This window comes from Desulfovibrio inopinatus DSM 10711 (genome assembly GCF_000429305.1).
GTDB classification, from domain to species: Bacteria; Desulfobacterota; Desulfovibrionia; order Desulfovibrionales; family Desulfovibrionaceae; genus Alteridesulfovibrio; species Alteridesulfovibrio inopinatus.
In genome coordinates, this window is the sequence record NZ_AUBP01000002.1 from 1 (window position 1) to 57,671 (window position 57,671).

At 46.8% G+C, this 57,671-nt stretch carries 42 protein-coding genes and 1 pseudogene (1 of these 43 running past the window's edge); 12 read left to right on the top strand and 31 right to left on the bottom strand.

All coding sequences use genetic code 11. The features are described 5' to 3' along the window. Nucleotides 1-175 precede the first annotated feature (175 nt). Nucleotides 176-732 (top strand): annotated as a pseudogene (locus G451_RS34915) (IS3 family transposase); the annotation flags it as partial. 287 nt (nucleotides 733-1,019) lie between these two features. Here the strand turns inward: G451_RS34915 and G451_RS0102410 are convergent. From G451_RS0102410 to G451_RS0102425, 4 genes are all read right to left on the bottom strand, one after another. Then, entirely contained in the window at nucleotides 1,020-1,553 is a 534-nt protein-coding gene (locus tag G451_RS0102410; protein WP_027183018.1) for a dihydrofolate reductase family protein, read from the bottom strand. 749 nt (nucleotides 1,554-2,302) lie between these two features. Continuing rightward, nucleotides 2,303-3,565: an IS256 family transposase gene (locus tag G451_RS0102415; protein WP_027183019.1), complete on the bottom strand. Its 1,263-nt coding sequence runs from the start codon at nucleotides 3,563-3,565 to the stop codon at nucleotides 2,303-2,305. 749 nt (nucleotides 3,566-4,314) lie between these two features. Continuing rightward, nucleotides 4,315-6,117 carry a M3 family oligoendopeptidase gene (locus tag G451_RS0102420; protein WP_027183020.1) on the bottom strand — a complete coding sequence of 601 codons (1,803 nt, stop codon included), beginning with the start codon at nucleotides 6,115-6,117 and terminating at the stop codon, nucleotides 4,315-4,317. 33 nt (nucleotides 6,118-6,150) lie between these two features. Next, entirely contained in the window at nucleotides 6,151-6,342 is a 192-nt protein-coding gene (locus G451_RS0102425; RefSeq protein WP_027183021.1) for a hypothetical protein, read from the bottom strand. 581 nt (nucleotides 6,343-6,923) lie between these two features. On the opposite strand from G451_RS0102425, the gene G451_RS0102430 reads away from it, so the two are divergent. Genes G451_RS0102430 through G451_RS0102445 form a run of 4 tightly spaced genes read left to right on the top strand, consistent with a single transcriptional unit; the run spans nucleotide 6,924 to nucleotide 10,982 of the window. Continuing rightward, a complete protein-coding gene (locus G451_RS0102430) occupies nucleotides 6,924-8,360 on the top strand; it encodes a circularly permuted type 2 ATP-grasp protein (RefSeq protein ID WP_342663744.1) in 1,437 nt (478 codons plus the stop codon). Nucleotides 8,361-8,369: 9 nt separating this feature from the next. Beyond that, the gene (locus G451_RS0102435; protein WP_027183023.1) at nucleotides 8,370-9,344 is read left to right on the top strand and encodes an alpha-E domain-containing protein; all 975 of its coding nucleotides are present in this window, start codon (nucleotides 8,370-8,372) and stop codon (nucleotides 9,342-9,344) included. 13 nt (nucleotides 9,345-9,357) lie between these two features. After that, nucleotides 9,358-10,122: a proteasome-type protease gene (locus tag G451_RS0102440; protein ID WP_027183024.1), complete on the top strand. Its 765-nt coding sequence runs from the start codon at nucleotides 9,358-9,360 to the stop codon at nucleotides 10,120-10,122. A gap of 2 nt (nucleotides 10,123-10,124) precedes the next feature. Beyond that, nucleotides 10,125-10,982 carry a transglutaminase family protein gene (locus G451_RS0102445; RefSeq protein WP_034640492.1) on the top strand — a complete coding sequence of 286 codons (858 nt, stop codon included), beginning with the start codon at nucleotides 10,125-10,127 and terminating at the stop codon, nucleotides 10,980-10,982. A 4-nt stretch (nucleotides 10,983-10,986) separates the two neighbouring features. Here the strand turns inward: G451_RS0102445 and G451_RS0102450 are convergent, their stop codons facing one another. Both G451_RS0102450 and G451_RS0102455 read right to left on the bottom strand, forming a co-directional pair. Further along, a complete protein-coding gene (locus G451_RS0102450; protein WP_027183026.1) occupies nucleotides 10,987-11,691 on the bottom strand; it encodes a TVP38/TMEM64 family protein in 705 nt (234 codons plus the stop codon). A gap of 163 nt (nucleotides 11,692-11,854) precedes the next feature. Further along, entirely contained in the window at nucleotides 11,855-14,545 is a 2,691-nt protein-coding gene (locus G451_RS0102455; RefSeq protein ID WP_027183027.1) for a PAS domain-containing sensor histidine kinase, read from the bottom strand. Nucleotides 14,546-14,764: 219 nt separating this feature from the next. On the opposite strand from G451_RS0102455, the gene G451_RS0102460 reads away from it, so the two are divergent. After that, on the top strand, nucleotides 14,765-15,301 hold the full coding sequence (locus G451_RS0102460; RefSeq protein ID WP_027183028.1) for a hypothetical protein: 537 nt from the start codon (nucleotides 14,765-14,767) through the stop codon (nucleotides 15,299-15,301). A gap of 390 nt (nucleotides 15,302-15,691) precedes the next feature. Next, nucleotides 15,692-18,070 carry a methyl-accepting chemotaxis protein gene (locus G451_RS27095; RefSeq protein WP_051261054.1) on the top strand — a complete coding sequence of 793 codons (2,379 nt, stop codon included), beginning with the start codon at nucleotides 15,692-15,694 and terminating at the stop codon, nucleotides 18,068-18,070. 80 nt (nucleotides 18,071-18,150) lie between these two features. Here G451_RS27095 and G451_RS0102470 read toward each other — a convergent pair whose 3' ends face one another. The 3 genes from G451_RS0102470 to G451_RS27100 all read right to left on the bottom strand — a co-directional run bounded on the left by G451_RS0102470 (nucleotide 18,151) and on the right by G451_RS27100 (nucleotide 22,176). Next, the gene (locus G451_RS0102470; protein ID WP_027183029.1) at nucleotides 18,151-18,708 is read right to left on the bottom strand and encodes an Hsp20/alpha crystallin family protein; all 558 of its coding nucleotides are present in this window, start codon (nucleotides 18,706-18,708) and stop codon (nucleotides 18,151-18,153) included. An 87-nt stretch (nucleotides 18,709-18,795) separates the two neighbouring features. Then, nucleotides 18,796-20,283, bottom strand: coding sequence for a DUF362 domain-containing protein (locus G451_RS0102475; protein WP_027183030.1), 1,488 nt, complete (start codon nucleotides 20,281-20,283; stop codon nucleotides 18,796-18,798). 246 nt (nucleotides 20,284-20,529) lie between these two features. Further along, complete coding sequence (locus G451_RS27100) at nucleotides 20,530-22,176, bottom strand: EAL domain-containing protein (RefSeq protein ID WP_156921479.1); 1,647 nt, start codon at nucleotides 22,174-22,176, stop codon at nucleotides 20,530-20,532. A 368-nt stretch (nucleotides 22,177-22,544) separates the two neighbouring features. On the opposite strand from G451_RS27100, the gene G451_RS0102485 reads away from it, so the two are divergent. Next, the gene (locus tag G451_RS0102485) at nucleotides 22,545-23,996 is read left to right on the top strand and encodes an alkaline phosphatase (RefSeq protein ID WP_027183031.1); all 1,452 of its coding nucleotides are present in this window, start codon (nucleotides 22,545-22,547) and stop codon (nucleotides 23,994-23,996) included. 84 nt (nucleotides 23,997-24,080) lie between these two features. On the opposite strand, the gene G451_RS32150 is transcribed toward G451_RS0102485, so the two are convergent. From G451_RS32150 to G451_RS0102535, 9 genes are all read right to left on the bottom strand, one after another. Beyond that, on the bottom strand, nucleotides 24,081-25,898 hold the full coding sequence (locus tag G451_RS32150) for a hybrid sensor histidine kinase/response regulator (RefSeq protein ID WP_051261056.1): 1,818 nt from the start codon (nucleotides 25,896-25,898) through the stop codon (nucleotides 24,081-24,083). Beyond that, entirely contained in the window at nucleotides 25,888-27,561 is a 1,674-nt protein-coding gene (locus tag G451_RS32155) for a sensor histidine kinase (protein ID WP_169727807.1), read from the bottom strand. Before G451_RS32155 ends, G451_RS32150 begins: the two co-directional genes overlap by 11 nt. Nucleotides 27,562-27,795: 234 nt before the next feature. Further along, the gene (locus G451_RS0102505; protein ID WP_027183032.1) at nucleotides 27,796-28,239 is read right to left on the bottom strand and encodes a DUF3795 domain-containing protein; all 444 of its coding nucleotides are present in this window, start codon (nucleotides 28,237-28,239) and stop codon (nucleotides 27,796-27,798) included. 9 nt (nucleotides 28,240-28,248) lie between these two features. Then, nucleotides 28,249-29,034 carry a hypothetical protein gene (locus G451_RS0102510; protein WP_027183033.1) on the bottom strand — a complete coding sequence of 262 codons (786 nt, stop codon included), beginning with the start codon at nucleotides 29,032-29,034 and terminating at the stop codon, nucleotides 28,249-28,251. Nucleotides 29,035-29,069: 35 nt separating this feature from the next. Next, complete coding sequence (locus G451_RS27115) at nucleotides 29,070-31,352, bottom strand: type VI secretion system Vgr family protein (RefSeq protein WP_051261058.1); 2,283 nt, start codon at nucleotides 31,350-31,352, stop codon at nucleotides 29,070-29,072. 13 nt (nucleotides 31,353-31,365) lie between these two features. After that, on the bottom strand, nucleotides 31,366-31,767 hold the full coding sequence (locus G451_RS0102520; protein WP_027183034.1) for a DUF4150 domain-containing protein: 402 nt from the start codon (nucleotides 31,765-31,767) through the stop codon (nucleotides 31,366-31,368). A gap of 64 nt (nucleotides 31,768-31,831) precedes the next feature. Then, nucleotides 31,832-32,902: a pentapeptide repeat-containing protein gene (locus G451_RS0102525; RefSeq protein ID WP_027183035.1), complete on the bottom strand. Its 1,071-nt coding sequence runs from the start codon at nucleotides 32,900-32,902 to the stop codon at nucleotides 31,832-31,834. Beyond that, a complete protein-coding gene (locus G451_RS0102530) occupies nucleotides 32,899-36,612 on the bottom strand; it encodes a DUF2169 family type VI secretion system accessory protein (RefSeq protein ID WP_027183036.1) in 3,714 nt (1,237 codons plus the stop codon). Before G451_RS0102530 ends, G451_RS0102525 begins: the two co-directional genes overlap by 4 nt. Nucleotides 36,613-36,662: 50 nt before the next feature. Then, nucleotides 36,663-37,313, bottom strand: a complete 651-nt coding sequence (locus G451_RS0102535) for a DUF3540 domain-containing protein (protein ID WP_027183037.1) — start codon at nucleotides 37,311-37,313, stop codon at nucleotides 36,663-36,665. A gap of 638 nt (nucleotides 37,314-37,951) precedes the next feature. Here G451_RS0102535 and G451_RS0102540 point away from each other — a divergent pair. Next, a complete protein-coding gene (locus G451_RS0102540) occupies nucleotides 37,952-40,885 on the top strand; it encodes a tetratricopeptide repeat protein (RefSeq protein ID WP_027183038.1) in 2,934 nt (977 codons plus the stop codon). A 183-nt stretch (nucleotides 40,886-41,068) separates the two neighbouring features. Here the strand turns inward: G451_RS0102540 and G451_RS0102545 are convergent, their stop codons facing one another. Beyond that, nucleotides 41,069-41,959 (bottom strand): AraC family transcriptional regulator, encoded by an 891-nt coding sequence (locus G451_RS0102545; protein WP_027183039.1) that lies wholly within the window; start codon nucleotides 41,957-41,959, stop codon nucleotides 41,069-41,071. 116 nt (nucleotides 41,960-42,075) lie between these two features. On the opposite strand from G451_RS0102545, the gene G451_RS0102550 reads away from it, so the two are divergent. Both G451_RS0102550 and G451_RS27120 read left to right on the top strand, forming a co-directional pair. Then, on the top strand, nucleotides 42,076-42,873 hold the full coding sequence (locus G451_RS0102550) for a metallophosphoesterase family protein (RefSeq protein ID WP_027183040.1): 798 nt from the start codon (nucleotides 42,076-42,078) through the stop codon (nucleotides 42,871-42,873). Nucleotides 42,874-42,904: 31 nt separating this feature from the next. After that, entirely contained in the window at nucleotides 42,905-43,288 is a 384-nt protein-coding gene (locus tag G451_RS27120) for a diacylglycerol kinase (RefSeq protein ID WP_034640495.1), read from the top strand. Nucleotides 43,289-43,417: 129 nt separating this feature from the next. On the opposite strand, the gene G451_RS0102560 is transcribed toward G451_RS27120, so the two are convergent. Further along, nucleotides 43,418-44,581 carry a glycosyltransferase gene (locus tag G451_RS0102560; RefSeq protein ID WP_027183041.1) on the bottom strand — a complete coding sequence of 388 codons (1,164 nt, stop codon included), beginning with the start codon at nucleotides 44,579-44,581 and terminating at the stop codon, nucleotides 43,418-43,420. Between the two features lie 223 nt (nucleotides 44,582-44,804). Between G451_RS0102560 and G451_RS0102565 the strand changes: the two genes are divergently transcribed. After that, nucleotides 44,805-45,437, top strand: coding sequence for a TVP38/TMEM64 family protein (locus tag G451_RS0102565; RefSeq protein ID WP_027183042.1), 633 nt, complete (start codon nucleotides 44,805-44,807; stop codon nucleotides 45,435-45,437). A 208-nt stretch (nucleotides 45,438-45,645) separates the two neighbouring features. Here G451_RS0102565 and nagZ read toward each other — a convergent pair whose 3' ends face one another. The 11 genes from nagZ to G451_RS0102620 all read right to left on the bottom strand — a co-directional run. After that, the gene (nagZ, locus tag G451_RS27125) at nucleotides 45,646-46,836 is read right to left on the bottom strand and encodes a beta-N-acetylhexosaminidase (protein ID WP_245587759.1); all 1,191 of its coding nucleotides are present in this window, start codon (nucleotides 46,834-46,836) and stop codon (nucleotides 45,646-45,648) included. A 56-nt stretch (nucleotides 46,837-46,892) separates the two neighbouring features. After that, entirely contained in the window at nucleotides 46,893-48,128 is a 1,236-nt protein-coding gene (locus G451_RS0102575; RefSeq protein WP_027183043.1) for a cyclic di-GMP phosphodiesterase, read from the bottom strand. A gap of 210 nt (nucleotides 48,129-48,338) precedes the next feature. Then, complete coding sequence (locus G451_RS0102580) at nucleotides 48,339-49,148, bottom strand: Stf0 family sulfotransferase (RefSeq protein ID WP_027183044.1); 810 nt, start codon at nucleotides 49,146-49,148, stop codon at nucleotides 48,339-48,341. A 14-nt stretch (nucleotides 49,149-49,162) separates the two neighbouring features. Continuing rightward, complete coding sequence (locus G451_RS0102585; RefSeq protein ID WP_027183045.1) at nucleotides 49,163-50,785, bottom strand: hypothetical protein; 1,623 nt, start codon at nucleotides 50,783-50,785, stop codon at nucleotides 49,163-49,165. A 114-nt stretch (nucleotides 50,786-50,899) separates the two neighbouring features. Further along, nucleotides 50,900-51,157, bottom strand: coding sequence for a glutaredoxin family protein (locus G451_RS0102590; RefSeq protein WP_027183046.1), 258 nt, complete (start codon nucleotides 51,155-51,157; stop codon nucleotides 50,900-50,902). 293 nt (nucleotides 51,158-51,450) lie between these two features. Then, the gene (gene nadB, locus G451_RS0102595; protein WP_027183047.1) at nucleotides 51,451-53,028 is read right to left on the bottom strand and encodes an L-aspartate oxidase; all 1,578 of its coding nucleotides are present in this window, start codon (nucleotides 53,026-53,028) and stop codon (nucleotides 51,451-51,453) included. A 202-nt stretch (nucleotides 53,029-53,230) separates the two neighbouring features. Beyond that, a complete protein-coding gene (locus tag G451_RS0102600; protein WP_027183048.1) occupies nucleotides 53,231-53,452 on the bottom strand; it encodes a MoaD/ThiS family protein in 222 nt (73 codons plus the stop codon). Beyond that, nucleotides 53,449-54,297 (bottom strand): hypothetical protein, encoded by an 849-nt coding sequence (locus tag G451_RS0102605; RefSeq protein WP_027183049.1) that lies wholly within the window; start codon nucleotides 54,295-54,297, stop codon nucleotides 53,449-53,451. Before G451_RS0102605 ends, G451_RS0102600 begins: the two co-directional genes overlap by 4 nt. A 205-nt stretch (nucleotides 54,298-54,502) precedes the next feature. Then, nucleotides 54,503-55,183 carry a hypothetical protein gene (locus G451_RS32160; RefSeq protein ID WP_051261059.1) on the bottom strand — a complete coding sequence of 227 codons (681 nt, stop codon included), beginning with the start codon at nucleotides 55,181-55,183 and terminating at the stop codon, nucleotides 54,503-54,505. Next, entirely contained in the window at nucleotides 55,161-56,903 is a 1,743-nt protein-coding gene (locus G451_RS0102615) for an aldehyde ferredoxin oxidoreductase C-terminal domain-containing protein (RefSeq protein WP_027183050.1), read from the bottom strand. The genes G451_RS32160 and G451_RS0102615 overlap by 23 nt, the downstream gene beginning before the upstream one ends. A 614-nt stretch (nucleotides 56,904-57,517) precedes the next feature. After that, nucleotides 57,518-57,671, bottom strand: partial view of an iron-containing alcohol dehydrogenase gene (locus G451_RS0102620; RefSeq protein ID WP_027183051.1) — the 3' portion only. The gene runs 1,028 nt beyond the window's last position; 154 of the gene's 1,182 nt are visible here — the last part of the coding sequence; its start codon lies off the right edge, out of view — the gene reads right to left on this strand; the stop codon is at nucleotides 57,518-57,520.

Genomic DNA, 57,671 nt, shown 5'->3' on the forward strand with positions numbered 1-57,671 from the left:
CTTCTCAAACCACCGTTGAATTTTCTTGAATCCTGAACTGAACCTGAAAAAAAAGTGGTTGAAAATCTTCCATGAACCATTCAATTCAGCATAGTTGCGCTTCCCTCCAAAATTAGGACCACCCGTTAAGGTGGAATCTGCGTCCTGAAACAGATAACAAAGGACGTATGACAATGGGCCGCATACGAGCAAACCGTCGTCCAGCCACCCCATCTATCCCTACTTGCTGAGGGATGTGGAGATAGAGCGGGTTAATCAGGTTTGGAGTGCAGATATTACGTATATCCCGATGGAGCGCGGTTTCTTGTATCTGACAGCGGTGATTGACTGGTGGAGTCGGTATGTACTTGCTTGGGAGCTTTCCAACACGATGGAGAGCTCATTTTGTGTTTCAGCGCTGGACCGTGCCCTGGGATTCGGCAGGCCGGAGGTCTTCAATACAGATCAGAGAGCGCAGTTTACAAGTCATGAATTCACAAGCGTATTGCTGCAAAATGAAATTGCCATCACAGCATGGACGGCAAAGGCAGGGCGCTGGATAATGTTTTTGTGGAGCGGCTGTAGTGGACAGTGAAATACGAGGATGTCTACCCGCGAGCCTATTCGAATGGGGCGTCGCTTTACAAAGGACTTGGGCGTTATTTTAAATACTACAATGAGGAACGAAAGTATTCTTCCTTGGACAAAAGGACACCGGCTGAAGTATTCACGGAGGCTATTAGACCGAATTGAATGCCGCCGCCATCGTTCCGCTCCGCCTTCAGCCCTTCGGGCTGCCCCTGTCGGGGACGGGCTCCGCTCCACGATGACGGCAAGAAGAAAGATAAGAAGCCCCAAAAGAAGATCAACATAGACCTGCAGATCCTACCTTAATTTTGCCGGTCGGTGGTTTAAAGATGGGGGGGAGGCCAGAAATCCCATTTGGTGGTTGGTGCTGTGATAAATTTTGAAAGAGCAGAATCAGAGAAGCTATCTCAGCAAATCAATATGTTGATGAATTCCGTTGAAGATTAAAGTTATTAATTTTTTCTTTTATAATGAGTTTGGGTGTACATATCTGATACAACTTTTGTATCGATAAGTTGGAACTCTTTTGAAGTGGTTAATTCTCCGAATAATGATTTACCACCACCCAATAAGATTGGAATAGTAGCAATTATCATCTCATCAATTAAATCTTCTTCTAAAAAATTTTGAATTGTTTTTCCACCGTCTATGTATAAGTCATTGTAACCTTTGTTATTTAGCGACTTAACAATATCTGTAGGATTTCCATTAATCAGTTCAATTTTATCTTCATATTCGTTTGGAATTGTTTTCATTGAATTACTGACAACAAATACTTTTTTTGAATAAGGCCAATCCCCACCAAATCCTTTTACTGTATCAAAAGTATTTCGTCCCATTACTAAGCAATCGATACTATCCATAAAATTGTTAAAATTAGATTGACTTTCATCATCCATTGGTACTGCATTCAGCCAATCAACCGAAGAGTTTTTGTCTGCTATATACCCATCTAAACTCACAGCAATATAAATTTTGTTCGACATATTAAACCTTCATATTAGATATATTGATTTATCGATTACTATCATCTGATGTCGTTACTGTATATTTTACCATTTCTATTTTGATCTTTTGCTGATTTTTTCAGCAATATTTATCATCCATAAATATGCCCAACTCTGACTGAATTTGGTTAACATTAAAGAGAAATCATCAATGATGAGGAAGTGGTAGTGGTGTACCGATAATCCGTTCAAATAGGGGGGCTTTAACCCTAATCTGTAATCAATTTTGGAAAGAAACAGAGAATTCTGAGCAAAACTTCAGAAAATGCTACTAATTTTGCTACTACTGAAAAATCAGCCCCTATATACTCAAATTTGGGTGGTATGCCAAACCTTTTAGACAAAGAAAAACCCCCTTAAAAACATAAATTTTTAAGGGGGGGTGGATGGGTTTGCTACTAAAAATTTTAGTAGCAAAAATAGTAGCAAATCAGTGTTTTTTCACCCTATTTTGAGAGCTATGGTTACTATTCTGTTACTATTTTAATTTTACACCTTTGTAACCGATTGATTACAAAAGGAAAATTTTGGTGTGGGTGGTAGTTTACATCATGCCCAGACAGTGAATTCAGGAATTGAAAGAGGACGAGATGTCTCAAGATGAAATTATGGCGATCACGGAGAGGGCGATTGCTCAACATGAAGCTACTGAGCGAGTTAAAAGCCTTGATGTCTGTGAGGAGAAATCATGTCTGGAATGGAGTTATAGTCAAATGTGGTGTTTGTGGTCAGGCGGCTTCCCTGCCAGATTCATCCATGTCCTCAGCCAAGACTTCTTCGCCGTTGACGAATTTCGTACCAGTGATCAGTTTGTCGAGCAGTTTATATCCGCGTAATCGGCGCCAGCTTTGTTGTGCGGATTGAACCAGCTTGAAGACCATTGCCCGGATCGTATCCCTCGAAACACAGCCTCTGGTTTTACTCGTCCGTAATCGAACTGTGGCAAAGGTCGATTCAATCGGGTTGGTCGTCCGGATGTGCGCCCAGTGTTCCGCTGGAAAATCATAGAAGATCAAGAGTTCTTCTCTGTCCTTTTTGAGACATTGAGCAGCCTTGGGATATTTGGCTTCGTACTTTTTGAGAAACAAATCGAAAGCCTTGTTCGCCTCCTCGTGCGTTGCGGCCATCCAGATTTCATGCAAACCGGCCTTGGCTTTCTTTTGAATGGATTTAGGCAGCTTATTGAGAACATTGGCCGTTTTGTGAACCCAACAGCGTTGCTGCTTGGTTCCAGGAAAGAGTTTACGCAATGCCGCCCAAAAACCGAGGGCACCGTCTGCAATAGCCAGGCTGGGAGGGATTTCTAGACCACGAGTTTTGAGATCAACGAGCAATTCGTACCAGCTTTGCTCGGATTCACGGAACCCGTCTTCCACGGCAAGAAGCTCTTTGCGACCATCCGTCGTAGCGCCAATGACCACAAGGATGCATTGGCGGTCATCATCAGCCCGAATATTGAAGTACACGCCGTCAGCCCAAATATAGATGTAATGGTGCCCCTTCAAGGAACGCTTGTTCCATTCCTGATGTTCATCCTGCCATTGTTGCTTCAATCGGCCGATACTGCTTGAAGACAACCCTTGCGCTTTATCTCCGAACAATGCCGTCAAAACCTTTTTAAAATCGCCGGTGGAAATGCCGTGCAGATACAGCAAAGGTAAAAAATCTTCGATGCTCTCCGTACGCTTCAGATACGGCGGAACAAGTTTGGAAGTGAATTTGATCCCGTTGCCAGTTCTGTCGCGAACCTTCGGCACCTTCACGGGGACCGGACCCGCTCCAGTAAGAATATCACGTTCAGGGAGATAACCGTTTCGGACAACGCCCTTTTTACCGTCAGCGAGAGGCTGAGCAACACGTTCCAATAGTTCTTGAACTTCGATTTCAAGAGCTTGCGCCAAAATCTGCATTGCTCCTTGCCGAGCCAATTCTGTCAACATATCCCGCTTTGCAGCTTGCTCCTCAAAGATCGAAATACTATCCTTGCTCATGGGGGACGTACCTCCAGTTTGTCGGTTTCCATCGTGGATTCTCACCCGACAGGGTACGTCACCCCTCCTACCTCTTCAAACACCACTTTTGGGTATAACTCTCTGGAATGCAGATGTATACCCAAATGGTATTGGCTTTATAAAAAAATAATAAATTCAAAGAGATAGTATAGTTATGAATAGCCTGTTGAAGATTTCTGTTTCTTCCATGTTCGAAAGAGCTAACAAGAGGGCGAAAAGACAAGAGATGTGCGTTTGTTGGTGTTCTGTTCGAATTTATATCAATTTTTTTCATTTAAAAATTCAATAGTTACACTTAAAAAGAACATAACGACAGACTATAATAATCATAACAAATTTATACTTTCTTATTTTATTTACTTTCTTCTTCTCAAACCACCGTTGAATTTTCTTGAATCCTGAACTGAACCTGAAAAAAAAGTGGTTAAAAATCTTCCATGAACCATTCAATTCAGCATAGTGATGCTCCTGTCACGGGAAGAGGGAATACGGTCGCCAAACCTCAAGACAAAACCGAAGTCACCTGGAAAAGACATCAACCTCACCAGCCATTCAGGATGTCATCCTCTTTTGAACGATACAGCTCTTCTATCAACCAACAGCGAAAATCAGGTTTGCACGACAAAGGCCCTTGGTAATATTTCCCAAGGGCCTTTTGTGCAGTGTGAAAGCGAGAAGCACCGCAAGGATGTGGGGATCAGCGATGCATGAAAAAAAGACGTAGGTGATTATACTGTCGCGTCGAAGACATCCATATCGTGTTGTATGGTTTCCAAGGCTTGTGCCCAGAAGGCTTCATAACTGATATCCATGTTGAAGGCTTCAGACACGGCTTGTTCGCATGTCCGCTGGCCAGTAAGGCTTAAGAAGTATTCATACTTGTTAAAGAATTCTGATCCCGATTTTTGAGCGAGACTCGTGATGGCACGGCTTAATAAAAAGCCAAACGTGTAAGGAAAATTATAAAAACTGACACCGGAGATATAAAAATGCAATTTCGAAGCCCAAAACAAGGGGTCAAGTTCGTTGGGATCAAGGGTGTCCCCAAAGCACGTTTCTTGCGCTTCCAACATCAATTCTTTGAGACGTGTAGGGCTTACCTGACCAGCTTTGCGTTCTTCGTAAAAAGATTTTTCAAAAAGATAACGCATATGAATATCGCAGGTAAAGATAGCCGCATCGTTGAGACGAGCTGTGACAATACTGCGCCGTATGGCTTTGCCTTCTTCGTTATCCGGCGCTTGGTTTATAAGGGCTTCCTGAAGAATTGATTCAGCAAATGTACTGGCTGTTTCCGCCAGTGTCATGGGATACATACGAGACAGTGGACGGACATCGCGCAACAAATACCCATGCCAGGCATGACCCAACTCATGGGCTAATGTTTGAATGTCGTTCAAGCTTCCACCAAAGGTCATGAAGACGCGAGAAAATGGATGTTTATATGAAGTGGAACAAAATGCTCCAGGCCGTTTTCCTGGACGCTTTTCGCTCTCTACGCCTCTCTGAGCGAAGATTTCACGAACGAATGTACCTAGAGCCGGATAACGTTGATCAAATGCGCTCTGGACGAAATGAGCCCCTTCTGACCATGAGTATCGTGTCCTTGTCGGACCGGGAAGCGGACAGCTGATGTCCTGAAAGCCAAGTCTGTCACGCCCGATGAGTTTGGCTTTTTGTTTCAGAAAGGTGTGTGGGATATCCCGGAATTTATCAACAGCACGCCACATGGCATCAATGGTTTTTCGCGTCGTAGCTGCATCGAATGCGGCTTGATCAAGAAAGTGAGGAACGCCCCGACGGTCATATAAGGTCAGACGTGTTCCGGCAATCGCATTCAGACTGGCAGCGGCGACGTGGCAGACTTCATCCCAGGCGGCATTCGAATTGACGAGCGCATTTTTACGGACAATCGGATCAGGATCATCTAGAAGGCTGCGTTTCTGAGCCATAGGAACCGTTTCAGGTCCGTCTTTGCCCGGCATGGTAAAAGTGAGTTTACTGCTGACATTATCGTACAGACGACTCCAGGCACTCAGACCGTCAACCATGAGGTCAGCGGCAAGTTTCTCGAGTTCTGCGCTCATCGTCCATTTTGCTTCTTGCCGTGATCGTTCAAGATAATACCGAGCGGAATCAAGTGCTCGACGAGAAAGCAATGCCTCAAAATCATCATCATCGACTTTCTTTAATAATGCATCAACCGGTGCCAAAGCTTTGGAAAACAACGCACCTGTGCGAGAAAGGTTTGCAATGGCAGCGGCATACTGCTCATTTTGGGCGTCAGCTGCAGCCAGACAGTGAAGATAGCACCCCAAATGCGTTCGGTCGGCAATAATCTTTTCAATACGTAGGATAGCCTCAACCCATGCCTCAGCAGTCTCAGGACCTATGGGTTTGAGTTCGGCCGTCAAAAGGGCCAACTCATTGAGATCTGATTCCATTTTATCAGTAAAATCAAGATGTTCTTTCCCTCCAAATTCAGGAAAAAACACGGTCATATCCCAATTGGCGTGCGTATTTAATTCCATGTGCCTGACACATCTCCCTTTGAAAAACTTCAGTTAATTGAATTCGTTGAAATATCCGCAATTTTCGCAGGAAAAACTGAAAAACGTCAGCTCTCCATCCACTTCCTCACATTCGATTTCGTTCGCGTGGCCGCAGTTTTCACAATACACCCTGACGACCTTCATTTCGGAATCAAATTCATATTCTTCGCCGCGAATAGTGATCATGTCACTGAATTGAGCCATGTCATATCTCCTTTGGTTTTCCGACAAAAGAGCACTGATGCACTTTGCACTGATTTTTTGTCTACGAACCTGTCTACGACCTGTCAATCCGACCAGGCGCGTGAAATTTTTTATGCGTGTTCCCAAAAAGAAATAATTATTAATAAAAATAATAATAGATGTTATTAGGGACGTCACTTTGTAGAAAAAGTTTTTATCATACTAAATTTATGATTTATTTTTTAGACAATTCAATCGACGTATAAGGAACGAACGAACATCTCTTAAGATTCAAAGGAGTTTTCTCAAAAAAACGCACACATTTTCGACAAAATTTTCCACAAAAATGATCATAACTATCGTAGTATTTTGAAAATACTGAATATAATTCTCTTATGGAGGAAGTTCTGCTCGAGATGCCATACCGGAGCCTTTGAGTATCCATTCAAATTTGTTATATTGTGAATAATTGCATAAAATATAGACGATATTGGCATCGATAATGACTACAAAGAAAGATATTGTACTTTTTTGTAAATTGATGCATTATTTTGAAGAAGTATTGGTAGGATTGATTAAGAAACTTTTACCTGTGATCGTGTATGATGAACTTCAAGGACTACGACATCGGACCGTATTACGATGAAATGTTCGAAGCGCCGAATCTTCCCCGACCAGGGGCAAAATTGCTTGCAGAAAAGCTGGAAAGTTTAAGTCAGGATGAAATTCTGGCACGGCAGGAAGCTGCCGAACTGGCTTTTTTCGATATGGGGATCACGTTTACGGTCTATGGGCATACCGAGGGTACGGAAAAAATTTTTCCTTTTGATATTGTACCGCGCATTATTGAGGCTGCTGATTGGGAACGCCTTGATAGAGGACTCAAGCAGCGCATTCATGCGTTGAATCTCTTTATTGACGATATCTATCACGACCAAAAGATTATCTCGGACGGTATTGTTCCCGCCGATGTGATTAACACTGCTGAGGGCTATTTTAAGCAGTGTCAGGGCATTGATCCTCCGGGTGGAGTATGGTGCCATATTACCGGTACCGACATTGTTCGTAACGATGCCGGAGAATTTTGTGTTCTGGAAGATAATCTTCGCAGTCCGTCCGGTGTGTCATATGTTATGGCCAACCGACTTATTCTCAAGCGAACCTTCCCACAGGTGTTTGCTGCTGCCGGAGTCCGTCCGGTGGAAGATTATCCGGCCCACTTGCTGCAAACCCTTCATGATGTCGTGCCAGCTCGGGTGAGTCATCCGGTATGTGCATTATTGACTCCAGGTATCTATAATTCCGCGTATTACGAGCATTCATATCTCGCCCAACAAACCGGTATCGAACTTGTGGAAGGTCGTGACCTTATCGTGGAAAATGACACGGTATTCATGCGGACCACACGCGGTCTGGAACGGGTCGATGTCATTTACCGTCGTGTTGGGGAAGATTTTCTTGATCCCACAGTGTTTCGTCCGGATTCCTTACTCGGTGTTCCCGGCATTATGGAAGCGTACCGCAAAGGAAATGTGACACTTGTTAACGCTCCGGGGACCGGGGTTGCCGACGATAAAGTTGTCTACGCCTATGTCCCAGAGATTATAAAATATTATCTTGGTGAAGAAGCGATTATTCCCAACGTACCAACATATCTGTGTTGGCGTGAGAGCGATCGTGCCTTTGTCCTGGATAATCTTGATAGGCTCGTGGTCAAAGCAGCCAACGAGTCCGGTGGATATGGCATGCTTGTCGGCCCGCATTCCACCCAAGAAGAACAGGATGAGTTTGCACGACGCATTAAGGCCAAACCGAGAAATTACATCGCACAACCCACGGTTCAGCTTTCTCGGGTTCCGGTTATTGTCGATCACGGTTTTGAAGGCCGACATGTCGATTTGCGGCCCTACGTGCTTTATGGAAGTGACATCAGAGTTATTCCCGGAGGGTTAACCCGGGTAGCACTGAAGAAAGGATCACTGGTCGTCAACTCGTCCCAAGGGGGCGGGAGCAAAGACACCTGGGTACTTTCACGCTGAGGAGGAAACATGCTTTCACGTGTGGCCGACGCTGTCTATTGGATGAGCCGATATCTTGAACGTGCTTTCAATCAAGCCCGATTTATTGATGTGAACTGGCTTTTGACTTTGGATACTCCGGATCATTATGGAGAACAGTGGGAACCGCTGGTGTCCACGACGGGTGATAGCGAGTTATTTTACAAACTGTATGAACGGGCCAGTCGAAAAAACGTCATTCAATTCATGACGTTCGACTTGAATTATACCAATTCCATTCGGTCATGCATGCGTTATGCTCGAGAAAATGCCCGAACCATTCGCGAAATGATCCCGACAGAAATGTGGGAAGAAATCAATATCTTATATCATTTTGTCGAACGTGCGGCGACGCGTTCCGATGAGGTCGTCAATAATCCGTTTGCATTTTGCTCAGAAGTCAAACGTCGTGGGTTTGTGCTTGGCGGAATCACGTCATCAAGTATGGCGCGGGACGAAGTTTTCAATTTTTTGAATATGGGCCGTATGTTAGAACGTGCCGATAAAACATCGCGCTTGGTCGATGTGAAGTACTTTTTGCTTTTGCCTTCTGCACAAGACGTGAACACAACACTTGACCATATCCAATGGAGCGCTTTGTTGAAAGCAGCGTCGGCTTTTCAGGCATACCGTCATCTCTATGGTCCGATTCAGCCGGAGCGTGTTGTAGAGCTGTTGCTGTTTGACCATGAATTTCCACGGGGTGTTCTGCATTGTCTTGGCGAAGCGCAACACTGCTTACATGAGATTACAGGAACACGTGTCGGTCATTTCTCCAATGAAGCCGAAAAAAAACTTGGCTTGCTTGTGGCTGAACTCTCCTTCCATTCTGCGCTGGAAGTGATTGCCGATGGATTACATGAATTTACCGACAACCTTCAAAAGCGCATGAACAACATCGACGCGGCTATTTCCGATACGTTTTTTTCACCTTCACCGTTGCTTGACTCCTCTCAGGAACAGTGAGAAATACAGTGTCATGACATTCTGCCTCGGTATTACAGTCGATGAAGGGCTCGTCGGTATTGCCGACACGAGAATCACCTCCGGAACAGAGATGATAACAGCCCGAAAAGTAAGCGCCTATCAAAATGGATTTGGCGCGTTTTTTATTATGACTTCGGGATTGCGGAGTGTCCGTGACAAGATGTTGACCTACTTTGAAGAGCGGTTGGGGGAGATGGAGGATTCTCCGGAAAAGCTCTATAGAATGGTCAATCTTCTTGCCGAGGAATTACGCCGTGTGGCCATTGAAGATCGAGAACATCTGAATGCTGGAGGTTTGCATTTCAATCTCCATACCTTGGTTGGTGGACAACTGACCGGGGATTCCAAGCATAGATTGTTTCTTATATATCCTGAAGGCAATTGGGTCGAAGTCGGAGAGGGTACGCCGTATTATATTATTGGCGAAGGTGGGTACGGCAAGCCCGTGCTTGATCGGACATTGAAGCATTCCGACTCACTCAAGTTCGCTCTCAAAGTCGGGTGCCTTGCCTTTGATTCAACCCGTATTTCGGCATCGGATGTGGATTTCCCCATTGATGTCGTCCTGTATTCCCGTCACAGCCATGAAATCGTCGAACATCGGTATGAGGCCACTGATCTTGCTGAAATTTCTTCCTGGTGGCAAAATCAACTTCGGAGTAGCGTCAATGAACTCCCATCGGAGTGGGTAGAAAATATCGCGGCTAAACTCAAGGCTGTCACACGTCGAACTGGTAGACATAAAGAGATGGAATAAACGTGCGTTTCGTCGCGCGGCATACAACACAGTATCATTTTTCCAGACCGGTGTTTCTTGAGCCACACTTCATTCGGCTCACACCGCGTCAGGACTTGACGCAACGTCTTGTTGCGTTCAACCTTGATATCGATCCTCTTCCAGCCGGTCGATTTGACGGTCTCGACGAAGAAGGCAACGCTTGTATCCAGGTGTGGTTTGACGGATTCCATGATCATCTTGATATTTCAACACATTTCGAGGCCATAACCTTAAGGACTAATCCTTTTGGTTTTTTGCTGGAAAAACGCAGTCAATGCTTACCGGTTGCACTCTCTGCGGCGCAATCGGCAAGCTTATCCGCCTGTTTGACGCGTGCCTGGGCTGATAGCACTGCAAGTGATGAACTCGCGCACGATATTCAAGGAAATGTACAGAGTAGTCTGGATTTCCTTCTTCAGCTCAATATGTATCTTTTTGAGCATCTTGAAAAAATCGAGCGTCATGAACCAGGGATTTTGTCACCCAGAAAGGTGCTTTCTGAAAAGAAAGGCGCCTGTCGTGACACGGCCTGCGTTTTCGTTGATTGCTGTCGAGCTGTCGGTATTCCCGCACGCTTTGTCTCGGGATACCAATCCGGTGATCCGGATGTGCCCTACAATGAACTTCACGCCTGGGCCGAAGTTTTTTTACCTGGTCCGGGGTGGCTCGGATTTGATCCCACGCACGGCTTGGTTGCCGCTGACGACCATCTTGCTCTGGCCGCTTCGCACGATCCCATGCAAGCTGCACCGCTTCTCGGAACGTTTCGCGGAACGGATGCCCATTCCACGTTGACCCATCAAGTTGTTTTAGAACGAGTGGAAGAAGGAACGTTCTAAACGATCACTTTTCGTACTCGATTCCAGCTCTTTTCGTGCGAATAAACTGCACAATTTTTTTTGCAATAAGTGGAAACAGACCCAGCAATGCAAAAGAGATGAGCAGTCCCGGTGAGACAATGTCCGCCAAGGACTGGATTTGCCCAAGCTCTTTGCCAGCATTGATGTAGACGGCGGTTCCTGGAAGCATGCCGAGTTGAGAGACCCAATAAAATGTCAGGAGCGGCATTTTAGTTAATCCCATAACCAGATTGATGACAAAAAAAGGAAAAATGGGAATAAGGCGCAAGGTGAAGAGATAGAAGGCGCCTTCGTTTTCAATTCCTTGATTAATTTTTACAAGTTTATCCGGAAATCGTTCTTGAACGGTCTGGCCGAGGATATATCGAGCGACAAAGCAGGCACAGGTTGCACCAATGGTACTGGCAAAGGAGACAAGGACAACGCCGACCCAAAATCCAAAAAGTGCTCCACCGGCCAGACTCATCACCGCTGCACCGGGCAAGCTCAGCGCTGTGACTACGACATAGATAAGGAAATATCCTCCGAGAAAGGCAAGTGTATTCTCAGCATAGAGTGAGGCAAGCTGTTGCTGGGATGATTTGAGATAATCAAGAGTCAGGTATTGACCGAGATCAAACGCAAAGAAGATATAGAGCACGGCGCCGATCGCTGTAAGAATGGCCAGTCGTTTAAGGAGTGTTATCACGAAATTGCTCCTGGTATGTCTTATTGGGATTGGACGTCATGACGCGAAAATGATGTTTTTTGTTACTCTATCTTTCTGAATATGGCGAGTTCATGTGAGGAATGCCAGAGGACAATATATTTTGGGTCAGTGCGTTGTACCTATTGAATCTGATTAATTATATTTATGCTTCCGGTGTCGCTGTGGGAGCGCTGGCTGCTTGAAGACAGATATGGAGGGTTGTACTGCTTTCGTCGGTACTGAAATCAATGGTTCCGCCCATGGTTTGAACAATGAGCTTTGCAGAATATGACCCTAATCCAGTTCCGAATTTCTTACCAGCAGTAACATATTTTTCAAAGAAGCTATCCCGGATTTCCGGAGGGACAGCGCCTTTGTTATGAATATCGATGCGAACTGGATCGTCCAATATGATATTGATACGTATGGCATGGTCGTTCGGCGAAGCTTCGGCAGCGTTTTTGATGAGATTTTCTATCAGAGTCGATAAAAGAAGTTCTTCTGCTTGAACATAAATAACAACATCGGTGGGGAGAGGCTGGTGATTGAGGTTGAACTCAATGGTAATACCTCGTGAGAGATGCGGGCGAAGTACGGCTGGGCAGAGGAAGCGTAAGAACGCAGCGAGATCAATAGGTTTGAGATGCGGTTCATAGCGACCGGTTTCCATTTTATAGAGATCCAGAGAAAAATTGATCATCGCCAGCATTCGTTGGCAAGTGTTTTCAAGTTCGTTGAGGATTTCCAATTGATCTGGAGTTGTATCCTTGAAATGGGAAATGACTTTGAGTCCTGATATTGTTGAAATGAGTGGACTTTTCAGATCATGACGCGTGATGCGTTCAACATCGTCCCGGAGTGTTTCAAGTTCTTTTTTCTGAGAAATATCGGTGACAAATCCTTTATAATGACGAATTTTTCCGTCCTTGTCTCGCATAGCACGAACATTGCGCGACGACCAAAAGACTGAACCATCGCGACGTTTGGACAACACTTCAAAATTGATCACTTCATCGTTGTCTTCAATCAATTGAACCATTTCTTCTCGCCGGTTCGGGTCATCGTAAAGTTGGGTGGCAATATTGCTAACTTCTTTCACCATTTGTGCTGGAGAAGCATATCCATGCATGGTTGCAAACTCGGGATTGACATTGAGATAGCGACCACGAGGCAGTGATTGATATATCCCGACAGGAGCGTTGAGGAAGATTGAATGGTAGCGCTCTTCGGCCTGACGCAATTTGCGTTCGGCTTTTTTACGCTTGGTAATATCTTCCACAATGCCCATGAGGTATTCTCTTCCCGAAGGGTCTTCGAGCATGGTCATGTGAATACGGGCAACGAAATATGTTCCATTTTTTCGACGAAAATGATCTTCTATGGAAACAGATTCTGGATTTTGGCGAATGCGTTTAAGAATCTCTTTGCGTTGTGACGGATTGACATAGAGTTCTCGGGCGATGTCTTTGATCTTAGTGACGACCTGCCGAGGGGATTCATATCCAAGAATGTTTGCAAGACATTGATTGACTTCAATAAACCGACCATCAAGATTAGTTGTAAAAACACCAAGGGGAGAGTTCTCAAAGAACGTTCGATACCGGTTTTTGGCATCGCGTAGAATTTTTTCAGTACGTTTTTCCTGAGTGATATCCAAAATCGTCCCTTCTATTCGAGAGGGATTGCCTGTAGCATCATACTCCACACGGGCACTGCTTCGTCCGTAGCGTAATTCACCGGTACTTGTGAAAAAACGCAGTTCGAGATTGGAATATCCTCCCTGTTTTCGAGTAAGCCGCGAGGCATTGTCTACAATTTCTCGATCTTCAGGATGGACACATTGTAGAAGATCTTCAAAAGAAGGCGTTGGATCACTTGGAGACTTCCCGAGCATGCGGAACAACTCGTCCGACCACAGACTCTCACCAGCAATCAGGTCGTACTCAAAACTGCCGATATGGGCCATGGTTTGAGCAACTTTAAGGCGACGTTCGCTTCTTGTCTGCTCTTCTTCAGACCGTTTGATTTCTGTAATATCTTGGCTGTAAATAGCAATTTGTCGGACTTGACCGCGTAAATCGGCGACAGGGTACAGCACATGCTTGAAATGTTTTCCTTGGGTTTGATCAAAAAAAGTAACAGGCGCATTTTCCCGCACAACGGCGTTGAGTCGTTGGAGTCGTGAAGAAACCACATCCGCAGGAACAAAGGATAAAATATTGTGACCTTCCATCTGCTTTGGGGTTAATCCCATGCGATGTGCCAGACTGGCATTGGCTGCAATGATATCGTATTGTGTGTCGACAAGTGCCGCATAGTCGGCAGTGGCATCGAGTAATGCGCGAAACGCGTTTTGACTCTCAGCGAGGGCTTCATACACTGTTTCCTGACACGTGATGTCCTCCATGACACAATAGCAATACACAGTGCCCTTCGCATCATCAGGAAATGTGCGGATCGAAAACAGCGCACTGACCAGTGATCCGTTTTTGTGGCGTATGATGAGTTGGATATCGTTGACAACACCATCTTTGAGAAAGATAGAATACGAATCTTTAAATAACGCTATTGATTGTTCATCAAGAAAATCAAGAAAAAGCTGACCAATGACGTCGGAGCGGGTATAGCCGAACAGTTCCAGCCACGCTGCATTCACACTTACAATGCGGCCAGTTGTATCAAGATTATGACAGGCCAGAGGAAGGTGATCGAATAAATGAAAGCTGGTTGGGGCATATTGAACATTCTCGGCACGAAGTCGAGTGATTTCGGTTTCCAATTCGGCAACACGACGACGTAACTCTTCATATTCAGGAGTTTTGGGTTGAGGGGAGTCAATATCGTGCTCGTGCATGACGTCCTGTCTGTTGTTTCATGTTGCCAAGAGGTACGGAAGATTGTGGAGTCGAAAAAAGAAAAGACTGTATACAAGATAAAAAACGATACCGGTGCGTCAAGGAAAAGCCAAGAGAAGCATGGGCTGAACTCGACTATTTTTTTATAATTTGACGTTTTTTGCGGAAGAGATCAATCGTTTCAGTAGAATATCGATACGAGCCATAAGGAGTGTACCATGGAGAAAAAATTGATTGTAAAGACAACATCAGTGTTTGTCGTACTGTGTATTGCGTTAATTTTTATGAAGTCATTGGTACATGCACAGGATATGGTTGCTGGTCCAAAGACGTTCAATGGATATGTCTTTGGAGAGACTCCACGACATATGTCTGCTTGGACAAAAATCAAGCATAAAAATGGTATTAATTTTTTTGTAAATCCTGATGAGACGTATACTCTTGGTGATACAACTCCTCTAGTCGTTTACGGTGTGACAAATAGGAAGTTGTATAGTGTATATGTGGAAGTTAAATCTGCAAAAATATTGGCCGATTTGTACAATGAATTGACAGAAAAATATGGTCAAGCTGAGGAGTCACAGGAAGGAAATGTCGAAATTTATCGATTTAAAGACAATTTACTCAAAATTAAATTGAAGTACAATAAAGAAGGTCAGTCCATGAAAATAGCGTACTATTTTATTCCTTCCGAATTGGAGACCAGCATACCTTTGCATAAGATGGCTGACGAAGCCTTTGACGAGCTGCAATAAATAAGCTCGATAGAGTGTTATAATATGGAAACCCGACCATGGAAGATTCTACTGAATCTTCCATGGTCGGGTTCTTGTTTTTTGTGTGGCATGAATTTTATTAATGTTTATTGTTGAGTGTACAGTATTGTTACCATATTGATTTTCTTTTTGTCTGCTATCTTGTCGTTTTTCACAATATAACCGGATTGTATTGGTTTTATTGTTATACCAAATCTTTCAGGTTGCGACAGCTTCCCATGTGAATGAATATGATATTCAGTCTCTTATTGACAAAAAATGTCATTATGAGAAGAGCTTGTTTCCCTTTAGCATATTTATCGCCGACAACAGTGAGTTTGATGTCAAGAGTTGGAGAGAACAACGCGACATCGGATTTGAGGAGAGTATATGGGCAGCTTTACCGAGAAAATCAACGTTCGACTCATTCTCATCGTATTTTTTTCGATTTTTTTATGTACAGGAGGACTTGTTTATTACGTCAATACGGCAACAAAGAATCTTGTCGTTGAAAATGAAACACGATCCATGAAAACAATAGGTGATGGGATTGCTCTCGCGTTATCAAACACTCTTGAGAGTGCGCGAGCATTGGCAACAACATTGGCAGCTCAGCATGCGGTTATTCAAATTCTTTCCGGAGATGATTCCAGCAAACCAAGTCTTGAATATGAATATAACTCCTTAATCTCATCAGATGTGACATACTCTGGGATCATTGTGTCGTCGCTGGATGGAAAGCCATTATTGGCGGTGAGTACCGCAAATACTCATTTTTCAGATATTGATGTGAAGAATGCTTCCTGGTTCACAACCGCGCGCAATCAGAACCGGGAAGTCATTTCCAGCTCTCTTCTCTTTATGGACTCGAAGAAATCCGCTCTGTTGCCTATTTCTGCACCGATATCAGATGAATCTGGCAAACAACTCGGTATTTTGACCATCTTTCTCGATTGGAATTCGTTTACGTCTCGTTTTTTGGATTCAGTGCGGGTGGCTGGAGCAGGATATGGATATATTCTGGACAAAGAGGGAAACGTCATTGGACATGCTGTCGATAAAAATTTGATTCGCAAGAGTGTTGCTTCGTTCGAATTCGTACAAAAAGCCCTCTCCATGAAGAATGGCGTTCTTGAATACGATTGGAAAGGCAAAAAGAAGATCATGTCCATGTCGTATGTTCCAGCAACAGGATATATTGTCTCAATGACTGCTTTTGACGACGAACTTTCAGCCTCGGCAACAAAAGGACAGGGAGTGATCATCGGCGCCGGGATGATTATGGCACTCCTTGTCTGCACCATTATTATTTTCTTTGTCCGGACTTTTATCATTAAACCGCTGAATACAATCGTTCATTTCACTCAACAGATCGCATCCGGTGATTTTGGTACAACACTCGAAAATACGTTTATTTGTGAACTCTCGGTGTTGGCCCAAAATATCATTTACATGGTGGATGAAATCAAAAACAAACTCGGTTTCGCCCAGGGGGTGCTCAACGGAATACCTGTACCATGTGGCATTATCGGACCCGATTTCAATATTGTCTGGGCGAACGAATCTATTGCTGATTTTCTTGAAAAACCCAAATCGGCTCAAGAATATATCGGACAGTCTTCTGGGGAGTTCTATTATAACGACCCTTCCAGGGAAACCTTGTCGGATAAAGCCATCAAAGAACGGAAGCAGTTGTCTGCAGAGCTTGAATACACAACGCCAAGTGGAATTGTGAAACACGTCGCTGTGACCACAACGCCATTTTATGATCTTGATGACGAGTTGCTTGGCTCCATATCATTTTGGCTTGATGTATCGGAAATTCGAAAAGGACAGTTAAAGTCTGAAAAACAACGACAATCCGTTGAAGCCGCGGCAGTTCGTGCCGATGATGTTGCCCGTAGGCTGTCCGTTGCTGCCGATGAACTTAACGCCCAAATCGATGAAGCCAACAATGGTTCGCAGGTTCAACGCGACCGTGTATCGGAAACAGCGACCGCCATGGAGCAAATGAATGCGACTGTTCTTGAAGTGGCAAGAAATGCCGGACAAGCTGCCCAGGGAGTTATGGACGCTAAAGATAAAGCCTTTGAAGGGGATGAAACCGTCAACCGCATGACGACGTCCATAGTGCAAATCCACCATGGTGCCACGCAGTTGCAGACATCCATGGAAGAACTTGGACACAAGGCCGAGTCTATTGGCAGTGTATTGGGCGTTATTCGTGATATTGCCGACCAAACGAATCTTCTTGCCCTGAATGCAGCTATTGAAGCTGCCCGCGCAGGAGAGACCGGTCGGGGTTTTGCCGTCGTCGCCGACGAAGTCCGCAAACTTGCGGAAAAGACGATGGAAGCAACCAAACAGGTCAATGAAGCCATTGCCGATATCCAGACATCGGCCCGGGAAAATGTCGAAGCCACAGAACAATCGGTGGAGGCTATTGTAGCCACAACTTCATTGGCCGATGCATCGCGAAGTCTTTTGTCTGAAATTGTAGAGATGGTGCAGAGTGCGGCTGATCAGGTGCATTCCATTGCCGCAGCATCGGAAGAACAATCGTCGGCCAGTGAGCAGATCAACGCTTCAACGGAAGAGATTAATCGTATTGCGACGGAATCAAGTCTGATTATGCAAGAATCGACCAAAGCCGTTCAAGATGTGGCGGAATTGGCTATGGAACTCGGCATAATCACTCATGATATGACCCATAGCAATGAAACGCATACGATGAAATCCTTGCCGTCATCTCACAAAAACGCAAGATAGCCTATCTTGAGAAAAGGAATCCCGCTCTATGGAACGGGATTCCTTGATGTATGCGAAAAGAGCGTGATAAAAAGTCGGAATTACGCCGTATTAACGTCAATCTTCTTCACGTCGGATGGAGCTGGTTGGGTCCGGGCGATGGTCAACGTGAGGATACCGTCTTTGTGGCTGGCCTGAATGGATTCGGGATCGACATCATCAGGCAGGGCAAGAACACGCTGGAATGAACCATAGCTTCGTTCCATGCGATAGTATCCTTTGCTCTTGTCTTCATCCTTATGTTCGTACTTTTTTTCTCCACGGATAATGAGCGCATCGCCGCGCAGTTCGACCGTGATATCCTTGTCGCTGACGCCAGGCAGCTCGACCGTGACAACGTATTCCTTTTCAGTTCCTCCGATATCGAGATGTGGCCTGAGCATGGCTTGTTCGGTTTCCGTATCGAACAGGCTCGGAAACCGTCCAGGAGAAAAGAATCGTCCACGAAAAGCGTCTTCAAACAATCGGTCAATGTCGGAATGCAATCTGTCTACAGATGAGACTGGTTGTGCCGCGTTCTTGGCCGGGACAGGCGATTGTTCGTCGCGAGCCTCTTCCTTTTTGAACCAATTCCACGGGCTGAGTTTGGAAACGTCCATAAAACAACCTCCTTTCCTTGGTTTATATTGATGACCATGCATGCAAAATAAAACGACCGTGTGCACAGTCAATAACCCTCTATTTCGTCATACTTCATCCTCCAGAATCAGTATGGGGATGGCAATGGGAAAATTTTGCGCGCTGGCAGAGGCAAGGTAAATATTCATTTGGTTTTTTTCCCCATCAAGAGGCGTTTCGCTACCGTGCGTTGCGTCCAGATCTATCCATGGATATGCGCCATTCCAGCTACTTTTCGTCGATTTTTGATTGCAGAGACTCGCCTGTCGAAAAATGCCGGCACGTGCCATTGATGAATCATTTGCGTCCCAAGGGACTATGGGGCGAACGATGTATTCGGAAGCATACCAGTCCAATGCGAAAGGATCGGTGGAGGCGCAGACGATATTCGTTTGTATGGCTTCATAACTACTGTAGTTATCGATGGTTGCTACCCACACCGCGTCGAGAATGGTGAGATCGGGCTGACGAATATGGGAAAACTGACGACCGATGAGACCGTAACTTGTCGGGCCGAGGCTTTGATATCCCCAGAAGTAGCCGTGCATGGTGTCCCAGTCTGAAAATCGATCTGTTTCATTGGCGCAACTGACAAACCCGATAAAGTTTTTCCAGGCAGCCGTTGTCCCGGCCATGCAGTGCTTTTTGAGGACGGGCATATTGATGAGAACGACGCTGTCTGAAGTATACGTCGAGCCGTTCCAGAGTCCATGACGCATGCTGATATATCGTCCGCCTGGTGTGCGGAATTTCGGATAGGAGTAGATCGCTGGATAGCTGAATTCCCCATCACTGAGCAAAATATATCCATCCTCGGTATTACCGTGCACGTATTCAGCACTGGCTGGTTCCGCGTTCAGGGTGCCGCAGACGAGAAGATTGTCGTTGAGTGTCGTCCAGTCCATACTGGAGACGGGATAGCCAAGATTGGAGAATACGGTGATAACGTCCGCCATGGACTGGTCTTGGTCATGTGCATTGGCCGGTGTGACGGCGTAGACATCATCAATAACAAACTGCGTATTTTCGGCAACAACCACTTCACCGGAAAATCCGTCGGGATGATTGAGAATACGCCAGATCAATCCTTTGAGCAGATCGGTGTTGGTGCTCAAGCGTCCTAAGCCGGATGAACTGCCTTGCCCAACCCATTGGTTATTGATCTTTATGACAATCACACCGTTGGATGGGATAAGGCCGGATGGGGTGCTGGCTGTTTGGTAAAACGGTGTTCCTTCCCTCTCCATACGGTTGATCAATGTGTCTATTCCAGCGTCGGATAAAGCAGCTTCGCGTGAAACTCCCGCAGGGATGGATCCTCCTGCGAGGCTGTATTGTGGTGTCGGTAATTCCGTGGCGACGAAGACATCGGAAATGGCATCAGGATGTGTCCAGGAGGGGAGGTGGAGTGGACCTGTTTGCGCCCTCGACTCAGGTTCTCCAAGGACACTGCCGGCAACAATTGTTGATGCCGCCGCCAGAAATTCTCGGCGTGTTAATTGAAGTTTTTTACGGTGGCACTTGGGACATTTGGAACGAAAATGAGAAAGGAGCATAGTACCTCCTCCCTGTGAAGAAAAAGATTACAATGTATATATGACATTCAAAACAAATGGAAAAGGGGATACATGCATTATCTTTCCCAAATCCAATTTTTTTCATGATGGTGAGACAAACAATCAAAAGAGGGAAAGAGAAAGCAGAAAAAAAAGACTCTCCTATGCTATTTTCAGTTTAATAACATAAGATCGCTATGCTCTATGAATGGGGAATATTTATTATTTTAACAATGGAAAATGATTTTATATCCATATTTTATCTTCTTGCAGGAGCTCTGCAATCTCTTCGGCAGGAGCAGGCTTGGCAAAATAGAATCCCTGAACATATTCGCATTGCAAGGCATTGAGGAGCGTGACTTGTTCTCGCGTTTCCGCACCTTCGGCAACAACATCGAGGTTGAGACCATGTGCGAGCTGAACAATGGCTCGGACGATTTCGGATTCAGCTCCACTCCATGCCATTTTGTTAACAAACGATCGGTCAATTTTGAGCGTATCAAGCGGAAATTGGCGCAAATACGCCAACGAAGAGTATCCGGTACCGAAGTCGTCAACAGAGAGCTTTATGCCGATATCCTTGAGTTCCAGCAACGTTTGAGCAGAGCTGGTCGCGTTTTCCATAATGATGGATTCAGTCACTTCTAGTTTAAGCCTCTTCGCTGCGAGCCCGCTTGAATTGAGGACAGAATTGACGTGTCCGACAAGATCGGGCTGATTAAATTGCTTGGTAGAGAGGTTGACGCTGATGTCGATGGGCTCGGCTAGTGTGGTATTCCAGGCACCAACCTGGTCACAGGCGGTTTGTAGTACCCAATTCCCGATATCGATAATCAGTCCGGATTCTTCAGCCATGGGGATGAATCGTCCAGGGGAAATGAGCCCTTGTGTAGGATGTTGCCAACGAATCAATGCTTCGAGTCCGGCCAGTTTGTGTGTGCGTAACGATATAATTGGCTGGTAATGCAGAAAGAATTCGTTGCGCTCCAAAGCGCGGCGTAAATCGGAACCCAAGGTGAGTAATTCCAGCGCGCGTTTCTGCATGGATTCATCATACATGGCAAAGCGCGATTTCCCATCGGTTTTGGCCCGATACATGGCCATGTCGGCATCGCGCAGGATATTGTCCGGCGTTTCGTGAAATTTGGAGTTGAGGACAATACCGATTGATGCAGATAGAAAAATATCTTGGCCTTGACGCACAACGGGAACAGACAACTCTTCGTGAATGCTGTCCGCTACATGGATGGGTTCAATGAGATCACGAATGCCATCGAGCAGTATCCCGAACTCGTCACCACCAATGCGGGCAATCGTGTCTTCAGGCCCAACACATGATTTGAGACGATCGGAAACTTCACTCAAAATTCCATCACCGACTCCATGTCCAAGTGTATCATTAATGAGTTTGAACTGGTCGATGTCGAGATAGAGAACAGCAAAACGATAGGTCTGCCGTTCTGCCGCGTGTTTGATGGCATACTCAAGTCTATCAAGAAACAGGGTTCGGTTGGGAAGACCGGTGTGGATGTCATGGGTAGCCTGAAGGATCAAGCGTGCTTCGGTTTTCTTTCGGGCGGTTATATCAATTCCAAAGAGCGCCACACTGCCGGGTTCAGGCAGTGCACGATATGTCCATGACAATATATGGTCGCCTATTCGAACTTCCAGAGGTGACGAGCACGCCTCCCCAGCGAGGCAATTTTCAATATTGATGGCATGATGTTCAGGAAGAAGTTCCTCTTCAGCTTTATTCAGCACCCGAGCAAGATTTTGGGCCGTATCATTGACATGCAGAATGGAGTAACCCTTTCCGCAAATAAATATTGGCCATGGGCACGTGTCGAAAGCTTGAACAAGAAGTGTGTCTGCCGGAACTGGCGTCGTCTTCATGGTGCATAATCCCAGTTTGTGCAGTTCTCGTATATTGACAGAAACCAATATACAATTCTTGCATGCTTTACATTGGATATCAATCGTTTGGAAGAATCAACATTTGTATCGTTTCATGGTGTTATGAAAGTTTGCTTTATTCTCTACTAATAATAGATAGTATTGTTTTTTATAATAAAAACATGGAAAATAAAGGAGATATAAAAAGAGAAGAGTATATTTAAAGGCGAACAGCTTTCAGATGTCGTTGAAATGACAACACGATGACCCTGTTTTGCGACATAATCATGCTCAATCATCATGCTTTGGAATTGATGATCCTGTACAAATTTTACACAAAAAACAATACGACCCTAGTGGAGGAGAGTATGTACACTTTGAAACGATTCAGCGTCGTCAGCATGGCTTTGTTGGCATGTCTTGTGTGCGCGACAGTTGCTCAGGCAAAAGACGCGAAGTATGTTTTTTTGTTCATTGGTGACGGGATGGGTATTCCTCAGCGTTCAGCGACCGAAGCCTATACCGGAAAAAAAATGGTTATGGACACGTTTCCTGCACAAGGTGTTACCACCACGTCTGCCAACAACCGTTTTATCACTGGCTCGGCTGCTTCGGCCACAGCCATTGCTTCGGGTAAAAAGACCAATATCAACTATATCGGTATGGACGCCGACCTGAAGCCTCTCAAAACCGTTGCTGAAATGGCCAAAGATGACGGAAAGAAAGTCGGCATTATTTCGTCTGTCAGCATCGACCATGCCACTCCGGCTGCGTTTTATGCCCACGTTCCCACCCGAAAAATGTACCATGAAATTGACATGGCTCTGGCCAATTCCGGTTTTGACTTCTTCGGTGGTGGAGGCATGGTTGACCCCACGGGGAAAAAATCCAAAAAGCCTTTGGGCGATGCCGTGGCTAAAGCTAAAGAAAATGGCTATAAGTATGTGAACTCAAAAGAAGAATTTAATAAGCTGAACAAAGAGTCCGGTAGAGTCTTTGTGGTAAACTCCTGGCTTCAGGATTCTGAGGCTCTGCCCTATGCCATGGATATGACCGATAAAGACATCACCTTGCCTGAGCTCACGGGAAAAGCCATTGAAATGCTTGATAATGACAAAGGCTTTTTCATGATGGTTGAAGGTGGCAAGATCGACTGGGCATGTCACGCTAATGACGCCGCCGCTGCAATTAAAGACAACATTGCGTTTGATGAATCTATTGCCAAAGCTGTTGAATTCTCCAAAAAGCATCCTGATGAAACCCTGATTGTTGTCACTGGCGACCATGAATGTGGTGGGATGGCCTTGGGTTTTGCTGGCACGAAGTACGACACGGATTTCGGTGTTTTGGGAAATCAAAAGGGTTCGTTTACCAAATTCGATCAGGATATTCTTGATCCCTACAAAAAAACTCACGCCAAAGACGGTAAACTTGACGATCTCAAGCCGGTCATAACGGAATTCTTCGGCCTGAAGTTTGCCGGTGACCCCAAAACCGATCGCATGGTTTTGAAAGATTTTGAAGTTGCCGATATCGAAAAGGCCTTTGCTCGCTCCATGGCTGGCGAATCCGAAAAAGGCAGCGAAGAAAGCTATCTTTTGTATGGTTCGTATGATCCGCTGTCGGTGACGCTGACGCATTTGTTGAACCGCAAAGCCGGCTTGTCCTGGACTTCTTACTCTCACACCGGTGTGCCCATTCTGACTTCGGCCTTGGGTGTTGGTTCTGAGAGCTTCAATGGTTCGTACGATAACACCGATATCGCGAAAAAGATCATGACTTCCATGGGCCATTCAGCCGAAGTCGTGTACATTAATTAGTGTAGAAACTGACGTAGAAACTTACGGGACGGTGTTGCACCGTCCCGTTTTTTTGTGCGAAAAATCAATATTGCTCAGGGATGTTTATTGGAGGGGAAGTGTCACAACAAGCTGTGTACCCTCGTCGTCTGATGTGGAAAATTTGACGTCTCCACCGAATGTTCTGGCAATGAGTCGAGCGGAGTATGTTCCCAGACCGGTTCCTCCTTCTTTTCCACTTGTGGTATATTTGTCGAAAAATCGGTCTCGGATATCAAGAGGAACAACGCCGAAATTGTGTATGCGGAACGTGGCCATGTCGTCCTCTCTCTGGAGTGCAATGGAGACATGAGATTGTGGAGGTGCGGCTTCGAAAGCATTTTTGACGAGATTAGAGATCATGGCGAATGCGGAAATAGGTTCAGCTCGGGCAATAAAATGATCGTTTTTTTGTCGAGGATGGTCACAGACGCTAATCTGTACTTGGAGGTGTTTGTCTTCAGCCAAGAATCCGATTTCATCCAGGACTTTGTCTAAAATATGCAATAGATCAACGGGGTGGGGGATGCATTGATAGGAACCGGTTTCCATTTTAAACAAATCGAGTGTCATATTGATGTGTTGAAGCATACGGTAGCAAACAGACTCAATGTTTGCGATATACGATTGATTTTCTTCATTAATATTCGATTCAGTAGCTAAAAGCTGCGTAATGGCAATAATGGAAACAAGCGGTGATTTCAGATCATGACGATTAATGCGTTCGACATCTTCTTTCAATTTTTCGAGGTGTTTACGTTCTGTAATATCGTCTTTTACAGCAACATAATGCGTAATATCACCTCGTGGTGAATACATGGGAGAAATACTGGAGAACTCCCAATAAAGTTCCCCACTCTTTTTACGATTCAAAAATTCACCGACCCATGTTTTTCCTGATTTGAGTGTTGTATACATCTCGTCGTAATGCGCCGTATCGTGATGTCCCGAGTGGAGTATGGAGATAGATTGTCCGAAACAGTCCTCCTTGGTGTACCCTGTCATGGCCGTGAATGCCGGATTGACGAATTCAATGGTGGAATCCGGTGCAGTGATGACCACAGCAGTTCGGCTTGCCTCCACTGCATGGCGCAAAAGTTCGAGTTCGTGTTGGACCTGTTGTTTTTGGGTCACGTCGCCAATAACAATGACCAACCCTTCAAGACGACTATCATCACCATGCAGAGGAGAGGCACGGAGGGCTACAGGAGTTTGTTTTCTGTTTCCGACCAAAATAATTCCTTCGGGGAGATGAACGGGCTGGCGTTCAAAAAAGACTCTTGCTCCGAGCTCGGTCGGCGTAGGGCAATCGTATTCTGCTGGTCCGTGAAGGGAAAATGCATCTCCAAGGTTTTTATTCTGGAGTACATCCCGATCGTTGCCGAGAAGATTTTCGGCAGCGGCATTGACGTAGGTGATACGCATGCCGAGATCAGTGGTCAGAACGGCTTCCCCCATGCTGTTGAGCAAGGTGGACAAAGACTGGAATTTGTCTTGGATTTGATGATGGCGTCTGGCACTGGCAAGCGCAGATTCAATAGCCGCTTTCAGCGCAGCGTCATTGTAGGGTTTAACGAGAAATCCATACGGTGATGCCTGTGTCACGCCATATATGGTTGCATCGTCGACATGCGCTGTTAAAAAGACGACAGGTGTACCGAGGCGAGCATGAATGATCTTGGCTGCTTCAATACCCGAGATCCCAGGACCGAGGCGGATATCCATCAACACAAGGTCGGGCGCGTTTTTTATTGCAAACTCAATCGCATCATCGCCCGATTTTGCGAGTCCGGCCACAGTATAGCCAAGTTGTCGTAAGCTTGATTCGATGGAAAGTGCTGTAACGGCTTCATCTTCAACGATGAGAATTCGTTCATCCGCCATAATTTTCGTTTTTACTCTCGTTTTCCGGGGCGTCAAGTGTATCAAGGAAAGACTGGTCGACAGCGAATTCAGCAACAAAAACAGTACCTTTATCTTCAAGTTGATACAAAGAACCGCGCATTTGATGTTCTGTCAGCATCAGGGCTAAGCGTAAGCCAAGAGACTGCCCCAATCGCCAGTCGACATGCTCAGGAAATCCGACGCCGTTATCGGACACACAAAGTTGGAAGACATCATCGCCGAATCGTGTGAGTCCAATGTAGATTTGTCCATTACGACCGTCGGGAAACGCATGCTTGAGTGCATTGGACATAAGTTCACTGACAAGCAGTGCACAGGGAATGGCCTGATCCAAGCCAAAGCGTACTGGCTCAGCTTCAACTATAACCTTGACCTTGCCGGTTCGACCGGAAAAAGCTGTCTTAAGATTCGATGCAAGATCCTGCAAATATTCGTCAAATCGAATAGCTCCGAAATCGCCGTTTTTATACATGGCTTCATGGACGGCAGCCATGCTTTCTACTCGCTGGCCCAGGTCGCGAAAAAACGATTGTGTTTCCGTGTCAACAACACCGTTTTGACGAAGCCGAATAAGTCCTGAAACGACTTGAAGGTTGTTTTTCACACGGTGATGAATTTCTTTGAGGAGCAACTCCTTATCTTTGATGGTTTCGCGTAGGGCTATTTCACGCCGTTGAAATTGAACGGCCATTCCATTGAATGTACGGGCCAGCTCGGCGAGTTCGTCTTTACTTTCGGTATTGGGAGACCGAGCTTTCATGTCACCAGCAGCCAGACGAGCGGCTTGATGAGATAGCACCGTGATCTTGTCGAGAATGAGCTTGTGGGAGGCAAACCAGGCAACACCGAAAGAAAAGAACAGCGTTGTGATCAGCATACTGATTTGCAGGATAAAAGATCGCTCGACTTGGGCTACAACATACTTTTCTGGTGCCATGGCAATAATGGAGACATTGCCGGGAACATCTATCACGAGGGATTTTCCGGCAAGAATGGTTTTTTCGTATTCATCGACAAAGGAAAATTGCGATGATTGGGATGTTACCGATTCTCTATAGATGGCCGTATCTGAAATGTTGTCTCCAATAGAAATATTCAATGACGAAGTTGATGCGAGTACAATTCCGTTTTCATCGAACATAATAATTTGATAATATTCTGGAATAGAAATTCTATCGAATACAGATTTCAGCCAGTCCAGGCTTAATGCGGTACTGATGATACTGACTTGTTTTTCCGTTTCATCATGTATGGGTAGACTGAAAATGACGATTGGTTTCTTATGTAAAGGCCCAATTCTAAAACGACTTATAGAGAATATGTCTTTTCTGACAACGGATTGAAAAAACGAACTGTACGATACATTGAGGGGAGATGTGAGCGGCGTTGAGCTACATACGATATTCCCGTCGAGATCGGCTTTGGAAAAATTTGTATACCGTGGAAATTGATGAAATATCCGTTGAAGAGCGTGTTCGCATGCCGCATCATTTGTCCCACGAATGGCGTCGAATTGCGCTAGCGTGATTAAAACGGTCTGCGCATCGGAAAAAAGTTCTACAGTTTTTGATTGGACAATATCCGCGACATTGGTGAGCTGAGTGTATGCATGTCGTATATCCTGGTCTCGTCGCTGCACCATTTCTCGTATCATGAGAACACAAAGTGGCGTGACGAGCAGAGCAAAAAGGAACGCTAAACGAAAGCTTGTTTTGGATAATGGATGAAAGTTTGAAGAATGCGTTGCCATGGAGGTGAATATATACGGGAAGTGGGATGGAGCGCAATGCACTCTTCGAGGCATCGTTCATAATGAATACCACGCCGGTGCATGCCGTTTACAAAAAGGCTTGCACCGACATGGAATGTGTCCGTCTTAATATCGAGGCTCTTTGAACGACGCTGCACAATATTGCTCTATACCGATAGTTTTCATGCGGTTATTGTTGTGCAACCAGCGTTTTTTGACAAGTTCAGGTGTATTTTCAGGCTCACATGGAAAATCGCAGCATTCAAAACAAAAATCGATTCCACGTTTCGCAGCACACGCCTGGATTCCACATGTTCCCAAAATACACGCTCCTGTTCGACAACTTTCACAATTTCCCGACGTCAATCGAACAAGTACGCGAGCAAATGCCTCGTATTCGGAAAAAGCCGGGTCCATTGTTGCAAACAGATGCGCGTGTTTGCCAAATGCTCCCAGCTCTTCCCGGAGTGCCTTGGCATGTGCCGCAATGGGGGAATTCTGGTTATTGAGGCATCGGGCACAATTTAACCCGCACGGAGCAATCGCATGGACAATCTCTTCTCGTTTCACGGAACGTCCTTAGGTCTTATTGGCTTCAAACCGTACTCGATAGACTTCGGCTTCATCGGATTCAGAAAATTCTCCAAATAACAGTTCTGATGGCGTTCCCTGGAGCGAAACGTAATACGAATCGTTTTCACTTAAGGTGTTTTTGAGTGCCCAAGCGGTGAATTCTGTTTCACCAGCTTGAATTTTCAATCCTTGCATCTGATATTCAATCACCGTTCGTTGGGGAATAGTTCCGGAAGGACCAACACCATGCGCCCGTATTTCGGCATCAACAACGCCGAGCATGGCTCCGTTCCATGAATGTCCCTTGCTTGGGCCGACTTCAAGCCACAATCCAACGCCGGGAATCGGATACACTTGAAAATTATACTCTGTAGCGACAGGCTTTATGGGCATATTGGCCAATGCCGCAACTTTCACCCCTAACGAGGCTGCTGTGACCACTTCGGTACCACGAAGTGGCGTCGGTAAGCTGTCAACCGTTAATTCCCCTTCGGTCGGGACAAGTATGATCGGAAACCCATATCCTCGTTGTCCAAGCACTTTAGCGGCAAGTAAGGATAGTCCGCGACTTATGGTCGGACTGGCAAACGACTCAGCTTTTCCGGCGATAATCCATAACGCCGTATTTGAATCGGTCAATGAATCTGCCACGCCGGCCCAGGCCATTTTCTCCAAGTCGTCGACCCAGAAATGACCGTTTGGAACGACGGCATAGCGTGACACCGTTTCAAAAAGTTTTTTTCCTCGGGCCTCGTCCTTTTCAAGCACGGTGATCCAAACGTTTTTTTGCATGAGCGTTATGTCCTTACTTGAAGTTCGTATTGCTCTTAGCCGAGTATGATGTCCATGGCATTGGCAATATATTCCGAATTGGTCTGAATACGTGATGTGGCAGTGGTCAACTCGGTTTCAGCCGTACCAATGCGCGTGTCAAGAGTTTCAATCTTTTGATTGGCAGTGACGATCTTTTGATCAACTGTATCAACACGCTGATTGGTTGTGGTGACTTTCTGGTCCACGGTCTCAATTTTTTCATTGGCTGTGGAGACTTTTTGATCCACAGTCTCAATTTTTTCATTGGCTGTGGTGATTTTCTGGTCAATTGTTTCGATTTTTTGGTTTGCTGTGGTGATTTTTTGCTCAGCGGTATCGACCTTGGTCTCCAAAGTTTGGATTTTTTGGTCGGCTGTGGTGATTTTTTGGTTTGCTGTGGTGATTTTGTTATCGATAGTCGCTACGTGATTGCTTGCGACAATGAGGCGTTCCACATTGGTCTCGAATTTTTCTTCTTCCGCCTTGTCCACCAAGGGGCCATAAGAAAACCGGCGCGTCAGATTCCCTTCGGTCGTGATGGCCATCGTCAACGCGTTTGAATTGATCATGTTGACTTCGTTTTTACTCCCGACAATGACTTCAGCGTATCCACCAAGCACTGTTTCGGTTTTTTCTCCAAGAATAAGCTCATTATAGGCTTGACCTTTAAAGGAAAATCCACCGGTTGTGTAAAAAGTATGTCCGTTTTCGCCTCCCCAGGTATCTTTATCGTCATCGTCACCCGATGGGGGGTCGTTCGGTGCACCCATTCGATACCAGGAACTTGCGGTCGGTGAACTCATGAGAATGCGCTGTGTGCCTTCCTGGTCTTCGATATGTATCTTATTTTGACCAGATGTCGTAATACGAGACTGTGTTTTGTTGGAACTCGTGACCGGGCTGGGGTGGGCCGGGTTGGGGACGGCTCCGGAAATATAGGGGCGATCCGGATCACCACCGAGAAAATTGATGAGAACCTCACAGCCTTTATGCAACGGAAAATGCATGCCAAACCCGTTGCCAGCATACGGTTGTGCCATGCGTACCGGACAAGATGCCTGGCCTTCACCACGACCGGACAAATCAAAGGGCATGATCACCTTGTATCGGCCTTCGTTGTCCACTTCAGCGTATTCACCGGAGCCCGCTGCATCGATAGTTGCTGTAATACTTCCACTGACACGAGGTTTGCGAGTTCTACGTTGAGGTCGATACTGGATATTTTGGGGAACGGCTGTAAAAGAGTTTGAATAGCGCGGTTTCATCTGGGATACGTCATTCGGTGTCCCGGTTTCCAGATATTCGGGCTGCATGCCTTCATGATCAATGGAGACGATCAGATATTGGCTGTTGAAGGACTTGCGGTAGTGCTCATGGACAGTGAACAGAAAACCTGGCCGTAGGCTGGCTGCATAGCCTTCTCCGAAAAATGTGGTTTGACCGGAATGAATTTCTTCCGATCGAATTCGGCTCTGCTTTTGAGCTTCACTTTCGTTTCTCACGTTATCGCCAAAGAAGTATGTTTCTCCGACTCCGCGTTCAAGTGGTTTCTGAGATCGGATATCGAGATCAGGAGTTTGTGACATATAGTCTTTCACCAAAACACTCGACGGCGTTCGCTGTTTGCGACACACCAATGACCAAATTAAATCTTGGGCCTGACTTTCTCCTAAACCTGATGGCTGGGTGTAATGAACACGGTCTCCGTACGGGCTTGGCTGATGGGCGATGAGCGTATCGGTCACGACAAGTCGCATTCCTCCCTGACCAGACTCGAAAAAGAAGTACATGCCTTCATATTCAAGCCAGCGCATAAAGAAATTGAAATGCGTTTCGTCATATTGACAGACGTATTCGCGTTCCGAATAGGAGTTTTGCAAACGAAAATCGAAATCATTCGCTTCCAGACCACTTTGCACCAACACGTCCTTCAGAATATCGGGAACTGTTTTGTTTAAAAAAATTTGGTTGTATTGTGTTAACGACAGCCACCACGCCTTGGGGACAAGAACTGCTCGATAAAAAACGCGTGTACCGACTTTGTGTTCCTGATCAAAACGAGCCAACACTCCTTCGAATGTAATATCATCCCGCTCCAGCCCCCGTTCGATGGTGAATGTGGACGATTCATCCATCACGGCATCCAGATCAATATCGGCATTATCGGACGATAACAGGATATTAAATTCAAAGAGTCGGCATAATCCTTCCGATCCGGAAAACGAAACGACATGAAAGGTATCTTCCGGAACGGCCGAGGAAACGAACCGTGTTTTCATATCGAAGAGCGTCGGCATATGTCCTCCCGTTCTAAATCAGGGCCAAAACTTGAAATTGGCTTGGAACAATACATGCCCCAACAATATTATCGAGTACTTCCATGGCATTTTGACCAGTAACGCTCGTCAAACGTTGCGCTGGCGTGCCATCCATGATGACGCCGACACTGCCAACAATGAAATTCGTCATTCCCATGACGTCTTCGGAGACGACTCCTAATTCTACGCCTGCATCATCCCCTTGACTCAATTCAATCTCGGACAGTTGATTGAGTGCTGGCAGCCCATCGACCAATATAGTTTCGGCAGCTTCATCCACCAAGCTCGATTCGGAAATATTCGGATACGGAATCGGCACAGGAACAACTATTGGTGTTTTACATACGTCTGGGAATGCCATGCACATTCCCGGTCCCATGGTGAGTACGAACATAGAAGTTCCTTTGAGGTTGATTTACCTCCGGCGTCTGTGGAGACGAAAAACGGGAGGCGTTTTTTTAAACATACGGCGAAACCCAATGCTCAGCGGCGAGGCGTTGCGGGTTTGTCTTTTTCGTGAATTGTTTGGAGTCGGGCCAAATGGTTTTGCTATCCTGAATATCGAAAATGTCGGCACCGGTCAGGTCGGCGTTACTCAAGTCGGCCTCGATAAATTGTGCTTTGCTCAGTTTTGCGTTGGTAAAGTTGGTATTGCGTGCATGTGTCATCGTGAATTTTGTTTCGACGCAAGCACTTCGAGAAAAGTTGGCATTATCGAGATCGGCAACTTCAAGGTCGGCGCGCGAAAAATTTGCTCCTTGGCAATCGGCGTAGCGAAAATGCGTTGCTTTGCAACTTGCTCCGATAAACATGGCACCTTGTGCTTTCACCTTGTCGAATATGGCTCCAGTGAGATCGGTTTTGGAAAAATTGGCCATGGTGATATCTGCTCCGCTGAAATCGGCATTTTGAAATCGGCTTTGTCTGGCTTGAACCATAGCAAAATGTACACCGGAGAAATCGTAGTTCGAAAAATCGAGATCGCACAGTCCGGTTTTGAGGAACATGGCGCCACTAAGGATAATGGACGTCGTAATGGAGCTTCGTATTTGTGTTTTTTCCAATGTAGCGCCGGAAAGATCAGCGGTGGAGAGATCGCATTTGAGAAAAATGGCTCGGTTGAGATCAGCGGCAACGAGCAACGCATTCTTGAGACTGGTATGTTCGAAAACAGCTTGAAGAACGTTGGCTCCGGTCAGATCGGCTGTGTCGAGGCGGCTATTTTTGAAAATAGCCATGCGGCCGGTAATATTTTTCAGGCTGACGCCATGGAGATCGGAATCGATAAAAAGCGATTGCTCCAGGTCAGCAGCTGTAAGATCGGCGTTGTGAAAACGACAATTGGTAAAGAGTGCTCCTTTTAGCACCGAGCCGGTCAGAACCGTTTTTTCAAAACCGACATTGATAAAACGCTTTTTTTTCCAACCTGATCCAGAGAGGTCAATGCCGGAAAGATCGAGTTCGGAAAAGTCATCTCCATCAAAATGGGATTGGCCAGTGAGCCGGGCCAAGGCTTCTTCGCGTGTCATCGGATGAATCCTGTTCGGTTTTCGAGCAACGTCATGCCGAGATTGGCCTGATCGAACTGGGTTTGCCCGAGTCCGACCTTGAAGAAATCGACCCCGAACAGATTGGCGCCACGCATATCGGCACTCGCCAAGTGGGAACCACGGAGTTTTCCATAAATGAGATTCATGCCGCGCATATCGGCACGCTCCAGGTTGCATTTGAGAAATCGGGAATTGGCGGCGTTGGCCGCATAAAACCGGCTTGACGGCAACTGACTGCGATCAAAGAGACATCGTTCAAGACGTGCTTGGGTAAAATCGGCCTGAGGAAAGGTACTTTCTATGAAACTTGCCTTCATGAGATGGGCATTGGTGAAGACGGTGTTGGAGAAGTCGGACATCTTCATAACACGAAGTCCTTCCCCTGTGATGGAATCAAAGCAGGTTTGGAACGCGCTGGAACGGAAAAATATTGTTTTTTGAAAATCAGCTCCGGTGAAATCGGCTTCGTCCAACACGGCATCAAGAAAAGTACAGCGAACAAGCATAGCTTCGGTCAGTTCTGCGTGTTTCAGGACGGCGTTACTCAAGACAGTCTGCGAGAGAATAGCGTTATGAAGACGAGCTTGGCTCAAGTTGGCTTGATTGAACAGCGTTGTTCGTAAACGGGACTCACTCAGATCGGCAAGCGTGAACATGGCCTCGGAACAGTTGGTTCCTGTTAAATCGGCCTGTTTCAAATTGGCTTTTGTGAAAAGACACTTGGAACATATCGCCTTGGTAAAATCGGCTCGAACGAGTGAGGCTTCGCTGAAATCGGCTGCATTGGCCAATGCACCACACAAAAGAGCTTTGTCGAGTATCGCCTTTGTAAAACGACATTGTTGGATGTTGGCTCGGGTCAGATCCGCTCCAGTCAAATTCATTCCTGAAAAGTCGAGTCCGGAGAGGTTCTTTCCGGCCAAACTTTCGCCGTTCGACAGGGCGAGGGCAACATCCTGAGCCGTCATTTTGGGCGAAAGACCGGGAACACTCCCTCCAGCATCCACACCGGCCTTGGACATCATTTCTTTGGCCCATGTCGGGATGGGATCGGCTGCTGCCGCTTTGGCCGCTTCTGCTTTTGCCAATCCCTGACGAAGCCGGGTAGCGCCAGATGCCGTGACTGCATCCAATTTTTCACGCAATCTTGCCACGGCGGCGCTATGCAGAGATCGGGCTTCCTCTTTCGCATTGGCGGGAAGTCCTTCGTCTGCAAGTTTCCAAGGAATTCCATTTTCCAACCGAGAGAGTGCCGCCTCGGGGCCTCTCGGGGAAGAGGAAAAGAGATCGGGAATAGGTTTATCGGTTTTGGTTGCGGCCTCGCGAGCAAGCGACCGTGCTTCCGCCTTCAGGGCATCGGCTTTTCCCGTCATCTTCCCTGTCAGTGCATTGATATCTGCTTTGATATTCTTTGCTAACACGGATGCTTTGGGAGGGGATGTGGCTGCGGAGACAGCTTCTGCTTGCTTCTCTTGTTCTTGAGGAGGCAATGCAGCAACAAACCACGACAAGAGATCCGTTCCGGCCTGCTTGGATTCATACAACCGTGTTCCATACGGGAGTCGACTTGCCTGAGCTGCAGGAGCGACATTCTGGATGGTTTGAAGAAACTTGTTGTCATCGGGCGTCGGGTTTGCAGGATGGACCACGATGACAGGATGTTCACTCATGGTTTTGGCAAGGTCGGGTGCGAAGACATCCTTTTCAGTTAATGGGGTGGCTATCGTAAAAATACGTCCGGCAACCTGACGGGCCATCAGAGCATCCAGAGGGTGCTGGGTGACGGCAATGGGTTTGTCAGGAGAAAAACGATCAACAAAAACAGGAGCATCAAATCCGGACCATGCAACAGCATTGTTGAGGGATTCCGGGCCCTGAGGAAGAACGACAATACGAAGGGGGCGTGGTCCATCAAAGGAGGGCCAGACAAAGCCGGCAGGAATTTCAACAGACGGACCTTCGGCAAGTCCCCATTCTTGCGGGATCATCGTAAAAGCCGTGTCGTTTATGCCGACAAAAGAATCAGCAAGTGTGTGGCGTAAAAAGCCCTTTGCAAGCAGTGCGTCCATAGTCAGTTTGTCATCAAGAAGACGTTTCTGACAGATTGTCAGAAATTCCATGATTCGACGCAAAGGCGGCTCCTGAAAGAGTGCAGGGGAGCTGGGTGCGCTTGTGGCGAGAGAAGGACGTTGTTTTATAGCGTCATCCAGTCCGGACGTCGCGCGTTGTGTGCTTTCGTTTCGGAGTGCTTTCGATTTTTCAACGGCTGCAAGAGTCTTTTTGCCGGCCTTCTCCATTGCCGAGTCGGCCGCTGTGAGGAGTTCTTTAACGTGTTCAATATGTGGCATCCCCATGGTGGCACTCGGTCCAAAGCGTTCGCCCAAAGATGCGATGAGTACCGAGGCGGTTGAGAGTTTCTTTTGGGCATTGGCTATTCGCTGCCTGCCTGAAGAAACAATCGATTGCGGCGAAGTGACTGGTTTGGGAGCACGTCCCATAGCACGATCCATGGCGGCTGATATGCGATCGGGAACAGCGTTGACTTCTTCCATGGCTCGGGCTTTTTGAGCGGCCGTATTGGCTAAAATGGATGGGTCGGCCGTGGGAACAGTTCGATCAAGACGTTTGGTTCTTTCAGCAAAATAGTCGTCAATGGAACGCTTTTCCGTATCGAGGGGCTCAACAGCTATCAGGACATCGGCCAATTCATCCTGGTCAAGACGTTTCGTTTCGAGAACAGCGCGATGAATGGTGAGAATTCCGGCTTCGGGAAAAATATGTACTGTATCAATACGAGTCTGGGGTTCGATAAAGGCGGCAGGATGGCTTGGGGCGGCCGACGTCGGCAGATCGTCATCTTTGCGTAACGCGACGAACAACCTGACCCGTATCTTTGGGAGGCGTGTGCTTACCTGACGCCTATCGGGTCGAAGCCTTGAAAATTCAACATGTTCTCCAGCAGAAAACCAATTTTGCTTTTGAGGTAAGCGCTGGTCCGGAGGGGCGACGTTGAAAAAGAGCGGATTGAAATCGCCTGGGAAGTCTGGCCAATGGGTTTGTACCCATTTTTCATCATATGTCCCTGTAAGGGATTGCCGATCCGGATGCATCATGGACCATCCCCAAAAACCTGCGGGATCGGGCTGGTCTTGAGGAGAAGTAACAAGACGATTGGGGTATTCGATATTGGGTAACGGCAAGAGCTGCATGCCTTCATGCAGTGTTGTCTCAACGCCTTTCCCTTCGGGATTTTTGTCGAAACCGTCACCACCGAAGGATCTGGTTGGCACAAGCGGCATGGACGTAAACGGGACGGGATCGGTGACTCTGGATGAATTTGTAGACGGCATCCAGCTCGGAATCCAGTACCGGTCTCCAAATACAACGATTTCCTTGCCGACAGTCCCCACATGAAAAGAACAGCGCATGGCTTTGACCATTTCTCCCTGGAGAGCATGGCAAGAGCCTGAAACCAGAACTTCACCGACCGTTTTGGGCATACCGGCGTCGAGCGGGGTTTTGGGTGGAAGGGCGTTTTTTGCTGTTTTCCACAAATCGCGTTCCAACAACAAGCGATCCGGTTCAAATACATCACTGAAGACGAGAACGGAAAAGACAATATAGTGTTTGCCGGAAAGACCAAGATTGGTGACTAGCAGGGATGTATTCTGCTCTTTAAGAATGCGCATCCTACAAACATCCTTTTTGAGCCGGCCGGGTCGGCTCCAGGCTGAAACAGTTAACCGAGGTGCACTTGATCTCCATCGATTTTGACCATTTCTTCGGCCACATGGACCGCATTTCTCGAATGCATAGTCAACGTCTCTTTGGTGAGGTGTCGGGCCGTGTTCGCCTGGACTTCATCATGTTCTTCAACGAGTTTGACGGCATTTTTGAGCCGCTGCGTGAATGCCGAAACGACATGTTCCATTGCTTTGGCCACAACGGTGATGGTGTTGGTTTGCGCCGAAAAAAATCGGCCAAAGAACGATGTCCTTTCCAGATGCGCTTCGGCTTCCTCGGCAACCATGGAAAGTTTACGCGACACAAGCGTATTTTCTTCACCCGATACCAGACAGCTTGATTTGTCGGCTGAAAGAACAATGTTGCGGGCACAGATAGTGAGATCGTTCTCAAAGGCAAGATGTTCTTGATTTTGATTGGATTCATGGCGACGGAGAACCGACAAAATAAAGGATAGACCCGAAGCATCAAGGCTGACCAGAACCATATCGCCCGGTGCGGGACGCAAGAGGCATCCTGCGGCTTGTTGTGCCGATATGGCACCAAAAGAGACGGTGACAACAAATCCATCATCACCGTGTGAAACGACTTCTCCGTATTCCAACGTTGGTCTGGACGTATCAATTCTGTTTGCGAGATTATGCATGGAGAACCTTCTGCAGCGCTGTTGGTCGGCTAAAGAAAAAGAACATCTTCACCTTCCCAGCCGGGTATAGGTGTTACGGTGTTGTACCGCGTTTTGAGAAATTGTCCAAATTTCTTTCTTTGGGTGTGTTCGTTTTCGCCTTAGGCATGAGTGTCTCAAAATAAGCGATTCAGGAAAAATTGCTCACTTCTTGATCTCAGCGTATTCTTCAACTGCTCCCGCAAGTGGAAAAAAGAGTAATGAGATAACGCGTGCACAAAGTGCCGCTGCATGGGGCCCATTCGGGCCTCGTTGGGTAAAGCGCTTAAACTTTGTGTTCAAGAGCTTTCTTTTGTTTTCAGGAAAAGGACTTAAAAGTGAAAATATAGTGTGTTTTTGTGCGCGATAGACATGTTCCTTGGTGGATTTTTACCTTGAGTCCTCAGACAGCATAACTTGTGGTCTGTCGTGAGGCCACTGGGTTCCGCTCTGGCTGATCAGGGGCTGATACGCACTTAATCCAGAATTATTGGGGATATAACAAATATTCAATCGATCATTTAGAGATAGAGCCGCCAACGTGGCTCGGTTCGAAACGTTGTGGAGGGAGTTTGAGTTCATCGCAGTTAACACAATTTGAGTCTCTTCGGATAAAAGCAATGAACGCCAGAGAGCGCGGCGACCGGGCAAAAGCCTTGTCTCTTTTTGAGACCATTGCCAAATTCCACCCTGACCGTCTCGATGGCCGATTGGGTATCGCCGAAGAATGCCGTGCACTTGGTCGCCTAGACGAGTCGGAGAGCATCTATCAGGATGTCTTGATAGAGAACCCTGATCATATCGGTGCATTGCACGGTTTAGCAATGAATGCCAGAGGGCGTGGCGACCGGGCAAAAGCCTTGTCTCTTTTTGAGACCATTGCCAAATGCCATCCCGACCGTCCCGAAGGATGGTTGGGCATTGCCGAAGAATATCGTGAGCTTGGTCGACTGGACGAGTCGGAGAGTATCTATCAGGATATCCTGAACAATACTTCAAATCATATTGGTGCATTGCGTGGTTTGGCAATGAATGCCAGAAGGCGCGGCGATCGGGCAAAAGCCTTGTCTCTTTTTGAGAGCATTAGCAAACTCTATCCCGATCGTCTTGAGGGACGACTCGGTATCGCCGAAGAATATCGTGAGCTTGGTCGGCTGGATGAATCGGACAGCATCTATTGGGATATTCTGAATGATAATCCAAATTATATTGGTGCATTGCGCGGTTTAACAATGAATGCCAGAAGGCGCGGCGATCGGGCAAAAGCGTTGTCTCTTTTTGAGACTATTGCCAAACTTCATCCTGACCGACTCGAGGGGCAGTTGGGCATTGCCGAAGAATACCGTGCGCTTGGCCGGCTGGACAAATCGGACAGCATCTATCGGGACATTCTGAAGAATAATCCCAATCATATTGGCGTACTGCGTGGCTTGGCAATGAATGCCAGGGGGCAAGGTGATCGTGCAAAAGCGTTGTCTCTTTTTAAGAGCATTACCAAACTCTATCCTGATCGTCTTGAGGGACGACTCGGTATCGCCGAAGAATACCGTGAGCTTGGTCGGCTGGACGAGTCGGATAACATCTATCGGGACATTCTGAAGAATAATCCCAATCATATTGGCGCATTGCGTGGTTTGGCAATGAATACGAGGGGGCGCGGTGATCGGGCAAAAGCGTTGTCACAATTTGAAAAAATAAGTGAGTTGATTGCATCACGTCCTCAGGTATGGCTTGATATTGCCACTGAATTGCACGCATTGGGGCGATACTCGGAAGCTATTGAAACGTTGAAAGAAAAAGAAGATGACTTTTCTGCAATAGCTTCAATGTATTTGAAAATGGGCTGTATTCATCGGGAAAGGTGTTCTCATGAAGAAGCGTTGCAATGTTTTGAAACTGCATCGCAAATTGAGCCGTTTAACTTGCAGGCGATGTTTCATGTTGCTGTGGAAAAAATTACGCTAGGAGATGTTCACGCCGCTATAGACGAATTTAAAAGAATTTTATCTCAAGATCCAAGTCATCTCCGTACATTAATTAAGTTGGGGGGATTGGCGATAAATTTGCGACTTCCAGAAAAAGCGATGTCCTATTTTCAACGAGCTATCGATGCTCACCCCCATCAAATAGAGCCCTATTTGCAATTGGCTCATGTTCACTTTATCTCGGGGAAGATTGAAAAAAGTATGGAAGTCTTAGACCGTGCTACGGCGCTACTAGGGAATAGACCTGAACTGTACTTGCGAAAAGTATCTTTCTTATGGCGCAATCGTCAATTTGAATCGGCATTAGCTCTCACTACTGAAGGGACTGCTCTCTTTCCTGACCATTATGGGCTGCAAAAGCAGTATATTCTATGGCTCATTGAATTAGGGCAATATAAGAAAGCAGCTCATAGAATTGCATTTTTATCCCAAGATACGCCCCAAAAGAGGCAGGATGCAATATTGCTGTTAGCACAGATCGATCATGAGCAATGGCGTTTTCCTCGTGCAAAACTACAATACGAAGCAATTCTGGCATCGAATTCCAATTGTCATGCCGCTCATGGGGGACTCCGTAGGATTGCCTTAGCCACCATGGATATGGAAAGCGCTGTATACCATGGCCGGGAGTTAGATCGAATTGATATCGGCATTCAAAAGCTGAAAGGTCAACTTCGTTTGAATAAACACAATATATTTGGTATGTTGGTCGATGAATATCGGTTGCAATGGAATTCTCTTCAAAGGGTTCAAGCTGCGTTGAAACTTCAGGGAGATCGGCGTTTAAAAGCAATAGTGAAGGTTATTCTGGATGAACCAGATGCGACGTGTGCCGCAGTATCCCTCATTACGCAGTTAAGGGTGTTAGGCTATTTCGATATACAAGTATACGGAGGCTCCCATAGGATTCCCAGAAAGATTTTCCAATACTGGGACAAACCTCATCCACCTGAGGATGTCTTACGATTTGCTAAAAGCTGGAAAATTCACAATCCAGATTATGATTATCAGCTTTTTGATGAGCGTGCGGCACGAATATTTCTTAAAGAACATTATCCGGCCAACTATTTCAAAGTATATTTGGGCCTGAAGCCGGGAGCGCAAAAAGCAGATTTTTTGAGATTGGCTTTGCTCTATAAATATGGTGGAATTTATGCAGATATTGATGATATGTGCTTGAAACCTCTCGACGATTTTATCCCGTCCGATACAAAGCTCATGTTGTGGCAAGAACCTATGATGAGTGTGGGCAACAATTTCATTGTAGCGGTCCCTGAACACCCGGTTATCGAATACGCCCTTCATCGAGCTGTTGAAGCGATGGAGCGGGGTGATCACGAGACAATATGGCTTTCCACGGGGCCGGGCTTGCTATCTCGATCTCTGGCTGTTTATTTCGCGCAGAACTGGGGGGATTCGTATCCGGACTATCTTCAGGTGAAAGTTGTCCCGAAAGCACGTTTAATGAATCATGTCGGAATACATGGTTTTTTACGATACAAGTCCACGAACGATTCTTGGGTAATCAGAGAGTTTTCAGCTGCAAAAGGGTCTTTTGTAGATTTGTAAGTTTATGGCGTAATACCCGAGGAGCTGCGATAACTGCCAACTTTTATGGGGTGGACTCAATGGGCAAGTTTCTTCATTGAAGCCTGATCTGAAAGATCTTTTTCTATCAATTCGTTATTATGCGTGGATTGACCACGGCCGGAGAACGCGTGTTCTCCAACCGTGTCGTGAATAGGAAGGAAATTATGCCAAGGGCAGATAGATTTCGGTGAGCAATTCTTCAGGTGCAGTTGTGTCAGGAGTATTCAGATATACTTCGTAAGCTGGTTTCGACGCCATTTCTCGTCCAGAGCTCGGAATCCATTGACCGCAGAGTTCAGCATAGGTTGCGGCCAGTTTAGAGTATGGGCCTTTATGGAGTGTCACAGCAAATTCACCACCAGCAAGAGTCATAACGCCAACTTTTCCTTCAGGCTCAACGCCTTTTGGGACAGTGATACAAGCGTCGTAGCGGATTTTTTCCGGAGCGGTCACTTCTGGGTCGTCGTAGCCAACGCCGATGAATTGGGTTGTTGGGTTCAATAATCCTTTGGGACCGGCCCAGTCGCATAATGTTCTCCAGGCATGTTCACATTCGTTGTACGGTCCGACATGACGGACGCAGGCAACAAGGCGATCTTCAAGTGTTTTAATGTCGACATTCATGGTTGACTCTCCCAAGTGGTTAAGGACAAATCCATTGGGACCGGTCTGTCTGGCTGTATTCCAGGTGTCTGGCATGCCGTGTTCAGATCGGCCAGCCTCTCGATAACTTTTTGGAGACAGGCCAAAAACATCGGAGAAAGCCCGTGAGAATGATTCCACAGCTTCGTAGCGGGCACAGAAGGCGATTTCTGTTACCGGTTTTTCTGTGTACATGAGCTGTTGCGCCGCACGCTCCAGGCGTAACCGTCGGATATGTGCAGCAACGGATTCTCCGACCATACCGCGAAAAACTCTGTGGAAATGGTACGGAGAGAGGTGCGCTGTTTCGGCCAATGAAGCCAAGGACAGATCCTCATCAAGATTGTCCGCGATTCGATTCATCACACGGCGGATTCGTTTTTGGTAATTCTGCTCGGTCGTTTTTTTCATCCCTCGTCTCCATCTCCGATCCTACAGAAAGGGCAGTGGTCCTACTTGATGATTTTTGCGCATTTTTGCTCTCGTGACTTTACGAACAGTGCGAGGCGTCGTATCACATTTCATCTATGCGAACTATCGCCCACTTGTCAGATCTTCACTTTGGACGCGTCAACGATCGGGTCCTCGCTTCGCTTTTGGACGACCTCGAAACATGCAACCCTGATCTTATTGCCGTGTCCGGGGATCTCACACAGCGTGCCAGCCGTAAGCAGTTTGAGGACGCCAAGGCGTTTCTTATAAGTTTGGCATGGCCTATGGTTGTTGTTCCAGGGAATCATGATGTCCCCCTCCTCAATCCGGTTGGTCGTTTTGCCAAACCACTTGGTCGTTACAAACATCATTTTTCCGGCTTCCCGGATCCTTACTATACAGATGACAAAATGATGGTTGTGGGCATTAGTACGGCTCGTCCTATTTTTTGGAGAACGGGCAGCTTGCCGCCGAGTGTCAAGCGCACGAGCCAAGGATTGTTTTATGATGCTGGACCCGATACCATGAAAATCGTCGTCGCCCACCATTCATTTATGCCGCCACAAAAACGACGTATCCCACTCGCCTTTGATATGGCTGGCCGTATGGCACATCTGCTGCGAAATGAAAAACCCGATATTTTGCTGGCCGGACATTTTCACAAAAGTTTCCATTGTCTTGCTGGGCCAGATTCTGAAACAGGGAAGATTCTTGTCATTCACGCCGGGACAGCCGTATCAAATCGTTTGCGTAAGGAACAAAACGCCTTCAATCTTGTTCATGTAGAAAAAAATCGTGTTACCGTGGATGTGCGAGCTTTTAACAATGATATTTTCAATTCGATTGCAATAAATTCATTTGTCCGTCGCGGTGGCGTCTGGAATCCCGAGTAGAATGCTCTCACCTCTAGCATAAGAAGAATCCATGAAAAAACGCCCAAAACGTGAGGACACACCGTACCATCCCTTTCGCAAAATTCGTGTCATGTTCAACGGTTTTCAATATGCCGTCATTACCGATTTTAGCGTTGCTTATAAACTCGTCGTCTCTATTGCCGTTCTCATTTTCGCCTATCGTCTTCGATCCTGGGTCGATTTTCTGCTCATTATGGTTGCCACCGGCATGATGCTTATGGCTGAAGTCTTCAATACGGTTATTGAGGAACTCTGTGATTTTATTGAACCGGGGTATAGTGAGCGGATAAAAGTCATTAAAGACACGGCCGCTGCAGCTGCCGGTATTGCCATTTTTGTCTGGATTTTCACGCTCGGCTACCAGATATGGGGACTTGTTGAGCTTTTATTGTAGGTTATATCCTCATTTTACACGTGAGGAGTACAACAGTGGACGTGCGAAGGAAAAATAATGTGATTTTTGTGAATGTGTTCATGAAATTTTATGTAAAAATTTCGTGAATAATCGAGACTCTTTTTTTTTTTAATCATAGTGTTCTTCAAGAATATCAATGACTCGACCGGCCCCACCAAGATTGGATAGCCAGCGGCCGACGGTTTCGGCATTGGCTGCGTAGGACGGGTCGTTTTGGAAGCGCGTAATGAGGCGGAGGAGGATATCCGGCCGGAAGGCTTCCGGGGAAATGCGCACGCCGGCACCGACTTTGACGATGGATTCGGCGTTATAGCGTCGTTCAAAGATTTCCCCTGGGCAGATGATTTGTGGAACAGCATGAATAAGTCCCATCATTATGCTGTTTTGACCGCCATGATTGATATAGGCGAGACCATTGGGCAACAGTTTGGTGAAATCGAAGTGATCGGCAACGTGAATGTGGTCGTGAGACGCGCTTGTCATGCCTTTGGCTGAAAGAAAGACCGGGAGATGGCTGTCTTTAAGCGCTGTGCCGACGTTTTTGACGAGGAGTTTTGGAGTGATCTGGCTGTTGCCCATGTAGCCAACAACATTGCTCCTGTCGGTATGGTGCTCGACGAACTTATGGAAGTAGACAAGCGGACCGACATGATGAATGCAATCGCCGGAAATGGGTTCGAGTTCTTTTGAGCTGGCGATGAATCGGTGTTCAGCCCATTCGAAGACATTGAGAATAGAATCAATTTCCGGGAGTTTCCATTTCACCAAGCGTTCACGAACCCTTCGACTGAATTCGGGATTTTTTGCGTACGATGCCTGGGTTGGATAACTATGTGAAGCAACCGCCGGAATCCCTTCCAAGTGAGCTGCAACCAGAGCGGGCAGTCTGAACTCGGAGTAAACGATATCGGGTTTGAAGTCGCGAATAGCGCTTCGGATATGTTCGATATCGCGTTCAAAAAAATTGGTACGCAGTGCGCCGGTCAAATGCAGCACTTCTTCAAAGCTGCGCACTTCCATTTTGTGAAGGATACCGAGTTGTCCCATGACAGGAATAAGTCGTCGACCAAGCGTTAACGGCAACCCCAATGGTGAAGGCATGGGAGCACCATAATGGGTCACTCCGGCAAGAGGGGGCATATTATTGTCGGCTGGTGCACAGATAGCGATGGAATGTCCTCGAGACATAGCGTTTTGTGCAAGAGCGATGGTGCGCAAACCTGGACCAAGAGTTCGCGTAGCGAGACCGAGGGGGGCAAGAAGCAATTTCATGGAAAAATATCTCCCCTGTTGTCATGGGCTGATTTCAACCTGACGGAGATGTTGAAGCATATGATGGCGTTATGCAGGAATGGCACAGACTGATGCACGAGGAGTATACAGTAAAATCGGAATATGATGAAGTCTTTCATTGTATCAGTGCATGTTACGAAAAAACCCTTTAATAGCACGATCTTCTCATGGATTTACCATTAAAAAGGCGTAAAAAGGAAGGATGAAACACGTACGATTGGTCGTAATAGGGATTGCCGGTATGGTTGGCCTTGCCTGCCTCGTCGCTATCGGCGTTCAAGTGAATTCTTTGAATATTGCCTGGTTCATGTCCGCGTTAGAATCAACTCCAGCCTGGATATTCTTGGTCTGTGCGCTTTTTCTTCCTCTGGTTGGTATGCCGATAAGCATTGTGTTTGTGGCTGCAGCCATGCGTTTCGGCACGTATATGGGCTGCCTCCTCCTCATTATTGTCGTACCATTGCATCTGGCTATGGCTTTAATATTGACGCATAAGGCATTGCGTCGTCTTTTTTTTATTATTTGGCGTCGTGATATCGTTTTCTTGCCATCACTTGTCGCTAAAAGACCAGGATTCTGGGCCTTTTTTTTGTCAGCGGCTCCAGGTATCCCCTATATGATTAAGAATTATCTCATGGCACTGAGTCCGCTTCCCGTCCGGTATTTTTTTCTGGTCGCGTGGCCAGTCCATGTAGTGCAGGCCTTGCCGTATCTCTTCTTTGGAGAGGCTGTACGGAGCTCGAATTGGTGGTCATTTGGGGCGGGGTTGGGAGTCTTTGTGTTGATTCTTATATGTATGGAAGTGGTTCGTCGTCGTCGTGAATCCATTCAATAGGGGAGAACGACGGAACGGACACATAAAATCGACTTGGCATCTTGACGTCATGCAATACTGACTTATTTTCGAAGTGTTGTTTCGCCAACCATACCCCTCTCACTCCCTGAAAAAACCCGCGGCCTTTGGTCGCGGGTTTTTGGTGTGTGCTCAGGAACATTTTTTTCGATGGTTTCCTGTCCGATAGAGGCTCTTGAAGCACTGGATATTATTTATCTGGATAACATGCCGTTTGCTCAAGTTGAATCAGCTTGGCTTTGAGAGCTTGGATGCGATCATAGGACGCCTGGATACGCTCCCGGCTCAACGTTCCGTCTTGAACTCGCTTTTTCAGTACATCTGCTACAATTGATGGCAGGTCCGGATTATATTCAAGGTTGTTACCAAACAGCAGGATATCAACACCGGCATCTATGGCGAGATTGATGGTTTCCGTCAGGCTGTATTGTTTGGTTATTGCACCCATTTGGAGATCATCACTGACAACGACCCCTTGGAAACCAATTGTTTCGCGCAATAGGGACGTGATGATCGCTTTGGACAAAGACGCCGGATAGACGGGATCGAGATGTGAATTCACGACATGGGCCGACATGACCATATCGATGAGATTATGATCGGCAAGATACTGGTAGGGGATGAGTTCGTCACGAGTCCATGTATTGCTGACATCGGTGATCCCTTTGTGCGTATCATTTTGAGCGCTTCCATGTCCGGGAAAATGCTTGATGCATGAAAGAACACCGCTCTCGTGAAGTCCCTGGATAAACGCTGCTGCATGGATCGCGGTTTTTTCCGGGTCGGATGAGAAACTTCGTCCAATGGCTCCGATGGCTGGGCTTTGCGGATTGACATTGACATCGACGACCGGCGCAAAATCAACATTGAAGCCAACGCGAGCTAACGTGTGCCCGACAACGGCACCGGTATGGAGGGTCCACTTGGGCATGTCGAGCTCTCCAAGAGATTGTGCCGACACAGTTGTCTGGAACCCATACCGTTTTTTCAGTCGATTAACGCGACCTCCCTCCTGATCTACGGCGATGAAGATCGGGGTGGGGGCCAACGATTTGAGCGAGGTGATAAGTCGTTCAACCTGTTGAGGACGAATGATGTTTCGGTAGTTGCTTTTGCGTTTGACATCGCGGTTGAAAAGAATGACGCCGCCGACACGACCTTTTTTGATGTCTGCAGCAATAGGATCAGTGGGACTGATGTAAAGCCCTCGAAAGCCAACCATAACCATTTGTCCGATCATTGTATCGAGCGAGGGGGAGGCAGCAGTCGGTGGTGCGGCGAGAGAAGGCTGAGGAGAAGAAAAGACAAGCTGGAGAAACAGGCCGATACAAAGAAGTCGGACAGGATGGAACCACATCCGGAAGTCGTGTTGGTTTTTCATGGAGGCAACAATAATGAAGCCCGCCAAGAAAGGCAATTGTCACACGAAGAGATGGATTAGTTTGTCAAAACGGCAAAAGGATCTACTCCGCATTTTCGTGGGTCTATGCTGTCCACAATCGATATGGGATTGCTCGTGATATCTTGCTTGGCAAGATCCAAGCGCTCTTTGGGAACAGTACGCATTTGCTGATCAAAAGCGACGATGACAACCGGCCAACGCGTATCGCCGTGATTGGCTTCGCATACGACGGCATGATTCCCATTGCTCAATCGGACAAGTGTTCCGACAGGATAAATACCAAGAAACTTCACGAATAGAGCAACATCTGAGGTGTTGAAGTCATTGTCACGTAATTCGTACATAATCTTCAAAGCCTGGTTGGCTGGCATCGAGCTTTTATAAACGCGTCTGGAAGTCAACGCGTCATAGACATCAGCGAGAGCGATAATCTTCGAATATGCGTGGATTTGAGATGAGCGTAAACCATACGGGTAGCCACATCCGTTGACTTTTTCATGATGTTCAACAACAGCGCGCAAGACGATTTTGGAAATGCTGGGGTTTTTTGAGAGCAAAGAAAGGCTCTTGAGGGGATGCTCTCGCATGACGGTAAGTTCGGCATTCGACAACTTACCCGGTTTGTTCAGGATAGATCGCGGGACAAGCGCTTTGCCAACATCGTGAAATAATGCAGCCAGGCCAATGGCGGTCATGGCTTTTTCCGACATGCGGCAATATTTGGCAAATCCGACACTGATAATGGTCACATTAATGCAATGCGTAAATGTATATTCGTCGTGAGACCGGAGTTTCCCCAAGCCGAGAAGTCCATCGGTATTGCGCATCATACTGTTGACGATGTCGCTGACAAGTTCTTCACCCTGTCGTATGTCAACTTTACCTGTCTGTTGCGCCTCCATCATGAATGTACGGGCGTAGTTCAACGAGTCGCGGTATATCTTTCGGGCAAAGGTGTGTTCTTCGGTCAACGCAACAACTTGGTCGAGGAGAGAAGCATCTTGTATAATCGGCTTGGTCGGTTCAACTTGTGCTGTTTGATTAGGGATATTTTCATCTATTACGTATTGAAGAGATGACAAATCACCTTGGCTGCGTTCCGGATCTACAAATGCTTCCGTAAATCCATCATCGGCGATAGCGGCAATATCTGTGCTCGCGTCAATTGGACCTTCCTGGCAAAACAGATAAGGGTGATCAAGCCAAGATAAACCAACATCAACAACAAACATGCCTACTTTGAGGTCTTTGACCTGAACTCTTACAGGCATGAACATCAGCTCCTTGCATACAATAATAGTACCATTTCATAATGCAACTTCATCTTTCAATATTAGCATGGAAGATCGGGAATGAAAATCAGGAAAAATCCCAATTTACGTAACAAGGATTTTTTTTTCTTCATCTACAGGTAGCATGCTATGGAAAATTATTTTCATTACAAAGCATTGCTTTTGCGTCATGGAAAAATCTGCTCGATATTAAGAAGAGAGATAAGAAGAAGGAAGGTAGGTTCGTGATTTCAGGATGTCTTCGTAGAGCCATTGGTGATTTTCAGTAATAAAACGCTCTGCCCAACGGATATTCACACAGGATGAAAGTTTTTGGAACGATGATTGAGCAGGATCAGGAGAGTCCGGGCAATTGGTTTGAAGAAATGCGCAAATTTCGTTTACCGTTTCTCCTTCATGACCGACAAAATCTTCATACAGAAAAATACGGAAAGGGATTTGAGATTGTTGAATAAACGTCATCCATTCCTTTTCCTGATCAGCAATATGAATAATATTGGCTATGAGTTTATCTGAATCAAACGGCAGCATACGTAATCGATTCAGGTCGTCGTCGTGTGGCGTAATGTTTGTATGAAAAACGCCGGATTCTCGAGCGCGGTAGAGTGAAACGGCCTGAAGCACAATATTGCGCCGAAAAAGCAGCACAATTTTGGCATCAGGAAAAATTGTATTCATGACATTCGCATCGATGAGTTCTTTAACTTGGAGATATGTTGTTTTTATACCCAAAATGCCGTTTTTTGCTTGCTGTTTGGCAAGCTTTGCAATGAGCGTATAAATATCGGTGGCTGGATTTGTTCTCAGGACTTCAGGGAGAAGGAAGGTGTTCAGATATTCGTCGGGGTTTCCGACTTTTTCTGTTTTCATGAGAAGATCACATAAATAGCTACTTCCAGAACGAGGAGTTATGCCAATAATAAAAGGGGTGATGTCATGCAGATATCCCTGCGGAGGGGTAGCATGCACATAGTCAAGAAAGTCAAGTAAAGATGCCATGATATGCCTTACAATCAATGCTTGGACATCGCTGTTGCCATACGACGATACCGGTCATGCAGAAGAAGCGCTTTGGCGTAGCTTGTGGGATCTTGACCGATACGAGTGAGGTGATCGGCCGTATCGCTGTCGGTCTTATTGGAGAGAACCCGCCGTATGGTTTCTGGTCGGACACCACGGAAGTGTACAATGGACACATCCCCATGTTCACTGTGCCCAGGGAGGGTATTTAAGGATTTTGATAACGTATCGTAGGTTGATCCGTAATACGCATTGTATTCTAACTGGGGGGATAATTGGTGGAATGACTGCTCACGTATATGTTCCACTATGGATGCAATAAAGAACGGATGGGTAACAGCCATGTTGGAAACATTAAGAAGCATGACGCCGCTGTTGAATTGCCCGCTGTTTTCTTCGGGTACTGCCGCCAGATATTGTGGGAAAATATCTGTAAAAATAGGGTGTTGTAAAAAAATGATATCAATATCCGTTACAAGAACATATGCATCGTCGTGTTCGATGATGGGGATATCACAACACAACCAGCGGTTTATGAAGCGGTCATGTTGATCGGAAGAGAAATCCTCAAGTTGTTTTTGGAAGATCGGTTTGTGAGTAATGACCACGACACCGCGTTTTTCCAGCCAAGCCGTTGCGGCATTTTTTCCACCGCTGTAGATGCAATGGGGCTTGAGATTTGTATTCTTGAAACACGACATCACCGCGGATTGGATGAGCGGGAAATCCGATATAATTTTATGTTCATTGGTGTAGAAATACCATTTGCGTACTTCACGTCCAAGTGAGGTTGGTTTTTCGTTTTTGGCAAGTTTGTCGGAGAGATTTTTGACCTTACGCGTCGTATGAATCACATCATTCTTGTATTTAAGCGCAAGCTCGCAAATAGAACGGTTTGTTTGCAGAATCGCGACAAGATGATCCACGAGAGGATGGGCAAGCAGGTTGCGGTGAATGTAGAGTGAATCTTTCCACAGCGGGAGACGGAATAAACCCGCGCTATTGAGGCGTTGATCGATTTTTTCGAGTATCCCCGGCGGAGTGCTGTGGGAGGCGAGATAGACCATTTTGAGCAAGCAACCGGACTCGAGAATTCCTTCAAGGATATCGTCTTCATCTCCCGGATGTTGGATACATACAAAAAGGCCATTTTCCGGTTCCCCGGTCGAAGACGAGGCATTCGGTAATAGGAATTCTTTTGTTTCGATACGGTGAAAGGGTTCCGGACGGACCGTTATTTCAGAAATATTTTCAATGCAGAAAATATGTTTCCACGTTGATGAAATACGTAACAATTTGGCGAACTGGAAAACGAAAACCGAGGCTGGCTGACGAGCTGAGCCGAAAGGTAACCCTTGGATACAACGCAATGCGTTGCCATTCCCGACCATATTGGCGAGGGCGGTAAATTTCTCCTGAGCGTATGCGAGTTCGTCAGGATCGCATGAGAGGATATTCCCTGGAAGTTTGTGTGTCGTGACCAGGGCTGTGGTGACGTTGGCGATTTCTGGATAACTTGGACCTATAACAACAAATGCATCTGAAGAGTCGATTGTTGTTTCGATCAAGCTGAACAGGGCATGACGTTCTACAGTTTGGGGATGCACGGAACTCACATTACCGTCTCTATAGCGATCTCGGCCAGTTTGCCGGAAGTCCGGAGTATAGAGATTTTCTTGCTTATGGCAAGGAAGGCCTTGTGTGTATTCCGTGCATTTTTCTCAAAGGCTCTACAAAGAAGTCAGTGCCTTTTTGATGGCCTCCTCATCATCACCAACGACTACGATTTGGTTAATGATGATCGTTGGGAAGGTGAGTTGCGGATTGTGCTTACGTACTTCGTTCATGCGCTTGTTTCGATCATCTCCGGCAAGTCGATCGACATAAATGACGTCGAATGGATGATTCATGGACTCAATAATTGCTTTGGCGTTCGCACAATGCGTACATGTGGACAACCCATACATGAGAATGGATTTCGTGGACACGGCTCAACCCCCTCGTCTGTGTTGCAGAGTTATTGCGGTGATGGGGGAGGGGTTCAACAGCGATGCTGAATTTTTTTAGAGATGCAAAGTGTACCATGCATAGCCCAATGTATGGTGGGTACACACTGTCGGCAGAAATATTAAGTGACTAACAGCATTTTTTCTTCACGCTGTCAAATAGATTCATGATGATTCTGAGGAAAGAGTCTATACATATATGGAGGTAAATTTCGATGAATTTACCTCCATATCTCTAAGAATATTTCACGTGGTATGAGATGTGCAATTCGCCATTATGAGGATACGTAATGGCATCCGATATTTTGCTTATTTCGCGCGGCAGATACAGCCACGAGATAGGCTGAGTAGGAGCCGTGAAACAGCTCAATCAGGGGTTTTGACATCGGTGTACGCTTGTAGAATTCGACGAGGTGAGCATTGAGGCTTTTCAAATCGCTCACAGCGCGCTGAAGTCGTTGGTCGGTTCGTGTGATGCCGGCGTAGTTCCACATGGTACTCCGAATGGTTGCCCAGTCTTGAGCGATGAGAGCCGGATCTTCGTTTCTATCGTGTCCTGGCGAACTCCAATCCGGGATGGACTGAACGAGTCGCTTATCGGCTTGTTTGCGGCGTTTGAGAAGGCCGAGAATGCTTTCCCCAGCGGATTTTCCCCAGAGAACGCCTTCAAGCAATGAAGTACTGGCCAGCCGGTTCGCTCCATGGACACCGGTGCAGGAACACTCCCCGACTGCATAGAGACGACTGACCGTTGTCTTACCGGATACGTCGCAAAGGACACCGCCACAATGATAATGGGCCGCCGGAACAACGGGTATAGGTTCGCGTGTGATGTCGATACCGATTTTTTTGCACCCATTGTAGACGGTTGGAAACCGCGTCGGGAGATCATGCGGCACGGTTGAACAGTCGAGAAAGACACAATCTTCACCGCTGCTGTGCAGTTCATCCACGATACCACGGGATACGATATCACGCGGAGCGAGTTCTCCTCGTCGATCGTAGCGGTGCATGAATTGCTCGCCACGACTATTGATAAGTCGAGCGCCTTCGCCGCGCATGGCTTCGGTGATAAGAAAGCGGCGTTTGGCTTTGTAATAAAGCGACGTGGGGTGGAATTGGACATATTCCATGTTCATGATGCGCGCTCCGGCGCGATGAGCCATGGTCAGGGCAGAGCCGACACAACATTCCGCGTTGGTCGTGTGCTGGTATATCCGTCCGAGGCCACCAGTTGCCAGCACGGTGTAGTTGGCCAAAATGGTTTCAACTTGACCGGAATAGCTATTATAAACGTATGCACCGAGGCATTGATTATCGATATTGTATTGAAATTGGAGGTTGGAGGTATGGTGTTGGCTCGTGATGAGGTCGACGGCCATGCGACCAGTCAAAACCCGTATATTGGGTGAGTTCGCAACAGCCCGTACAAACCCATCCATGATGGATCGACCGGTATGGTCGGCGCAGTGGGCAACGCGGTAAATGCTGTGGCCGCCTTCTCGGGTCAGGTCGTAGTGTCCATCTTTTTGAGCAAAACCAATTCTTAAGCGCTCAATGAGTAATTCATCCACCGCTTTAGGGCCGAATCGGGAAAGGTGACTGACAGCGCGATTGGAGTTGTGGTTCCATCCCGCTTTCGTAACGTCTTTTTGAAGAAGCTTGGGCGAATCGTCGGGACCGGTGTAGACAATACCACCTTGAGCGTACGCTGTATTCCCGTCGTCGATTCCATTACCGGCACAGAGCAAAATGACGTCAAAACCATTGTCGGCAAGTGTAAGTGCGCAACTTGAACCAGCAATTCCCGAACCAATGACAAGAGCCTGACAAAGTAGGCGTGAGTCTCCCATGGTCAAAATCCACCTGTTGCGTCATGTTGCTCGAATGGATCACTACCTCTCAAGGCAGATGGTCCTGGTCCACATCGCTTCGCCGGTGAACTGCTTTTCGGCGTGACGATGACCAAAGCCGTTTGCTCTCCTGAGAGTAAAGAATCACCGACAAAGGACGCTCTTTCTTACAGGAGATAATACGGAGATTTTGAATACGTTCTCAACCACCTCCGATAGGTGGAAAAAGGCCGATGCTGTCTCCGTCGGCTAAGTGATCTTCGGGTTTGGCATGGAGTCCATTGCGAAAAATGAGTTTGACTTCTTTGGCGTCGACACCGGTCGCCGTCATAAGTTCATCAATGGTTGTTCCATCAGGCATATCCACCGGAGCAGCCGGTGTCAGGTCCAACAACGTTGCGTAGCATTTTAGCGTGATTTTCATGAAAAAACAGGCTCCGAAAAAATACCACAAGCGATTTTTCCACTACAGGCTGCAGGGCCACCAATACAAACACGATTGTCGTCAATACGCGTTACACTTGCCACGTGTGCATTCATAAGCAAATCCAACGCATTACTTAACTCTACATCGAATGATTTTGCTGTAGACCCGCACAAAGTTTGGATCAAGTCGACTGGGCTGGAAAAGCCACCCCGAAACACCGCAAGGACTCCGTGGAGCCAGTTCGCAAGGCCATTTCGGTCTAAAAGCAAACGGTCTTTGGGATCAAGGGATTGGCCGAGACGTTTGCCAAGAGCGGCACATACATCCTCGTTGGGTTCGACAAGACATGATTGCTTGCGTTCATCAATAAGCAAGCGGTCGATAAGGCGAGTCATATAGTGATATCGTTTTCCAGCAATATCGATACGGCCAGCGGAAAGACGGGTCAAGCTGTTTTGTACGCGATTGCGGCCAGCTTTATCGTTGCGTCGTTTCAAGCTGTGCAATAGTGCTCCCATATCAATTTGGACATGACCACGTCGGCTTCTGATCATTTGTCGGGCAATGTAGAGCAGCACATCAAGATCGAATTGATCAAAACTGTATCCGGAAAAATAAAGGCGTTTTTTGGACGAAAGGCAGGCAAGTGGTTTGTCAGTAACAAATTCCCGCTTGCCATCATAGGCGGCACGAAAAAGGTCGGCGACGAGATAAAGAGCTGGCTTTTGATGTCTGAACCCTGGGCGATGGTCCATATCAAAATAGAACATATTCAGGTTTGCCAGTGGCGTTTGCGCTGCAGGGGGAGCAGTCGCATCCGAGGGGCTATCAAACAGAAACATAATGCAATCCCCTTGTCATAGAAGTGTTGTCTTTTTGCCGTAAAAGCCTAGCAAATCATGGGCGATCTTTGGATTCCTTCTGAGTTATTTTGGGGTACTTCCAGATCAAAACATGATTGCCAGATCGACAATAGTTTCAGTGATCAAACCCTTGTATTGCCCCTTCGTCAAGCCCCTTTTCAAAAATTATGCACTCTTTTGAAAATTATTGTTCAACAATGGTTAATTTCACACTTCCAGGAAAAGAATCCACCGTCTCAACGAGCTGTTCCCGTGTCGTGATCATCGTGTCTTTGCGAAATTTGGTTCGGTCAAAAAAAGAGTTGGATTGGCGATTGAGGAAGGTGATGAATTCGTCTGGTTGGATATAAATGCCGTAACGAAGGAATGTTCCAGCGAGTTCCCTTGCAAGGAAATTAAATAGCCGTACCCGTATTCGGCTTTGCTTGATCTCAATGGTGTGTTCGTCGCCATGATGGCTTATGGATTCTCGTAGAGAAGCATAATATCCACCGCGTCGCATGGTCGCACCAACGAGTCCGGGCATGGCAGCGGAAAAGGCGAGAGCATCCGTATCATTCAAGTACGTTGTATCGACATCGTCGACGGGCTGCCCATTGAGAAAAATTGTTTGAATGCGAATTTGGGCGTAATCGCCACAGACACCGACTTGCTCGCATAAAAATTCACGGAGAGTACATCCAGTCGTGAAGCTGACAAAGAAGCCGCGTTGAAAGATATCTTCGAAGTCTTGAGGGGTATTGGAGAGAATTTCAATATCAAGGCTGGGTGTATTTTGCATGGCTTCATAGATTTCAGCCGGTTTCGAAGTTGTTTCGAAACCGGCTGAAGAGGTGGAGGTTTTAGAAATTGTAGACCGAATCAAGTTCTTCGTCAGGAACGTCGAACGTGATGTTGTGAGGAGCCAGGGCCTCGCGTTTGAAGTACCGGGGCAGGCGGTCATGTTCTTTGCCCAAACCGGCTTTCTGGTTGAATTCGCGTTCTTTCTTGAGGATGGTCTTGCCGAGTTCGACAACATCATCGGCAGTCATGGACAGACCGTACATGCCGTTGATGGTTTCGATCATAGCGCTGAAGGTATCCTGCTGATCGAGAATGGCGAAGGCGACGAACAGGCAGAAGCCCGTGGCGTCGAGAGCCGCCGTGGCGATTTGCAGGTTGCGAGACAGTTCAGCCTGACCTTCGACAGCATGAGGATCGACATCGCCACCGACTTTGAGGATGTTCGTGGCAATGCAGTACCCGGCAGTGTGGTCAGCACCCATGGTGGTGGTGGCATAGGTGACACCGATGCCTTTAACACCGCGAGGATCGTAAGCAGGCATGGCCTGGCCTTTGACGACCGGAGCATGCTCGAGTCCGAAGCATTTCGCCGTAACAGCGGTACCAGCACCAAGAATGCGGCCCAAGGGAGTGCCTTTGCCGGCTTCATCGACAAGACGGATGGCGCCTTCGGTATCACCGAATTCAATAACACCGGCTTCCATGGCGACACCGATGGTGGCACCCATTTCAATGGTGTCAAATCCGTAGTTGTCATCCATGAAGTCCAGCTTGGCAACGACATCAAGATCATGAATGCCGCAGTTACCACCGTGAGACCAGGTGGTTTCGTATTCAGGCTGTTTGCTCAGGAAGTTGCCGTCTTTGTCGTAGTAGGTGCCTGAACACTGAATGGCGCAGCCTCTGTGGCAACCCAAGGTTGCAGAACCCGGTCCGCCGCGTTCGTTTTCCAGGTTGGCCTGAGCTTCACCGGACAGGTCGGCGTGATCTTTGTAGCGGCCTTCCTTGAAGTTGTAGGTCGGGTAGGCGCCAGCTTCGTTCAAGATGTTGGTCAGGACGTTGGTGCCGAACGTGGGCAGGCCTTGCCCGGTAACGGCGTGGCGTTTCAGGCCTTCGACGAATTCCTTGTTGGACGCCTTGAACTTTTCTTGATCGACGGGTTTGCGTATTTTGGTGCCAGCGGGATCGATAACCAAGGCTTTGATGCCTTTGGATCCCATAACGGCGCCAACACCACCGCGACCGGCATGGCGTGTGGGGCGAAATTCAACGTCGGTGACAGCGATGGTCGAGTTAGCCATCTTCATTTCACCGGCAGTACCGATGGAGATGATGGAAACCTTCTCTCCGTAAACCGGTTTCAGTTTGTCACACAGATCGTAGTTGGGCAGCATTCTCAGAGAATTGTCGACTTTGAATTCGATTTTGTCTTGCCCGATATAGACGAGGTAGAGATCATCGGTTTTGGCTTCGCCTTCGATGATAATAGCGGCGTAACCCAAACGTGCGAGGTATTGGCCAGCCTGACCACCGGCGTTAGCTTCTTTGATACCGCCGGTCAGAGGGCTTTTGCAGCCAAAGGACATACGTCCCGAGGTGCTGGCAGCCGATCCAGCCATAAGGCCAGGAGAAATAACGAGCTTGTTTTCAGGTCCGAGAGCGTGGCAATCCGCAGGAACTTCTGTGGCCACAACAATGCTTGTCATTGCACGACCGCCAAGTCCGGCATAATCGCCCAATTCTTCCGTCGTGGCTTTAGGTCCGCCCTCAGCGCCGACGTCAATTCGAAGAATTTTATCCATTACAGCCTCCTTAAGGTGGGATAATGTGGATGGGTGTTTGCATTTTGTAACAAAAAATAATCGAGTGCAAGATAAATGTGTTGTATTTTGCTGAGAATTGTTAAAATATACAGTTAATTATGCCTGTAAAGTACTATGTCACAAAAGACATAACAACGTAATACATCTTTATTGGTGATAAATAACAGAAAAAAACAATGCAATATGAATGAATTGCATTGTAATAAAAGACAAAAAATGTCGATATGATACGTGTATTTTGAAACTGGTAAGAAAAAAAGAGAAAGAATAAGTGGGTGGTAAGAGCAGATAAAAATGCCCGAACCGACCCCCCTCTAGCGGGCCGGACAATGTTCGTGCCTCCCCCTTGCGCAAACATTGACCATTTGGCCCGCTTCGGCGGGAGCCGGTTGGGGCATTCGTGACGCGACCGCCGACAAATCATCGCGCCACGAAATTTAGTATCAAATAACTTTTAGCTGGAACGTCGACCAAAACCCATGTCCGAATTTTGTCCGACGGCGCAAACCAGAGCATAAATCTCCGGTTTGTGCATATTTCCAGCAGCCCGGGAAGGGCAATCCCTTCCCGGTATGCTTGGAGGACCGCAGGTCTTACAGAGCGGCGGTGTAGATGGCGGTAACGTCCGCGTCTTTGGGGCAGCGCGGGTTGGTCAGACCACAAGCGTCTTTCTGAGCATTGCCGGTCATGGTCGGGATATCTTCGGCCTTGACGTCTTTGCCATAACGCTTGCCAAGTTCGACCAGG

What these genes read in the sequence shown, in the direction of transcription:
- G451_RS0102525 (WP_027183035.1), bottom strand. Translation starts at nt 32,902, where the DNA reads ATGACACGCGAAGAAGCCTTGGCCCGGCTCACTGGCCAATCCCATTTT.
- G451_RS27100 (WP_156921479.1), bottom strand. Translation starts at nt 22,176, where the DNA reads ATGAAGACGACGCCAGTTCCGGCAGACACACTTCTTGTTCAAGCTTTC.
- G451_RS0102600 (WP_027183048.1), bottom strand. Translation starts at nt 53,452, where the DNA reads ATGAAAATCACGCTAAAATGCTACGCAACGTTGTTGGACCTGACACCG.
- G451_RS0102425 (WP_027183021.1), bottom strand. Translation starts at nt 6,342, where the DNA reads ATGGCTCAATTCAGTGACATGATCACTATTCGCGGCGAAGAATATGAA.
- G451_RS27095 (WP_051261054.1), top strand. Translation starts at nt 15,692, where the DNA reads ATGGGCAGCTTTACCGAGAAAATCAACGTTCGACTCATTCTCATCGTA.
- G451_RS0102415 (WP_027183019.1), bottom strand. Translation starts at nt 3,565, where the DNA reads ATGAGCAAGGATAGTATTTCGATCTTTGAGGAGCAAGCTGCAAAGCGG.
- G451_RS0102550 (WP_027183040.1), top strand. Translation starts at nt 42,076, where the DNA reads ATGCGAACTATCGCCCACTTGTCAGATCTTCACTTTGGACGCGTCAAC.
- G451_RS0102560 (WP_027183041.1), bottom strand. Translation starts at nt 44,581, where the DNA reads ATGAAATTGCTTCTTGCCCCCCTCGGTCTCGCTACGCGAACTCTTGGT.
- G451_RS0102430 (WP_342663744.1), top strand. Translation starts at nt 6,924, where the DNA reads ATGATGAACTTCAAGGACTACGACATCGGACCGTATTACGATGAAATG.
- G451_RS0102510 (WP_027183033.1), bottom strand. Translation starts at nt 29,034, where the DNA reads ATGCAAAAAAACGTTTGGATCACCGTGCTTGAAAAGGACGAGGCCCGA.
- G451_RS0102460 (WP_027183028.1), top strand. Translation starts at nt 14,765, where the DNA reads ATGGAGAAAAAATTGATTGTAAAGACAACATCAGTGTTTGTCGTACTG.
- G451_RS0102615 (WP_027183050.1), bottom strand. Translation starts at nt 56,903, where the DNA reads ATGGATAAAATTCTTCGAATTGACGTCGGCGCTGAGGGCGGACCTAAA.
- G451_RS0102455 (WP_027183027.1), bottom strand. Translation starts at nt 14,545, where the DNA reads ATGCACGAGCACGATATTGACTCCCCTCAACCCAAAACTCCTGAATAT.
- G451_RS0102410 (WP_027183018.1), bottom strand. Translation starts at nt 1,553, where the DNA reads ATGTCGAACAAAATTTATATTGCTGTGAGTTTAGATGGGTATATAGCA.
- G451_RS0102535 (WP_027183037.1), bottom strand. Translation starts at nt 37,313, where the DNA reads ATGCATAATCTCGCAAACAGAATTGATACGTCCAGACCAACGTTGGAA.
- G451_RS0102420 (WP_027183020.1), bottom strand. Translation starts at nt 6,117, where the DNA reads ATGGAATTAAATACGCACGCCAATTGGGATATGACCGTGTTTTTTCCT.
- G451_RS0102545 (WP_027183039.1), bottom strand. Translation starts at nt 41,959, where the DNA reads ATGAAAAAAACGACCGAGCAGAATTACCAAAAACGAATCCGCCGTGTG.
- G451_RS0102470 (WP_027183029.1), bottom strand. Translation starts at nt 18,708, where the DNA reads ATGGACGTTTCCAAACTCAGCCCGTGGAATTGGTTCAAAAAGGAAGAG.
- G451_RS0102440 (WP_027183024.1), top strand. Translation starts at nt 9,358, where the DNA reads ATGACATTCTGCCTCGGTATTACAGTCGATGAAGGGCTCGTCGGTATT.
- G451_RS0102540 (WP_027183038.1), top strand. Translation starts at nt 37,952, where the DNA reads ATGAACGCCAGAGAGCGCGGCGACCGGGCAAAAGCCTTGTCTCTTTTT.
- G451_RS0102565 (WP_027183042.1), top strand. Translation starts at nt 44,805, where the DNA reads ATGAAACACGTACGATTGGTCGTAATAGGGATTGCCGGTATGGTTGGC.
- G451_RS32150 (WP_051261056.1), bottom strand. Translation starts at nt 25,898, where the DNA reads ATGGCGGATGAACGAATTCTCATCGTTGAAGATGAAGCCGTTACAGCA.
- G451_RS27120 (WP_034640495.1), top strand. Translation starts at nt 42,905, where the DNA reads ATGAAAAAACGCCCAAAACGTGAGGACACACCGTACCATCCCTTTCGC.
- G451_RS0102435 (WP_027183023.1), top strand. Translation starts at nt 8,370, where the DNA reads ATGCTTTCACGTGTGGCCGACGCTGTCTATTGGATGAGCCGATATCTT.
- G451_RS0102575 (WP_027183043.1), bottom strand. Translation starts at nt 48,128, where the DNA reads ATGCCTGTAAGAGTTCAGGTCAAAGACCTCAAAGTAGGCATGTTTGTT.
- G451_RS27115 (WP_051261058.1), bottom strand. Translation starts at nt 31,352, where the DNA reads ATGCCGACGCTCTTCGATATGAAAACACGGTTCGTTTCCTCGGCCGTT.
- G451_RS0102605 (WP_027183049.1), bottom strand. Translation starts at nt 54,297, where the DNA reads ATGTTTCTGTTTGATAGCCCCTCGGATGCGACTGCTCCCCCTGCAGCG.
- G451_RS32155 (WP_169727807.1), bottom strand. Translation starts at nt 27,561, where the DNA reads ATGGTGCAGCGACGAGACCAGGATATACGACATGCATACACTCAGCTC.
- nagZ (WP_245587759.1), bottom strand. Translation starts at nt 46,836, where the DNA reads ATGAAAAACCAACACGACTTCCGGATGTGGTTCCATCCTGTCCGACTT.
- G451_RS0102485 (WP_027183031.1), top strand. Translation starts at nt 22,545, where the DNA reads ATGTACACTTTGAAACGATTCAGCGTCGTCAGCATGGCTTTGTTGGCA.
- G451_RS0102580 (WP_027183044.1), bottom strand. Translation starts at nt 49,148, where the DNA reads ATGGCATCTTTACTTGACTTTCTTGACTATGTGCATGCTACCCCTCCG.
- nadB (WP_027183047.1), bottom strand. Translation starts at nt 53,028, where the DNA reads ATGGGAGACTCACGCCTACTTTGTCAGGCTCTTGTCATTGGTTCGGGA.
- G451_RS0102520 (WP_027183034.1), bottom strand. Translation starts at nt 31,767, where the DNA reads ATGTTCGTACTCACCATGGGACCGGGAATGTGCATGGCATTCCCAGAC.
- G451_RS0102475 (WP_027183030.1), bottom strand. Translation starts at nt 20,283, where the DNA reads ATGCTCCTTTCTCATTTTCGTTCCAAATGTCCCAAGTGCCACCGTAAA.
- G451_RS0102530 (WP_027183036.1), bottom strand. Translation starts at nt 36,612, where the DNA reads ATGCGCATTCTTAAAGAGCAGAATACATCCCTGCTAGTCACCAATCTT.